Origin of the sequence: Sorangium sp. So ce295 (genome assembly GCF_051527405.1) — a bacterium.
Taxonomy (GTDB): Bacteria; Myxococcota_A; Polyangia; order Polyangiales; family Polyangiaceae; genus Sorangium; species Sorangium cellulosum_B.
In genome coordinates this window covers 576,715-634,385 of sequence record NZ_CP150324.1, presented here as the reverse complement: position 1 = coordinate 634,385, position 57,671 = coordinate 576,715, and the positions used below count along the sequence as shown (strand labels likewise).

The following is a 57,671-nucleotide window of genomic DNA, read 5'->3' as shown; positions in this document are numbered from 1 at the left end:
CCATCGTCGTCGACGACTCGCTCAGCATGCGGGCGCGTCCGGCCGGCGCCGAGGGCGCCGCGCGCGACGGGCGGTCGATCGACGCTTCCTCGCATTCGCCCTCGCGGTTCGAGCGCGCGCTCACGGCCGCGCGCGAGCTCGCCGGCGGCCTCGCTCCCGGCGACGCCGCGGCGCTCGTCCTCGCGGGCGCCCCGGCCCGCGTCGCCCTCGCGTCGACAACCAACCTCGCCGCCGTCGGCGAGGCGCTCGACGCGGTGGCGCCGTCGGACCGCGCCACCGACATCGACGGCGCCCTCGCGCTCGCCCGCGATCTGCTCCGTGGGCTGCCTCAGAGCGACAAGCGCATCGTGCTCCTCAGCGACCTCGCGGACGGCACGCCCGGCGCCCCGCCCATCTCGGGCACCCCCGACATCGCCACGTGGGTGCCGCTCCAGGAGCTCGAGGCGACGGGCGAGGACTGCGGGATCGTCCGCGCCGATCGATCCGGCCAGAAGGCGCGCGTCCGCGTCGTCTGCACCGCCGGGTCGACCGCGGCGCGCGGGCCCGACATCGCCGTCGCGCAGCGAGATGGCGGCGCGGACGCGCCGCCCGCCGCGGGCTCCGCCGCCGCAGGCGCCTCGGCGACGGGCGCCTCCGCCGCGGCGGGGCGATCCCTCGAGGTGCGCGCCGGCGACGCCGTGCTCGGCAAGGTCGCGCTCGATCCGGCCCTGCGCGCCGAGGAGCTCTCGATCGACCTCCCGGCCGGGACGCCCGAGATCCTGATCGCCGCGCTCACCGGCGGCGACGCGATCGTCGAGGACGATCGCGCCCCGATCATCTCCGCCGGCGGCCCGCTCTCGATCGCGGTCGTGGTCGACCCCGCGACCACGCACGTCGAGACGGGCGGCCCGCCGCCGCTCGAGCAGGCCCTCTCGGCGCTCGACCTGGACGCGCAGATCAGGCCGCTGCCCTCGGTCCCGGAGCACGCGGACGAGCTGGCCGCGCACGCGGGGCTCATCGTCGACGACGCGCCCGGCTTCACGCCGGAGGTGCGCCGCTCGCTCGCCGCGTGGGTCGAGCGCGGCGGCGTCGCGCTGCTGACGCTCGGCCAGCGCGCGGCCGCGGCGCCGCTCGGCGCCGGGTTCGAGCCGCTGGTCCCGGGGGTCGTCCGCTGGTCGGCCTCCCCGGTGCCCGGCGTGGATCCGGCGACGGCGGGCTGGCTCGGCCCGTCCGCGCCCGGCCTCGCCGACGTCGCCCCGCGCGGCCGGGCGACGCTGGGCGCGGAGGCCTCGGAGGGCGCCGAGGTGCTCGCCCGGTGGGCGGACGGCGCCCCGTTCCTCGTGCGCCGCCCGCTCGGGCGCGGCGTGGTGCTGTTCATGACGCTGCCGCTCAGCACGGAGGAGAGCGACGTCGCGCTGCGGCCGGCGTTCCTGTCGTTGCTCGACGGCTTCGTCGGCGCCGCGCGCGCCCGCGGCGGCGCGCGGCGCCTCGCCGCGGGCGAGCTGTGGACGTTCGACGGCTACCACGACGTCAAGGTCGAGCGCGTGCGGGTCGACCGCGACGGGGCCTCGCAGGGCTCGCGGTCGCGCGAGGCGCTCCCCGTCGCCGAGGTCGAGCGGCGCCTGCGCGTCTCTCCGCCGCTCGCCGGCCTCTACGAGCTCACCCTGGACGGCGAGCGCTCGACGCGCGTCGTGTCGGTCCCGGAGCGCGAGATCGACCTCCGCCCCAGGCGCGTCGCCGAGAGCGCCCGCGCGGCGGAGCTGGGCGGCATGGCCGCATCCATCGACGGGTCGCCCTACGTCGCGCTCCTGCTGCTCCTGTTGCTCGCGGTCGAGCTCTTGCTGCGCTCCATCGGAGGGCGGCAGGAGCCGGAAGGCCAGGCGAGCTGAGGCTGGTCCCCTCCGGCGCGCTTGCCCGCGCGGGACGCGCGCCTGCCGGCGCGGAGCAGCCGGCGTCGAGTCGAGTCGAGTCGAGTCGAGTCAACCGACCGCACCGCACCGCACCGCGCCGCCGCGCTCAGTGCGTCTGCCAGTGCGGGGGGATCTCGTCCGCCGGCGCGAACTCGGGCTTGGCCGGCGCGGCGGGCACGGTCGCGGCCCGGCGAGGCCCGTTCGGCTTGAAGCTGTGCTCTGCCGCGGGGAACGTGCGCGACTGCACCTCGTCCACGTAGGCGCGCGTCGCCTCCACGATCTGATCGCCGACCTCGGCGAAGCGCTTCGCGAACTTCGGCGTCAGCTCGCGGAACATCCCGAGCAGGTCGTAACAGACGAGCACCTGCCCGTCGCAGCCGGCCCCGGCGCCGATGCCGATCGTCGGGACGGAGACCGCGGCCGTCACCTCCTGCGCGAGGTCCGGCGGGATGGCCTCGAGCACGATCGCGTAGGCGCCCGCCTCGTCGAGGACGCGCGCGTCGGCGATGAGGCGCTCGGCCGCCTCGTCGCCCTTGCCCTGCACCTTGAACCCGCCCATCGCGTGCACCGACTGCGGCGTGAGCCCGAGGTGACCCATCACCGGGATGCCCGCGGCGACGATCCGGCGCACGTGCTCGGCGATCTCCTCGCCCCCCTCGAGCTTGATGCTCTCGAAGCTGCCCTCCTTCATCATGCGCCCGGCGTTCTCGAGCGCGTGCATCGGAGAGAGCTGGAAGCTCATGAACGGCATGTCGCCCACGACGTGGGCGCGCCGCGCGCCGCGCGCCACCGCGCGCCCGTGGTAACAGATCTCCTCGACCGTCACGGGGAGCGTCGTCGTGTGCCCCTGCACGACCATCCCCAGCGAGTCGCCGACGAGCAGCAGATCGGCGCCGCCCTCGTCGAGCAGCCGCGCCATCGTGAAGTCGTAGGCCGTCACCATCGCGATCGGCGAGGCCCCTTTGCGGGAGCGGATCTCGGGGACCGTGACCTTCGTCGAGCGCTGCGCTGGCCTGCGTGCGCTGCCGCCACCGTTGCCTTGCGGACCGTACATGTGCCTCCGGGTCGCGGCCGCACTCGCGGTCCACGCCTCGGGACAAGCTAGGGCGGCGCCCGCTGCGGGGCAAGACGCGGCGCGCGGCGGTCGCGGGGCGGCAAGCCGCAATCTTCAGCGTTCTCGCCAGGTTGCCGGCCGGTCGCCGGCCGGCAGGGGCGTGCGGCCAGGACGCCGCGCGGCGGCGCGATCACAGCAGCGGCCGGATCAACCGTGGCGCGGGCCGGCGCCGCGGGCGGGGTGCGCTGCCCCCGTCGTTCGCGAGCCGCCCGGAGGCGCGGGCCTCGGGTTGGTCAGCGCGGTCAGGACGTGATCGCGCCACGCGCCGTCGATGAACAGGTAATCGCGCGCGTACCCCTCGACGACGAAGCCGAGGCGCCGGAGCAGCCGGCCGCTGCGCTCGTTGTGCGGCAGGTAGTTCGCCATCACCCGGTGGAAGCCGAGCGTGTCGAACATGTACGCGTTCGCCGCCTCGATCGCCTCGAACATCAGGCCCGAGCCCACGGCGCGCTGGTCGAGCGAGTAGCCGAGGGTCGCGGCCTGGAAGGCGCCGCGGACGAACTGCGTGAAGTTGCAGACCCCGATCACCTCGCCGCCGGGGGCGCCGCGCCACTGCAGCGCGAGCCGGAGCGCGCGATCCGCGGCGAAGTCCTCAAGGTCGCGGAGGAGTCGCTCGCGCCAGAACGCCTCGGTGTAGAAGCCCTCGGGGCGCGGCGGATCCCACCGCGCCAGGTGATCGCGGTTGCGCTCGAAATAGGCGAGGTAGCGGCCAGCGAGCTCGACGGGAGGGATGAAGAGGCGCAGCCGCGGGGTCTCGATGCAGACGGGGCTCTTCAAGGGGGCCTCCAGCGCGACGCGCCTAGGCCAAGGTCCCTTCGTCGAGGCGGCGCATCCCTTCGAGGAGCAGCGCCTCGGGTGACGCGGTGATGCTGCGGGTGCTGGGCGAGAAGCTCGGGTCGAGGCGGAAGTCGCCCTCCGTGAGCGAGAGCATCCGGTAGAACGCGTCCTCGCCCTGCGCGCCGGCCCAGAGCGCATGGACGACCTGCCCGTCGGCGAAGTGGATCTCGCCGGCCATGGAGTTCGCCTGGATCTTGAGCGCGCACGTCTTCCGGCCGTGCCAGAGGATCTGGATCATGTCCGGCAGGCCCATCTCGGCGAGCGAGCCGGACACGCCGCGGGGGACGGCGGTCGTGGAGCGCCGCTCGATGAGCTGGCGGAGCTTGGCGGCCATGACGTCGGTCGACGCCGGCTTCGAGACGAAGTCGTCGACGCCGAGATCGAAGGCGCGCTGGGCGGTCTGCCGGTCCGTCTTCGCGGTGAGGATGACCCACGTCTTGTCGCGGCCGAAGCCGAGCTTCAGCGCGTCGGAGCGGAGCGCGAGGCCGGCGTCGGGCTCCTCGAGGTCGATCTCGCTGACGACGACCTCGATGTCCTTCGTCTCGAGCTCGCGGCGCGCCTGCGCCACGTTGCGCGCGATCGAGACCTCGAAGCCCTGCTCGAGCAGGCGCAGCTCGAGCACCGTCGTCTCCTCGGGATCCGGGTCGACGATGAGCGCCTGGTGCCGATCGGAGAGCAGCTTCGCGCGCATGTCGTCGCCCGTCATGACCTGGCGGAAGAGATCGACGATGTTCGGATCGAAGATGGTGGCGCGGTACTGGGCGAGCACGTCGCAGGCCTCCGGCGGGCGGAGCGCCTTGCGGTACGGGTTGCGCGGGTTCTGCGTGAGATCGGCGTAGGTGTCCGCGACCGCGAGGATGCGCGCGCCGAGCGGGATCTCCTTGCCGGACAGGCCATCGGGGAAGCCGCTGCCGTCGTAGCGCTCGTACATCATGCTGATCGCCGAGACGACCTCCTGCGGCAGCCCCACCGACTCCATGAGGTGCGCCGGGAGATCGACGCTCTTCGTCGCGGCGAGCCGGTGCCCCTCGTACTCGGCGACGTTGAGCGCGGTGAGGTGGTACGGGCCGTTCTTGCCGAGGTCGTGCAGGTAGGCCGAGGCCACGTAGCTCGCGACCGTCGTCGGCGGCAGGCCGATGCGCTCGCAGAGCTTGCGCACGATGCGAGCGACCGTGGAGGAGTGGCCTCGGAGGTCCTGCCGCGCGTTCTCGAGCAGGCTCACGAGGACGTTGAGCGTCTCGACGTACGCGTGGGTCGTCGTCGGGTGCGGCGGCGGCGGGGGCGGCGCCGCGGCGACCGGCGCCGAGATCGGCGCGGGAGCGACGTGCTGCTGGGGGGGCGGCGATGGGGGCACCGGCGTGGGCGGCGGCCCCGCCGGGGCCACGCGGGGCGGCGCGGAGGGCGCCCGCATCACCGCGGGCACCTGCGGCGCCGTGACGAGCGCCGCGGGCACCGGCGCCGCCTGCGTGGGCGCCGCGTGCGCCGGCTGCGCGTGCATCGCCTGCGGGTGCATCGGCGCCGCCTGCGTGGGCGCCGCGTGCGCCGGCAGGCCGTGCATCGTCTGCCCGTGCATCGTCTGCGGGACCGCCGCCGGCACGTGCGTCATCGACGCGCGCTCGTGCGTGATCGATGCGCGCTCGTGCGTCATCGACGCGCGCTCGAAGGGGTTATTGCTGTTGGTGTAGAGGATCTCGTCGAACGAGTTGACCGGGCGCAGCAGCGAGTTGAACGCGGTCGTGTCGCCCCGGTAGTGGTACGCGATGGCCGCGCGGACCGCGGCCGGCCTGGCGACGATGGCGCGTACGTCCCGCACGCCCGCGGCGAGCCGGATCTCGTGCAGCGCGACGTCGTTGTCGGGATCCGCCGTCGCGACCGAGAGCGTCGTGTTCCGATCGTCGAGCAGCACCGGGAAGACACCGTGCAACGTCGCGGTGATCGCCGAGACCTTGGCGAGCACGCGGGGCTCGATGATCGCCTTCGAGAGCTTCTCGGTCGAGACGAAGCGGGTGTTGTGGACGGTCGCGATGAACTTCAGGAGCTCGGCCTCGTTGACGATGTCGAGCTCGATGATGGCGTCCTCGATACGGCCGCGCGTACGCATCGCGTACTCCACCGCACGACGGTGATCGTCCGGGGTGATGCGCCCCTCGAGGACGAGGCGATCGGCAATCCGCTGGTTCAATCCTTGAACGGAAGCCATCGAAACCCTGATTCTACCCAGAAATTGGAGGTGGCGCGCCCAAGAACCCTCGCGGAACGGGAGCACGCGGGGAGAGCTGGCCAGCCGCTCGCGGCGTATGCAGCCATGGGGTGCGCTCGAGGAATGAGAGCAGAGCTCGGCGCGGCGCGCGAGCCCCGTGAGCGTTCCAGCCGACGCCGGTTGGCTGGCGAGGCCCGCTCGACCCGATACGCTGCGACGTGGGAGTGAAGACTGGCTCCGGGTAGGCGCGCGCGCCACGTCCGGCGCGACGCGCGAGGCCGATGAGCCTGGAGCGAAGGGCAAAACGCCTCCCGAGCCGCTGCGAGCGCGCTTCGGGAGATGGGCGGCGCGCCCGGGGTCGGGGTTGGATCCCGCCCTGGGCGCGCCGGCAAGGCCGCTACTCCTCGTTCACGGCTGTGAGCGTCTCCTCGGGACGCGGCCGGGGGGCGACGTACGGCGCTTGCGCCACCGGCTCGCCCTCGACCACGACCTGGAGGCGCTTGTAGGCGGGCAGCCCCGTCCCGGCCGGGATCAGGCGGCCCATGATGACGTTCTCCTTGAGACCGCGGAGATCGTCCGTCTTGCCGTTGATCGCGGCCTCGGTGAGCACCTTGGTCGTCTCCTGGAACGACGAGGCGCTGATGAACGACTCGGTCGAGAGGCTGGCCTTGGTGATGCCGAGGAGGAGCGCCTCGGCGATGGCGGGCTTGCCGCCGCGCTCGAGCACGGTCTCGTTCTCCTTCTCGAAGATGTGCTTCTCGACCTGCTCGTCCACCAGGAAGTTCGTGTCGCCGACCTCGCGCACGCGGACACGCCGGAGCATCTGCCGGACGATGACCTCGATGTGCTTGTCGTTGATGCCGACGCCCTGGAGCCGGTAGACCTGCTGGATCTCGTTCACGAGCCAGGCCGACAGCTCCTTCTCGCCCTTCACCCGGAGGATGTCGTGCGGGTTCGGCGGGCCGTCCTGGAGGGGGTCGCCCGCGCGCACCCGGTCACCCGGCTGCACCTGGATGTGCTTGCCCTTCGGGATCAGGTACTCGCGCGCCTGATCGCCGAGCGCGTGCCCGTCCGGCGAGTACGGCGTGATGATGACCTTCCGCTTGCCCTTCGTGTCCTTGCCGAACGTGACCTCGCCGTCGATCTCGCTGATGATCGCGTGATCCTTCGGCTTTCGGGCCTCGAACAGCTCGGCGACGCGGGGCAGACCGCCGGTGATGTCCTGCACCTTCGTCGTGTCGCGCGGGATCTTGGCGATGACCTCGCCGGCCTCGATGAGATCCCCCTCCTGCGCGACGATGTGGGCGCCGACAGGGAGCAGGTAGCGCGCCTCGAGCTCGCTGTTCGGGAGCTTCAGCGTCTTGCCCGACTCCGGGTCCTTCAGCGAGATGCGCGGGCGGACGTCGGCCGCCTTCGACTCGATGACGACCTTTCGCGAGAGGCCCGTCACCTCGTCGAGGCGATCCTGCACGCTGACGCCCTCGATGAGGTCGCCGAACTTCACCACGCCGGAGACCTCGGTGAGGATCGGCGTCGCGAACTGGTCCCACTCGGCGAGCAGCTCGCCGGGCTTGGTGCGCTCGCCGTCGGCCTTCTTGAGGATGGCGCCGTAGACGAGGCGGTTGTGCTCGCGCTCGCGCCCCGTCTCGTCGACGACCACGATCTCGCCGTGGCGGTTCATGACCACCATGGTGCCGTCCTTCTTCTTCTGGACGACCGCGCGGCGGAGGCGAACGGTGCCCTCGGTGCGGGCCTCGAGGTAGCTCGCCTCGATCTTGCCGCGCGCCGCGGTGCCGCCGATGTGGAAGGTGCGCATCGTGAGCTGCGTGCCCGGCTCGCCGATCGACTGGGCGGCGATGATGCCCACCGCCTCGCCGATGTTGACCCGGTAGCCGCGCGCGAGGTCGCGCCCGTAGCACAGCGCGCAGACCCCGCGGCGGAGCTGGCACGTGAGCACCGAGCGGATGACGACCTCCTCGATGCCGGCGTCCTCGATGGACCGCACCGCCTGCTCGTCGAGCTCGGTGTTCGCCGTGATGAGCACCTCGCCGGTGAGCGGGTCGACGACGTCCTCCAGCGCGACGCGGCCGAGGATGCGGTCGCCGAGCGGCTGGATGACCTCGCCGGCCTCCTCGAGCTTCGCCACGCGGATGCCGTCGAGCGTGCCGCAGTCGAACTCGGAGATGACCGCGTCCTGCGCCACGTCGACGAGCCGCCGGGTGAGGTACCCCGAGTTCGCCGTCTTGAGCGCCGTGTCGGCGAGACCCTTCCGGGCGCCGTGCGTCGAGATGAAGTACTGGAGCACGCTGAGACCCTCGCGGAAGTTCGCGGTGATCGGCGTCTCGATGATCTCGCCGGACGGCTTGGCCATCAGGCCGCGCATCGCGGCCAGCTGCCGGATCTGCTGCGTGGAGCCGCGCGCGCCGGAGTCGGCCATGATGTAGATCGGGTTGAAGCTCGGCTCGATCGACTCCTTGCCCGTCTCGTGGTCGACGACCGTCTCCTTGCCGATGCCGGCCATCATCTCGGTCGTGACCTGGTCGGCGATGCTCGCCCAGATATCGACGATCTTGTTGTACCGCTCGCCGTCGGTGATGAGCCCCTCCTGGTACTGCTCGACGACGCGCTCGACCTCCTTCTGCGCCTCGCCGAGGAGGACCTTCTTGGCCGGCGGGATCACCATGTGATCCATGCAGATCGAGATACCCGCCCGCATCGCGTGGTCGAAGCCGAGCGTGCGGAGCCGGTCCGCGAGGAGGACGGTCTCCTTGTTGCGGTGGATGCGGTAGCAGACGTCGATGAGCGCCGAGAGCGCCTTCTTGTCGAGGGTCTTGTTCGCGTACTCGAACGCGACCCCCTTCGGGAGGACCTCGGAGATGATGACGCGGCCCACCGTCGTCTCGACGATGCGGCGCTTCACGTGGCCGAACTCGTCGAGCTGCGGGTTGCCGTCGTCATCGATGATCGGCACGCGGACGCGGACGCCGGCGTGCAGCGCGACCTCGCCGTTGTCGTACGCCATCCGCACCTCCTCGAGGGAGGCGTAGACGCCCCGCAGGTAGCCCTGCGCCACGCCGTCCTCGCCGAAGGCGAGGGTGTCCGCGCGGTACGACCCCTTCTCGAACTTCCGCTCGCGGGTCGCGTAGTAGAGCCCGAGAACGATGTCCTGGGTCGGGTTGATGATCGGCTTGCCGCTCGCGGGCGAGAGGATGTTGTTCGTGCTCATCATGAGCACGCGCGCCTCCATCTGCGCCTCGACCGACAGCGGCACGTGGACCGCCATCTGGTCGCCGTCGAAGTCGGCGTTGAACGCCGCGCAGACCAGCGGGTGCAGCTGGATCGCCTTGCCCTCGATGAGGACGGGCTCGAACGCCTGGATGCCGAGGCGGTGGAGCGTCGGGGCGCGGTTCAGGAGCACCGGGTGCTCGCTGATGACCTCCTCGAGGATGTCCCAGACCTCCGGGCGCTCCTTCTCCACCATCTTCTTGGCGCTCTTGATGGTGTTGACGTAGCCGCGCTCTTCCAGCTTGTTGTAGATGAACGGCTTGAAGAGCTCGAGCGCCATCTTCTTGGGCAGGCCGCACTGGTGCAGGCGCAGCGTCGGGCCCACGACGATGACGGAGCGGCCCGAGTAGTCGACGCGCTTGCCGAGCAGGTTCTGGCGGAACCGGCCCTGCTTGCCCTTCAGCATGTCGGAGAGCGACTTGAGCGGGCGCTTGTTCGGGCCGGTGATCGTCTTGCCGCGACGGCCGTTGTCGAACAGCGCGTCGACCGCCTCCTGCAGCATCCGGCGCTCGTTCCGGATGATGATCTCCGGCGCGTTCAGCTCGAGGAGCCGCTTCAGGCGGTTGTTGCGGTTGATGACGCGGCGGTAGAGGTCGTTGAGATCGCTGGTCGCGAAGCGGCCGCCGTCCAGGGGGACGAGCGGGCGCAGATCCGGCGGGAGCACCGGGATCACGGTCAGCATCATCCACTCGGGCCGGTTGCCGCTCTCGCGGAACGCCTCGACGACCTTGAGCCGCTTCGCGAGCTTCTTCCGCTTGGCCTCGCTGGTCGCCGCGCGCATCTCCGTCCTGAGCAGCTCCGCCAGGCCGTGGACGTCGACCTGCTTGAGCATCTCGAGGATCGCCTCGCCGCCCATCCCGGCGCTGAACTTGTCGTCACCGTACTCGTCGAGGAGCTGCAGATACCGCTCCTCGCTCAGGAGATCGCCCCGCATGAGGCCAGTCTCCTTGGGATCGATGACGATGTACGCCTCGCAATAGAGCACCTTCTCCAGGTCCTTGAGCGTGATGTCGAGCATGTTTCCGATGCGCGACGGCAGGCTCTTCAGGAACCAGATGTGGGCGACCGGCGTGGCCAGCGAGATGTGCCCGAGCCGCTCGCGCCGGACCTTCGACTGGATGACCTCGACGCCGCACTTCTCGCACACGATGCCACGGTGCTTCATGCGCTTGTACTTGCCGCAGTTGCACTCGTAGTCCTTCACGGGCCCGAAGATCTTGGCGCAGAACAGACCATCGCGCTCCGGCTTGAACGTCCGGTAGTTGATGGTCTCCGGCTTCTTCACCTCGCCGTGCGACCACTCGCGGATCTTCTCCGGGCTCGCGAGCGAGATGCGGATGGCGCTGAACGACAGCGGGTCCTTGGGCTTCTCGAAGAAGCTGAAGATGTCACGCATGGAGACCTCCGGAGACAGAAACGAAACCGATGAACCTGTCCGCGCCCACTGCTTGAGCGTTCGGGAGCGCGCCGCCCGCGCGGCGCGCCTCCCCTGCCGTCACCGAGAAGGCGCGCGGCGCTCGTGACGTGACGAACTGCATCACTCCTCTTCCTCCGCGGCCGACGCCTCCACCCCTGCGCTCGTCTCGACCAGCTCGACGTTCAGGCACAGCGACTGGAGCTCCTTGATGAGCACGTTGAAGCTCTCCGGCAGCCCCGCCTCCAGGGTGTAGTCCCCCTTCACGATGGCCTCGTACATCCGGGTGCGGCCCATCACGTCGTCGCTCTTCACGGTGAGGAACTCCTGCAGCGCGTAGGCCGCGCCGTAGGCCTCCATCGCCCAGACCTCCATCTCGCCGAGCCGCTGCCCGCCGAACTGCGCCTTGCCGCCGAGGGGCTGCTGCGTGACGAGCGAGTAGGGCCCGATCGAGCGAGCGTGGATCTTGTCGTCGACCAGGTGGTGGAGCTTCAGCATGTACATGATGCCCACCGTGACGTTCTGATCGAAGGCGTCGCCCGTGCGGCCGTCGAAGAGGATCGCCTGGCCCGAGGTCGGGAGATCCGCGAGGGCGAGAGCGCCCTTGATGTCCGACTCATGAGCGCCGTCGAAGACCGGCGATCCCATGAAGACGCCCTCGTCGACCGTCTTGACGAAGCGCTTGACGTCGCCGTCATCGAGGTTGTCGAAGAAGCCGTTCATCGTCTCGTCGCCCGCGTAGATGGCCTTCAGGTGCTCCTTGATCTCGGCGCTCGCCCGCTGCTGCTCGAGCATCCGCTGCAGCTGGTTGCCGAGCTCGAAGGCGCCCCACCCGAGGTGAATCTCGAGGATCTGACCGACGTTCATGCGGCTCGGCACGCCGAGCGGGTTCAGCACGAGATCGACCGGCCTGCCGTCCTGCAGATACGGCATGTCCTCCTCGGGGAGGATGCGGCTGATGACGCCCTTGTTGCCGTGGCGGCCCGCCATCTTGTCGCCGACCTGGAGCTTGCGCTTGATGGCGATATAGACCTTCACCATCTTGATGACGCCCGGCGGCAGCTCGTCGCCCTTGGAGAGGCGATCGATCTTGTCGCGGAAGTGCTCCTCGCGCGTGCGGACGAGCTCCTCGAGGTCGCGCAGGATCTGCTGGACCCGCTCGGCGTCGTCCACGGGGATCTCCCCCCAGTACTTGCGGGGGATCTCGGCGAGCGAGGGCTCGTCGATGATGGCGCCCTTCTGGAAGAGCACCTTGCCCTTGTCGTCGACGAGCTTGCCCGTCGCCTCCTTGCCGAGGAGGAGCTCGCGGATGCGGCGGAAGAACGAGTCGCGGAGGATCTTGATCTCCTCGTCGCGCGTCCGCTCGATCCTGGCCCGCTCCTGATCCTCGATGTCCCGCGCGCGGTCGTCCTTCTCGGTCCCCTTGCGCGAGAACACGCGGGCGTTGATGACGATCCCGCCGACTCCGGGCGGCACCTTGAGCGAGCTGTCGCGGACGTCGCCGGCCTTCTCGCCGAAGATCGCCCGGAGCAGCTTCTCCTCGGGCGAGAGCTGGGTCTCGCCCTTCGGCGTGATCTTGCCGACCAGGATGTCGCCCGGCCGCACCTCGGCCCCGATGCGCACGATGCCGGAGTCGTCGAGGTCCTTGAGCGCCTCCTCGCCGACGTTCGGGATGTCGCGGGTGATCTCCTCCTTGCCGAGCTTCGTGTCGCGGGCGACGCACTCGAACTCCTCGATGTGGATCGAGGTGAACACGTCGTCCTTGGCGATGCGCTCCGAGACCAGGATCGAGTCCTCGAAGTTGTAGCCCTGCCACGGCATGAACGCGACGAGCACGTTCTGGCCGAGCGCGAGCTCGCCCATGTCCGTCGACGGGCCGTCGGCGAGCACGTCGCCCTTCTTCACCACCTCGCCCGTCCTGACGACCGGCTTCTGCGTGTAGCAGGTCGACTGGTTCGAGCGCTGGAACTTCATGAGGTGGTAGATATCGGGCACCTCGGCGCCCTCGCCCTCGGCGCGGACGACGATGCGCGTCGCGTCGACGCTCTCGACGACCCCGGGGCGCCGCGCGATGACGCAGACGCCGGAGTCGCGGGCGAGCCGCTCCTCCATGCCGGTGCCGACGAGCGGCGCGTGCGACTGCACGAGGGGCACGGCCTGACGCTGCATGTTGGCGCCCATGAGCGCGCGGTTCGCGTCGTCGTGCTCGAGGAAGGGCACGAGCGCGGCGGCGACCGACACCATCTGGTTCGGCGCGACGTCCATCAGCTCGACCATCTCGGGCGTGACGATCTTGAACTCGCCGTTGTAGCGGGCCGAGACCAGCGACTCCTTGAAGCGACCACCCTCGTCGAGGTTCACGGTCGCCTGCGCGATGTACTTGCCCTCCTCTTCGAGCGCGGAGAGCCAGATCACGTCCTCCGTCACCCGGCCGTTCTCGACCTTCCGGTACGGCGTCTCGACGAACCCGAACTCGTTCACGCGGGCGAACGTCGACAGCGAGGCGATGAGGCCGATGTTCGGACCTTCCGGCGTCTCGATGGGGCAGATACGGCCGTAGTGGGTCGCGTGGACGTCGCGCACCTCGAACCCGGCGCGCTCGCGGGTCAGGCCGCCCGGGCCGAGCGCCGAGAGGCGGCGCTTGTGGGTGACCTCCGAGAGCGGGTTGGTCTGGTCCATGAACTGCGAGAGCTGGGAGCTCCCGAAGTACTCCTTCACGACCGCGCTGACCGGCTTCGCGTTGATCAGATCGTGGGGCATGAGCGTGTCGATCTCCTGCGACATGCTCATGCGCTCCTTGATCGCGCGCTCCATGCGGACGAGGCCGATGCGGTACTGATTCTCCATCAGCTCGCCGACCGCGCGCACGCGGCGGTTGCCGAGGTGATCGATGTCGTCGACCGAGCCGCGCCCGTTCTTGAGCTCGATCAGGTGACGCACGGTCTCCAGGATGTCCTGCGGCGTGAGCACCGTGAGGTCGAGCCCCGGCCGCTCGTCCTCGGGGACATCCCGGTAGAACTTGTAGTTCAGCTTCAGCCGGCCGACCTTCGACAGGTCATAACGCTCGGCGTTGAAGAACAGGTTGTGGAACAGGGTCTTGGCGGTCTCGAGCGTCGGCGGATCGCCCGGCCGCAGCCGCCGGTAGATCTCCAGGATCGAGTCCTCCATCGTCTTCACCTTGTCGGTGAGCAGCGTGTCGCGGAGGTACGAGCCGACATTCAGGCCGTCGATGAAGAGGATGCGGAACTGCTCGATGTTCGCGTCGCGCAGCCGCTCGAGCTTCGCCTCGGTGAGCTCCTCGTTCACCTCGACCACGACCTCGCCGGTCTCCGGGTCGACGATGTCGTGCGCCGCGACCTTCCCGACGAGCTCCTCCGGCTCGAGGCTGAGCCGCTCGAGCTTCGCCTCCTTCATCTTCCGGATGGCGGCGCGGGTGAACTTGGTGTTCTTCTTGACGATGACGTCGTTGCCGATCTTGATGTCGCGCGTCGTCCGCTGGCCGGCGAGGAGATCGTACTCGATGCTCTTCGCGTACTTGCCACCCTTCTCGAGGTACACGGTCTCGGTCGAGTAGAAGTAGTTCAGCAGGTCCTGCGTCGAGTACCCGAGCGCGCGCAGAAGCACCGTCGCGTGCATCTTCCGCCGGCGATCGATGCGAACATAGATGATGTCCTTCGGGTCGAACTCGAAGTCGAGCCACGAGCCGCGGTACGGGATCACGCGCGCGGAGTAGAGCAGCTTGCCGCTCGAGTGCGTCTTGCCCTTGTCGTGGTCGAAGAAGACGCCGGGGCTACGGTGCAGCTGGCTGACGACGACGCGCTCGGTGCCGTTGATGATGAACGTGCCCGTCTCGGTCATCAGCGGGAGCTCGCCGAAGTAGACCTCCTGCTCCTTGATGTCGCGCACGATCCGCTCCCCGCCGTCGCGGGTGTCGTAGATCATCAGCTGGTTCGTGACCTTGATCGGCGCCGAGTAGGTCATACCGCGCTGGCGGCACTCATCGACGTCGTACTTCGGCGGCTCGAGGTTGTACGAGACGAAGACGAGCTCGCTCGTGCCGTTGAAGTCTTTGATCGGGAAGACCGAGCGGAACACCGCCTGCAGCCCGACCTCCTCCCGCTCGTTCGGCGGAACGCTCATCTGGAGGAATTTGTCGTAGCTCGACTTCTGGATGTCGATCAGGTTGGGGACGTCGATGATGCGACGAACGCGACCCAGGTTCTTACGGACGCGGAAGTTGGATTGGACGACCGACGGCATCGATTTCCTCCGGCTCACACGAGCAGTGCGGGGCGGGCGCACGGCTCGAACCGAGCAACGAACACGAAGCTACGCACGAATGGCGAGCGAGCGTCCCCAGGGAATGAGGACCCAAAACATCTTGGTTGTGGGGGCAGAGCGGACCGCGTGGCGACCCATTGAGCTCCGACGTTGGCCGAGGACCCGCACCCGCGGTCCTCTTCAGGATTGACCGAGGACCCGTACTCGCGGCCCTCTTCAGCGTTGCGCGAGGGCCCGCAAACGCGGTCCCGTTCATCAGACAAAAGCGGGACGTGCGGCAGGGACGACCGCCCCTGCCGCCGTCCGCCGGCGGATCCCGATTTCCCTTGCAGGGAGCGGTGATCGTTACTTGAGCTCGACGGTAGCACCTGCCTCGACGAGCTTCTTCTTCATCTCCTCCGCGTCCGCCTTGGAAACCTGCTCCTTGACGGTCTTCGGCGCGGCCTCGACCAGGTCCTTCGCCTCCTTCAGGCCCAGACCGGTGATCTCGCGGATCGCCTTGATGACGCCGATCTTGTTGCTGCCCGCGTTCGCGAGGATGACGTCGAACTCGGTCTGCTCCGGGGCCTTCTCGGCCGGAGCGGCGGTCGAGGGACCAGCGGCGACGGCGACGGCCGCGGGGGCAGCCTTGACGCCCCACTTGTTCTCGAGGTCCTTGATGAGCTCGGCGATCTGGATGACAGGGAGGTTGGAGAGGTAATCGACGACCTGCTCGCGCGTGATCTCAGCCATTGCAAGACTCCTTCAAACTCTTCTGCGCGCCCCGGGGAGGGGGCCATGTAAACCAAAACCAGACGGGCGCAAGGCCCAATTGATACGAAAGCACCCTCTCAGGCCTGCTTGCCCGCTTCCTCTTCCTTCGCCTTCAGGAGATAGGCGAAATTCTGGAGAGGCGCGTTGAGCTGCTGCACGAACTGCTGGAGCGGCGCCTGCAGCGTCGCGAGCAGCGTGGCACGAAGCTCATCCTTGCCGGGCATCGTCGCGAGCTGCGTCTCGACGGCATCCCCCGAGAGGATCTGCCCCTCGATGAGCCCCGCCTTGACCTGCAGCTTCTGGTTGTCCTTGCGGAACGCCTTGACGACCTTGGCTGCCGCGCTCGGATCCTCGTAGCTCCAGGCCACGCCGGTCATGCCGGTCAGGCTCTTCGCGAGGGTCTTCGCCCAGGGGTGCTCCTTGATGGCGTGGCGGACGAGCGTGTTCTTCACGACCCGGTACTCCACGCCGGACTTCCGGAACTCATCGCGAAGCTTGGTGACCGCTTCGACGTTCATCCCCTTGAAATCCAGGAAGACCGCGGAAGACATCCGCTCGAACTTCTGCCGGACGGAGCCGATCAGCACTTCCTTCTGGGACCGTTCCATGGGCTACGCCTCCTCCGTCTTGCCGATGAAATGGACCGGGTCGATGCGAACCCCGGGGCCCATCGTCGAAGACAGCGTGATGCTCCGGAGGTAGATGCCCTTGGCCGTTGCCGGCTTGGCCCGGACGAGCGCCTGGATCAGCGCGTCCGCGTTCACATGGAGCGCGTTCTCCGCGAAGGAGACCTTGCCGATCCGCGCGTGCACGATGCCCGCCTTCTCGACACGGTACTCCACCTTGCCGGCCTTCGCCTCCGAGACGGCCGTCTTCACGTCGAACGTCACCGTCCCGACCTTCGGGTTCGGCATCAGGCCGCGCGGACCGAGGATACGGCCGAGCTTGCCCACCAGACCCATCATGTCCGGCGTGGCGATCACGCGATCGAAGTCCATGAAGCCTTCCTGGACCTTGTTCACGAGATCCGCCTCGCCGACGAAGTCGGCGCCGGCCGCCTCGGCCTCCTTGGCCTTCTCGCCCTTGGCGAACACCAGGACCCGAAGCGACTGCCCCGTCCCATGCGGGAGCACGACGGCGCCACGGACCATCTGGTCAGCGTGCCGCGGGTTGACACCCAGCCGGACCGCGAGGTCCACTGTCTCGTCGAACTTGGCGGGCGCCGCTTGTTTCACGAGCGCGCACGCCTCCTGCAATGTGTACTTTCGAGCGCGGTCGACGACTGCCCGCGCTGCGACTTTCTTCTTGGCGACTTTCGGCACATGCCCTCCTTCTTAACGGCTCTCGCCTCCCACGGTGCGCCTTAAACTACCGTGGTAAGTCTTGCTTCTGGCCCGCTGAACGCCCCTCTCGGGCGCCCGGCGCGGCGGGGCGCATCCCCGACGGCGGGGAGCGCCACGACCCCTCAGTCGACGACGTCGATGCCCATCGAGCGCGCCGTGCCCGCCATGCTGCGCATCGCGGACTCGAGGTTCGTCGTGTTCATGTCCTGCATCTTGAGCTGGGCAAGCTCCTGCAGCTGCTTCTGCGTGACCTTGCCCACCTTGACCTTGTTGGGCTCCTTGGAGCCCGCGCCCGGCTTCTTCTTCGTCTCGAGCCCCGCCGCCTTCTTGAGGAGCACGGAGGCCGGCGGCGTCTTCATGATGAACGTGAACGAGCGGTCCGAGTAGACCGTGATCACCACCGGGATGATCATGTCCCCCTGCGCCGCCGTCCGCGAGTTGAAGTCCTTGCAGAACGCCATGATGTTGACGCCGTGCTGGCCGAGCGCCGGACCGACGGGGGGCGACGGGTTGGCCTTGCCCGCCGGAAGCTGCAGCTTCACATACCCTGTGACTTTCTTCGCCATGATGAATCTCGCACCCTATCGAACCGCCGCCCGACGGGCGGTCTACTATTCAGAGAAACAGCGAAGCACCACGGAGGCGCGGTGCTCGCCCGCAGGTTTGCAGCCGACCGTTCCTGGCTAGCGCTTCTCCACGGCTGAGAAGTCGAGCTCAACGCTGGTGGGTCGGCCGAAGATGCTGACCTTCACCTTGAGCTTCTGCTTGTCCATCTTGACGTCATCGACCGTGCCGGTGAAGTTCGCGAAGGCGCCATCGAGGACCCGCACCTCCTCACCCACCTCGAACGTGAGCCGCGGCTTGGGCTTGACCGCCCCTTCGACGATCCCCCGCCGGAGATTGTCGATCTGAACGATCGGGACCTCCTGCGGCGTCTGGTTGCCGATGAAGCCGGTCACCTTGGGCGTGTCCTTGACCAGGTGCCAGACCTGCTCGTTCATCTCCATCTCCACGAAGATGTAGCCGGGCAGACTGAGCTTCTGACGAACGCGGGTCTTACCGCCGGGACGGTTCTCCGTGACGGTCTCGCTCGGGATGAGGATCTCGCCGAACCGATCCTCCAGGCTGTACTGTTTCACGCGCTGCTGGAGCGCGTCGCGCACCTTCGCCTCGTATCCCGAGTAGGTATGGATGACGTACCACTTCTTGGCCATGGCGCTTGATTCCCTCAGGGTCTCCCTGCTTCAGCTTCCATCGCCGTAAACGATGTTGGTCACGAATGCCCAGAAGCGGTCGAGCAGCGCCAGGTAGAGGGTCGCCACGGTGGTCGTCGCGATGACGACGAACGTCGCATTCGTCACCTCTTTCTTGGTCGGCCACTTCACCTTCGCCAGCTCGGCGGCGACCTCGTCGCTCCAGGCGCGAAGCTCGGCGTTGCGGAACGCGCGCAACACGACGACCAGCGCGACGACGCCGCCGACGATCATGCCGTACGTCGTCTTGTCGTCGTCACCCACCGCGGAGAGCGCCGGCAGCGCCCGGCTGAACCAGTCCTTGTTGGCGAGGGTCGCCCAGACGCCATGGACGACCTTGCCGAGCAGGTAGGCGAGCAGCATTCCCGCGGCGAAGAAGCCGGCGAGCACATAGCGCTCCGAGCCGAGCTGAGTGGCCGCGACCTCCTCGTCCTCGGCCTCATCGGCGTCGTTCGATTCATCGGCACGCGGCGCCTCGGCGTCCTTCGCGTCAGCAGCCCCCGTCCCCTCGCTCTGCGCCACGAGGGACGAGTCCTCGGCAGGCGAGCTCGGTCCGGATTCTTCCGGCTCCTCGTCCTCCGCGACCTTCGTCGGCGGCTTGTCTTTTTGACCCTTCGCCATAACAACACCAAACGCGCCGAACCGCGGCAGACAAAGGCCTGCTCGGTGAGGATCCAGGGGCGGCCCTGAGGCGCCCACATCCCCCGGCAGGGGCAGAGAGGCTCGAACTCCCGACCTGCGGATTTGGAATCCGCTGCTCTACCAACTGAGCTATACCCCTAGAATCGCTGCGCCTTCCTGAGCACTCGTTCACTTCGTCTCGTCGTGAACCGTGTGCTTCTTGCACTGCTTGCAGAACTTCTTGAGCGACACCACCTGGTCCGGTGCCTTCGTGGTCTTGTAGTTCCGCGACTTGCACTCGCTGCAGGCCAGTGAGACGGCGATGCGCGCCGCACGCCACCCACCGGCCTGCTCGCCCACGTCGGCCTCCTACGCGAGGATCTTGGTGACGACGCCGGCGCCCACCGTCTTGCCGCCCTCGCGGATGGCGAAGCGCATCTGCTCCTCCAGCGCGACCGGGGCGATGAGCTCGATCGTCATCGTGATGTTGTCGCCCGGCATCACCATCTTCACCCCCTCGGGGAGGTTCACCGTGCCGGTCACGTCCGTCGTCCGGATGTAGAACTGCGGCCGGTAGTTGGTGAAGAACGGCGTGTGGCGCCCGCCCTCTTCCTTCTTGAGGACGTACACCTCACCGGTGAACTTCGTGTGCGGCGTGATCGACCCGGGCTTCGCAAGCACCTGGCCGCGCTCGATCTCTTCCTTCTCCACGCCGCGGAGCAGACACCCGACGTTGTCGCCCGCCTGCCCCTGATCGAGCAGCTTGCGGAACATCTCGACGCCGGTCACGACCGACTTCTTCGTGTCCTTGAAGCCGATGATCTGCACCTCGTCGCCGACCTTGATCACGCCGCGCTCGATGCGGCCCGTGGCCACCGTGCCGCGACCCTTGATCGAGAACACGTCCTCGATCGCCATCAGGAACGGCTTGTCGATGTCGCGCACCGGCTCGGGGATGTAGCTGTCGAGCGCGCTGAGGAGCTGCTGGATCGTCTCCTCCCACTTCGGGTCGCCCTGAAGCGCGGGCAGCGACGCGCCGCGGACCACCGGCGCGTTGTCCCCGTCGAACTTGTACTTCGACAGGAGCTCGCGGACCTCCATCTCGACAAGGTCGAGCATCTCCGGGTCGTCCACCGCGTCGCACTTGTTGAGGAACACGACGATGTGGTTCAGGCCGACCTGCCGGGCGAGCAGCACGTGCTCGCGCGTCTGCGGCATCACGCTGTCGAGCGACGACACGACGAGGATCGCCCCGTCCATCTGCGCCGCGCCGGTGATCATGTTCTTGATGTAGTCGGCGTGCCCGGGGCAGTCGACGTGCGCGTAGTGGCGGTTCGCCGACTCGTACTCGACGTGCGCCGCCGCGATGGTCACCGTCTTGGTCTCGTCACGGACCGTCCCGCCCTTCGCGATGTCGGCGTACGAGATCGCCTTCGCCAGGTTGCGCTTCGACTGCACCTTGACGAGCGCCGCCGTGAGCGTGGTCTTGCCGTGGTCGATGTGGCCGATGGTGCCCACGTTCACGTGCGGCTTCGTACGAGTGAATTTCTCCTTGGCCATCGAGATGTCTCCTGCCGAAATGAAGTTCGCGGCTGCGTTTCGCTGTCCTGGCTGGAGCCCACCATCGGGATTGAACCGACGACCTCGTCCTTACCAAGGACGTGCTCTGCCAACTGAGCTAGGTGGGCAAACGACCGACCACGGAGCGGGCGACCGGGTTCGAACCGGCGACGTTCAGCTTGGAAGGCTGACGCTCTACCAACTGAGCTACGCCCGCGGGCTTCCGTCGAGAGTGATCCCGGCGGATCTATATCCTGGTCGAACCGCTTTCGGAGCGAAAGGACGCTCCGGTGGAGGGTGATGGATTCGAACCATCGTAGGCATTGCCGGCAGATTTACAGTCTGCTCCCTTTGGCCGCTCGGGCAACCCTCCAGATTTTCTCTATTTATCGGATCTTGCCGATTTTGTCTCTGCCCTGACCTCCCGAACCGCCAATCTGTTGCCTTGCATCGGAGCTGACGAGGGGACTTGAACCCCTAACCCCCTGCTTACAAGGCAGGTGCTCTACCGATTGAGCTACGCCAGCGGCATCCACCCGCTGCTCGTCCCCGGGCTCCGGGAAACGTGCGTGCTGACCTAGCGAAATGTCCCAAGACCGATCACTTCTGTGCGAGCAATCAACTCCCGGCCCTGCTGGACCGCCTGCCTGCGCGGTTCGGAGTGTGCCGACCGGGCTGGACCGCAGCGAGGTGAAGCTGTTGGTGCCGCTCACGTCGCTCCGAAGGTAGACGAGTCCCGCGAAGGGAGGAGGCTCTTAGCCCCCTGCAAGAGACGTGTCAAGCGGTGTGCATCGTTTTCGTCCGTTTCGCTGGAATCGGCTGCGAGAGCGCGGTCTGGCCGCGTGGTCGAGCTGGGCGGTCCAGAGCACCGGCGTCCTCCGACGGCGCCGATCTCGCTCGAGCGCTCCCGGTTTTCAAGTGCGGACGTCGGCGGGCGTCGAATAGAACGATCCCGCAGCGCGCGGAGCGCCGCGGCGAGGCGCGCGCGGGGGTCGCCTGGGCCACGTGCCCCGCGCCGAACGCCGCGCGCAGCGACGACGCGGCTCGGGCGAGCAGCTGCGTGAGCGCGAACGCAAGCGAACGTGGAGCGAGAACGAGGGGGCGAAGACGGGGACGACGGGGACGACGAGGGCGACGAGGGCGCGCGTCGGCGGCGCCTCGTGCGAGCGAGAGGTCCCTTGCGCTCCGCTCGCGGCTGCTGCGATCCTGCCCGGCGCACGCTCGCCCGGGCGCGCCGCGGAGCGGCCCGAGGCGACGATCGCGTTCCGTCATGCTTCGGGGGTAGAGGTTCGATCGCATGGAATGTCCCGCTTGCCATCAGCCAAACATCGATGGGGCGCGCTTCTGCGCCACGTGCGGCGCGCTCCTCCCTGTCGCGCCGGTGGAAGCAGACCCGCTCATCGGCGCCATCGTCGGCGGCCGGTTCCGCATCATGGGCGTGCTCGGCGAGGGCGGGATGGGCCGCGTCTACAACGGCGAGCAGCCGATGGGGACGTCGGTGCGGAAGGTCGCCATCAAGACGCTCCTCTCGCAGCACGCGAAGGATCCGCAGGTGGTCGCGCGCTTCATGCGGGAGTGCGGCACGGTCAGCGAGCTCGAGCACCCGAACACCATCAAGGTCTACGACTTCGGGCAGACGAACACCGGGGAGCTCTACATCGCGATGGAGCTCCTCAACGGGCAGTCGCTGGAGACGGCGCTCGAGCGGGGCGGCGCGCTCTCTCCCGAGCGCGTCGATCGCATCATCGCGCAGACGTGCGGGTCGCTCCAGGAGGCCCATGAGAAGGGGATCGTCCATCGCGACCTGAAGCCCGCCAACATCTTCCTGACCAAGCGCGCCGGCGAGGAGGACTACGTCAAGGTCCTCGACTTCGGCATCGCGAAGCGCGACGAGCGCAGCGCCAAGGCCGAGCAGAAGCTGACCCAGCAGGGGACGGTGCTCGGCACCCCGCCGTACATGAGCCCCGAGCAGTTCACGGGGACCGAGCTCGACGCGCGGAGCGACATCTACTCGCTCGGCGTGCTGACCTACGAGATGCTCACCGGGCGCCTGCCGTTCGACGCCGACACGCCGTGGGCATGGGCGACTCAGCACATGACGGCCCAGCCATTCCCGTTCGAGGCGGTGCCGATGGGCGCCGCGGCCCCGCCGAAGATGAAGGCGGCCGTCATGAGGGCCCTCAGCAAGAGGCGCGAGGACCGGCAGCAGTCGGCGCGGGAGTTCTACGAGGATCTCACGATCGGCGCGGGCGCTCGCCTCTCGGTGCTCGCGGCGGCGCCGCGCACCCTCGTCGGGAGCGACGCGCCGACCAGCGGGACGGCGCTGATGCCGTCGCGCTCGGGTCAGACGCAGCTCGGGGAGCCGCTGTTCGTCGCGGGGCCGCCCACGGGATCGGGACCGGTGAGGACCGTCGTCAACCATCAGGCCCATCAGGCCCCGACGGTCATGGATCAGGCTGTCGTTCCGGCGCACCCGGCCGTGCCCACGGGCAGCGGCCAGGTGTTCCCCGCGCCGCCGCCGGCGCCGCAGAAGAGCAAGGCAGCTCCGATCCTCGCCGCGGTCGCGGCCGTCGCGGTGCTCGGCGTCGTGGGCATCGTCATGATGACGAAGGGGAGCGGCGGGAGCACGACGGAGGAGAGCACGTCGACCGCGATCCCGCTGCCCACGGGCGCGCCGTCGGTCACCGTGGCGTCGGATCCCGTGGGCACGCCCACGAGCACGCCCACCGCCACCCCGGAGCCTCCCCCGCCCGAGCCCACCGGCCCGGACAAGACGGCTCCGGACACCCCGAAGAACACGACGACCCCGACGACCCCGACCGCGACCACCGGGCCCAAGGCCCCGCCGCCTGGCAACGAGAAGGCGGAGCAGGAGTGCAGGGCCGCGATCAACCTGGCGAACGGCGGCAACACGGATCTCGCAGTGAAGCGCTTCGCGTCGTGCGATGGCCCCAAGAAGGCCGAGGCGAGGGCGGCCATCAGCGCGAGCGCCAAGCGGGCGGTCGCGTCCAAGGGGTGCGCGGCGAAGTCCCACGCCTTGGCCGCCGCGCGGATCGGGGCGGGCGAGGCGATGTCCCAGCTGCCAGCGCAATGTCGATGAAGGAGGCGGGCCGGATCGGGCACAACACTCAGCGGGTCCGGGCTGTTCCAGGCTTGCCTTGACGCCCGATTTTGACCGGTGCTAGATCCTGCCCCGACAGTTCTGAAAGTTCAGTGCACGCCGCGCCCTGGCTTTGTTTGGTCGGCGCTTGACTTTGGAACACGGGGGAGAAGGTCGCTCACGGGAAATGGGCAGTAAGATTCGTTTGGTCGCGCCTCGAATGAGCTGGCGCGACATATGTCGATCTAAAGAGTTCGCTGGGCGATGGATCGCCCTTGACAATGTCAAATACGTTCAAGGCTGTTCCCAGCCGGCCGAAGCCGACGTTGTGGACGCCGACGATGACCTCGCCGACTTATGCGCGAGGATGCGCGAGGCCGACCGCACGGCGTGTGCGATCCTCTTCGTCGAGGACGACGCCGGAGTACCTCCGCGGGTCCAGCGACTGCCGCAGCTTTGGCGCCGCGTCGCGCACCACTGATCCGCCGGAACATCCTCACCCGCCCAGCCCGACCGTATGACGAGGCGAGCGCCCTCGGGAGCGTCTCGACGAACCGAGCGTAGCTCGGAGCGCTCATGCTCCTCACGTTCGCCGAGCGTCGGTCCCGCGTCGATCCCTGCCTTGGGACGTCCCGTCCGCCCTGCCGCCAGCCGATCTTCGGCTACTTGAGGATCGGCTTCAGCAGGGTCTTGCCGTCCTTGACGACGACATCGTAGTCGACGGACTTGGCCGGGTTCGTCGCACGCAGCTTCGCGGCCTGCGCGCGGAGGCTCTCGGCCAGGCGCTCGTAGGTGACGCCGGCCGTCGACTCACGCGCGGCGCGCTTCGTCTCGACGTACTTCGCGTAGATCTGACGCAGCCGCTGCTCCGGGAGCTCGTCGTCGCGCGCAGCAGATCGCTGCGGGGGCGCGGGTCGCGCGCGCACCGCGGCGTCGACGCCGGCGCGCGCGGCCTCCGGGGGGCGCGACGGCGTCCGCGGCGCCGTATGCCGAGCGCCGCTGGCCGCGCCGGTCTCCGCGGCAGGCGGCGCGGTGGAGCGACGGCGCCGGGCCGACGGCGGGCGCTCCGAGTGGACGCGCTCCTGCCGCCTTGCTCCGGTGCCCTTCGCTTCGCCCGCCGCGGCGGCGGCAGCGACCGCTGGGGCTTCGGCCGGAGCGCCAGGAGAAGGCTTGACGGGGCTCGGTGGCGGCGGTCGCTTCGGAGCAGGCGGAGGCTCGGACGCGACGTCGGTCAACACGTCTGGAGGCCCAGCCGCGGCCTTCGACGCGTCGCCGGTCTTGGTGCGCTGAGCGCGCATCTCCGCCGCGAGCTCGGCGAGCCGCTGACGGCTGTTCGCGCCCGCCGCAGGCTGAGCCTTGTCGACGGCAGGGCGCGCCGGCGACTTCGCGCCCGCTGGGGCGGCCTCGGCCGGCTTCGCCTCTGCCGGCTTGCTCTCCGCCGGCTTCTGCTGGGGCCTGGTCAGGCCGAGCCCCCGGGGCAGCCCTCCGAGCGGCGCGGGCTTCACGACCGCGGCGGCCTGCGGCATGGCAGGCGGCGCGAGCGCGGGGCGCACCGGCGAGATCGCGGGCGCCGCGCTCGACGCCTCCAGTGCGGTCAGCGGCGCGGCCGCGGCGCGAGGCGCGGCCTCCTCGGCGGCCAGCGCGGCCAGCGATCGCTTTCCCAAAAGCGACGCGGCGGGCAGAGGCGGGGGCGCCAGCGTGACCGCCTCGTCGTCGACGTCGATCTCCTCGTGATCGCCGCTGTCATCGGCGCGGTGGACCGGCTCGCGCGCTGCCTCCTGCTGCTCGGCGAGCTCCCCGTAGCGCTCTGCCCGCTTGCGGCCGACGATCGTGAGCGCTTCCTTCGCTCCGACCCGCTTCGCTGCGCGGATGACGTCGCGACGGTACGTGCCGTTCTCGATCTCGCGCGAGATGCGGCCCCAGTACTGCTGGAACGTGTTGTAGCGCTGGATCAGCATCTGGAACTTGAACCGGAGCCCGGTGTTCCTGATCTGCTCCCGCCGCATCACCCAGATGCGACGCTCGACGTCCTTGCGCGGGATGAGCGGCTCCAGCCGTTCGATCCCCATGAAATACTGCTCGTAGAGCGCGCGCAGCCGCTCGATGCGCGTCTCCAGCTCCTCGAGCTCCCGCTCGACCTCACCCGATTCCATCGCGGCTAGAGGGGCGTGATGCGCAGGTTGTCGAAGCAGACCGGCGCATCCCATGCGTTGAAGCCCATGTGCTCGTGCCCTGGACCGGAGAGCGGAGCAGGGTCGCTGAGCTCCAGATACTCGACGTCGTTCACCGACCAGGAGAGGGTCCTGCCGTCACGGCGCTCTATCCGGAAGCGATACGGTTGCCCCGGCGCAACCGGCCGCGCGCGGTCGTCGTCGCTGTCCGGATCCACGTCGATCTCCAGCCGTTCGGCGCTGTGCTCGTCGAGGCGCGCGAGCACGTGCTTCGTGTTCTTCCATCCTCCGAGGATCACGAGGTAGCTCGTCGCGTTCGTGTAGCTCGCCGCCGTCGCCCCGCTCCGGCCGTCACCCCAGAGCTCGGCCTTGATATCGCCGTCTGGGGCCTCGGCGATGGCGTCGAACTCGATCCGGGCGTTCTCCGGCAGCGGCCGCTTCAACCACACGCCGCGGTTCCTCGCGGCGCGCACGCAGAGCTGCCCCTCGTCGATGGCCCACTTGGAGCTCAAGGCGTTCCAGTCGGGGCCGAGCGCCGGCCGGTTGAAGTCGTCCTCGAACACGCCCGTCCCCTGCGCTCCCGGAGCGGCGCCCGCGGTCGGCAAGGAGACCGACGGCGCGACCGTCCCGGCTGGCCGCGCCCTCACATCCCCGGTGGCCGGCCCTTCGGGAACACACGCCGCGCTCACGAGCAGTCCAGGCACTGCGAAGACCCCGACGGTGGCACGGCCAGAGAGCACGGAATCGATGCTAGCAGCGGCGCGCGCGGACTTCGAGAGCCGCTTCGCGGGCGCCGACGACAGGGTGGGGAGAACATCACGCTGCGCTGACGGCCCGGGCACATCGAGATCGCCCGGCGCGGTTGGACCAGCGTCAGCGAACGCTTTGGCTCGCTGCGTCATGCGCGAGAGACGATGCTTGATGGTCCCCAAGCCCAGGCGTAAGGAGAGGCGCCATGCATCCCATCCTGTTCCGCGTCCCGCTGCCCGCCTGGACCGTGCCCCTGCTCTGGGTCTTCCTGATCGCTGCGGGCGTCGCTTTCGCGGGCGCGATCGGGCTGCTCATCGCGAAGAACAAGCCGGGCGCGACGGCCGCGGGCATCGCAGGCGTCGCGCTCGCCGCGATCGCCTCTCAGGTCAAGGAGCAGACCTACACCCTGGGTCCGCTGCCCATCTACAGCTACGGTGTCATGCTCGGGCTCTCGCTCGTCGTCGGCTGGTACCTGACGCTCGGGCTCGCGGAGCGCGACGGCCTGCCGAAGGAGACGATGGCCAACTGCTACGTCGTCACCGCTCTCGCCGCGGTCGTCGGGTCGCGCGTGCTCTACATCCTCACGAACCTCGACGAGTTCGACTCGTTCGGCGCGATGTTCGACATCCGCCGCGGCGGACTGGTGGCGTACGGCGGCTTCCTGGGCGGCTTCCTGGGCTCGTACCTGTTCCTGCGCTCCCATCGCATCCCGCTGCTCCCCTGGGCCGACGTCGCCGTCCCGAGCCTCGCCTCGGGCCTGATGATCACGCGCATCGGGTGTTACCTCTTCGGCTGCGACTTCGGCCGGCCGCTCGGCGAGACGGCGCCCGCCTGGCTGAAGAAGCTCGGCACGTTCCCGCGCTGGGCCGAGGGCACGCTGGACCACGGCAGCGGGTCCCCGGCGTGGGTGCAGCACGTCAAGGAGCGCGGGCTGGATCCGAGCTCCGAGGCGTCGCTCGCCGTGCACCCGACGCAGATCTACGAGGCGCTCGTCGGCGCAGGGCTGCTCACGCTCCTCCTCCTCGCGCGCCGCCGGCAGAAGTTCCGTGGCGAGATCTTCCTCATCTTCACGTTCTCCTACGGCGTCTGCCGCTACCTGCTCGAGCTCCTCCGCGACGACGCCGAGCGGGGCTCGATCCCGCCGTCGCTCCCGGAGCACGTGTTGCTCCCGGCCGGCCTCGTGATCTTCGCCGTGGGGTACACGATCGGGTTCTCCCACCTCCTCCGCGACAACGTGGTGCGCAAGGTGACGCAGGTGCTCTCCTTCGTCCCCGCGGTCGCCCTGTACCTGGCCCTCAGGCCCGAGACGTTCGCCGCCTCCGCGACCCTCCAGTACTCGACCTCCCAGGCCGTCGCGCTGGCGACCGGGCTCGCCGCGTCGATCGCGTTCGCGGTCTATCACAAGGCCGCCCTGGACCACCCGGAGCAGGCGATGGCGCTCAGCCTCCCGGAGAGCCCCGCCGCGGCCGCCGACAAGCAAGCAGATGGCGACGACGACGAGGACCAGGACGACGAGGACGAGGGCGACACGCCGAGAAAGAAGCGGAGCGCGCCGGCGAAGGCCGGCGACGCGCCGTCGCGGGCCAGGCGCGGCAGCGCAAAGGACGAAGGCCGGGCGACGGCCCGCGAAACCGGCGCTGCCGAGGCGCCCGACACCACCGGAGAGGCATAGAACGTGAAGATCGCATTCGGAGAGGGCAAGCTCGTACCGGCCGTCGTGCAGGATCGGCTGACCGGGCAGGTCCGGATGCTCGCGTACATGACGCGGGAGTCGCTCGCCAGGACGCTCGAGACGGGGCGCGCCACCTTCTTCAGCCGCTCGCGCGGCGAGCTCTGGGAAAAGGGGGCGACGAGCGGCAACACGCTGGCGGTGACGAGCATCCACGCCGACTGCGACGGGGACGCGCTCCTGATCCTCGCGGAGCCCCGCGGCCCGACGTGCCACACGGGGAGCGCGAGCTGCTTCTTCCGGCAGGTCGATGCCCGCGGCGACGAGGAGCCCGAGGCCGCCGATGAGGGGCAGGACGCGTCCGCGCTGCTCGAGTCCCTCGAGCGCGAGATCGAGGCGCGCAAGGCGTCGTCGGCGACGAAGAGCTACACCCGGAAGCTGCTCGACGGAGGCGCGCCGCTCATCGGGGCGAAGCTCCGCGAGGAGGCCGGCGAGCTGGCCCAGGCGATCGCCGGGGAGAGCGACGAGCGCGTCGCGTCCGAGGCGGCGGACGTCATCTACCACCTGCTGGTCGGCGTCGCGTCGCGCGGCGTCCCGCTGCGCGCGGTGCTCTCGGCGCTCGCGTCACGCATGGGCACGAGCGGCCTCGTCGAGAAGGCATCGCGGGCACAGAAGGACAGCCCGGGCAAGCCGTGATGCGCCGGGCGCCGCTGCCTCGATGTGGCGGCGGCTCGCTCTTCGTGATCCGCCGCGCGGCGCTGCGCTGTCAGCAACCACAGAGCCCGTTGTAGACGGACGAAGCCCTGTCACCGCGACCGGGGCTGCCGATCGGGATCACCCCGATGGCGGCGGCGCCCGCGAGAGCGAGGCTGCAGACGGCGAGGCTTCGCCGCCGCAGCTGCGCGCCGGCCCCCACCCTCCGTGAGGGCGGCGGATGGGCTATTCTGGATGGGTGAGCCCCTTCCGTGAGCCGCCCGGCATCGAGCTCGGCCCGCTGGAGGTCGGCCTCGGGCGCGCGGCGCGGCGAGCCATGGTGGGCCTCATCCCGAGCGGGGGACGGCTCATCGCGCCGGACGGCTACGCGCGGACCCTCCACGGGGAAGGCGGCTCCTGGCGCGGCCGCTCGCACACCGCAGGCGCGCTGGGCTCCCTGGGGCTCTTGCTCGCGTCGGCCTGCGCCTTCGTCGCGGCGACCGGCGGCTTTCAGCTGCACGGCCTCGAGGCCACGGCGGTGACGGTCGCGCTCGTGATCGCGGGCGGGGTCTCGCTGGCCGCGGTGCTGCGCGCCATCGATGCGCCGCGCGAACGGCTCACCGTGCACGGGGCAGTGGTCGGCAGGGCGGCGAGGCGCGCGCTCCGCAGGGCAGGGCGCCTCGCGCGCCACGCGGAGCGCGCGCCGGATAGGTTCGGCCCTCGCCGCGTCACCGCGCTGCGCAAGACGTTATCCATGCTCGCGGATCCGCTCATCGCGGACTGGATCCCCGCGGACGTGCGCGGCCGCGCGGAGCTCCTCCTCGCCCGCGCCATCGCCGCGAGCGTCGGCGCGCGCTGGGCGCGCGAGGCCAGCGTCCGGACCGAGGTCCGGGCGCTGCTGCTCGCCGCGGCCGATCACCTGATCGAGCCGACGCCGGCCCGGCTGGACCTTCTCGTGCTGGCAGAGCACACCGAGCCCGCCCCGACGCCGCGGGATGCACGCTGGCCACAGCGCGTGACCGCTGCGGCGCAGATCCGCTGCAGGGCGCCGTCGCCCCCTGTCCCCTCCGACGCCGTCGCCGAGGACACCGCGGCGGGGGTCGATCTCGACGCGACCGATTCCTCCGGCGAGGCGATCGATCGTGCTAGGGTGCGCTGCTGAAGGGCGCGCCGCCGACGCCTCGGGAGGCCTCGGCGGCGTTGCAGGAATCCCGTGAATCCACCTCGATTCCGGAGCTCTTCACGCTCCCGGGCCATCCCCCTGCCCCCTGCGCTCGGCCGCGCCCACCTCGCGATCGGATGCGCGTTGCTCCTGGGGACGTGCCCGAGGCGTGCGCTCGGACAAAGCGCGGTGGCCGCCGGCGCAGAGGCCACGGCGCAGGAGCGAGCGCCGCACGCTTCCGCGCCCCCCCACGCGGCGGCGCTGTCGCCCGGCGCGGCGCAGGAGAGGCATCGCGTCCGGTACACCCTCGACGGCATCGAGATCCGCGGCAACGTGCGGACCGCCGCGCGCGTGATCCTCCGCTACGTCAGGTTCCGCGCGGGGGACCTGCTCGACGTCGAGGATCCGGAGATCGAGCTCACGCGCTACCGCCTCCTCGGGACCGGGTTCTTCGCCTCGGTCGGGTTCTCTCTCCGCAAGGGGGTCGAGCGCGGGAGCGCGACGCTCGTGATCGACGTCGTCGAGCGCAACACGTTCGTCGTGCAGGACCTCTGGCTCGGCATCGCGGCCGACGAGGACACCGCGGGCAACGCGAAGCCGCTCTCCGCGTTCACCGGCGTGCAGGTCGCCGAGACCAACCTCGCCGGGACAGGGATCACGCTCGGCGCCGGCGTCGGGCTCGCGGCCGACCAGCTCGCGCTGAGGACCCGCTTCGTCGACCCCGCGTTCGTGGGGACCCGCTGGTCGGCCACGGTGACGGTGCTCTACAACGACGCCCGTGACTTCTTCGGCAACCGGGACGTCGTCTTCGAGTCCCCGTTGCTCGAGCAGCGCGAGGTCACGGGCTACGCCGTCGTCGCCTACAAGCGGTTCGGCGCGACGCTCGGCACAGGTCACGACGTCTCCTCCTCCTCGCGGCTGTCGCTCGACTACCACCTGGAGCAGATCGACGCGACCGTGCCCACGGTCGCCTCGCACATGCGCGGCAACAGCCGCGAGCCCATCGAATTCGACATCCTGGGCGGCAAGACGGTGCTCTCGTCGCTGCACGCCGCGATCGATCACGACACGCGCGACGCGCCCTTCCTTGCGACGCAGGGCACGCTCGCGTCGGTCTCGGTCACGGTGGGCGTACCGCCGTTCGGCAGCGACTACGGCTACCAGAAGTTCGAGTTCGGCGCGCAGCGCTGGTTCCGCCTGCCGCTGCGGCACGTGCTCCGCGTCGAGGCGTTCGCCGGCGCGATAGCCGGGGACGCGCCTTTCTTCGAGAAATTCTACGTCGGCGATCTCACCGACCTCCTGCCGGATCGGCTGCTCGATCTCGCGCCCGATCGGAGGCAACCGCCGAACTTCCTCAGCACGGACATCATCGAGGTCCGGTACGGGGACTTCGCCGCGAAGCTGGAGGCGGAGTACCGGATCCCGGTCTACGCCGGCCGCGGATCCATCTACGGCGTCGATCTCTTCGGCGCCGCGGGCCTGTACGGCCTCGCGACGCGCCGCGAGTTCACCGATGCGCCGACCGGATACGAGGGCTTCGCCCGCGTGCCCGTGGACCTCACCTACAACCTCGGTCTGCGGGTCGACACCGCGGTCGGCGGGGTGACGCTCGCGTTCTCGAACCTCCTGGGGCTGATCCCGGCGCGACGCGGTGAGCGGAAATGAGCTGCTCGATCTGCTCGCTCTGCTCATTCTGCTCCAATGCACATCGCGGACCGAAGCGCGCGGTGCGCGGTGCGCGGCGCGCGGGCGGTGGCCGCCGCGCCTGGCACCTCCGAGAGGCGCGGCGAGCGCTCGTGGCGCTCGGCCGCGGAGCGGCGCGCTGGCTCGGGATCGCGCTGCTCGCGACGCTCGCCCTCCGAGCGAGCTGGTCGATGGCCCAGGAGGGGCCGGGGCCTAAGGAGATCGCTGACGCGGACGCGCAACAGGCGCTCGGCGCGCCTGCCGCGCTGCCCACCCGGGTGGCGAGCTTGACGCTCGACAAGACGATCGTGCAGCTGACCGTGGGCTTCCGCGACGTCGTCGACGGCGAGATCTCGAAGAAGCTGCTCAGCGGGCTCCCCACCGTCATCACGATGCGCGGCTACCTCTTCCACGAGAGCGGAGGCAACCCTGTCGCGCTCGCCGCGAAGAGCTGCCGGATCGTCTACGACCTCTGGGATGAGGTGTTCCGGATCCAGCTGATCCAGGCCGGAGGTCAGTCGAGCACGGTCGCGATCAACGTCGAGGGCGTGCTCCGCAACTGCGCCGAGGCCCGGCGGCTGCCGCTCGTGGAGCGATCGCTCGTCCGCGACGGCAGCCGCTATTTCGTCGCCGTGCTGGTCGAGGTGAACCCCATGAGCGCCGAGATGCTCGATCGCATCAAGCGGTGGGTGACCCGACCGCCCGGCTCGACGGCGATCGGGCCGGGCGACTCGCTGTTCGGCTCCTTCGTCGGCCTGTTCGTGACGCGCATCGGCAACGCCGACCGGATGCTCGCCTTCCGCACGCAGTCCTTTTTACCGCCGGTGCCACCGCCCAGCCCGCCTCCTCCTCCCCAGAGGTCTCCCGGCCGCTGAGCGGCGGCCTCGCTCGACGTCACGCCCCTCGCCCGCCGGGCGACGCGTCGGTCTACACTCGTCGCGCGGACGCTCTGTTGTCGGATCCACCCCCATGCGCCTCTTTCCCATCGCGCTCGATCTCAACGGCCAGCGGGCGCTCGTCATCGGCGCGGATGGCGACGCCCCGTACACCGTGGAGCGCCTCCTCTCGGCGGGCGCTCGCGTCTCCGTCGTCGCTCCAGGGCAGGTCGACGGGGCCATCGAGCAAGCCAGCCGGGAGGGGCGGCTCGATCTGCACCGGCGAGCATTCGTGGAGGGCGACCTCGCCGGGGCGGCGATCGTGTTCCTCGTGCCGGGCGACGAGGCGCTCTCGCGGCGCCTCCACCGAGAGCTCGCGGGCGCCGGGCGCCTCGTCTGCACGCTGGATCGCCCGGAGGTGTCGAACTTCGTCAATCCTTCGGTGGTCTCTGCCTCCGGACTGACGATGAGCTTCAGCAGCCATGGCGTCAGCCCTGGAACCATACGGCGCATCCGGGAGGACCTCGGCGCCCTCTTCTCGGATCCTCGGTTCGCCCGCTACATCGACGCGCTGCGCAGGCTCCGCGAGAGCCTCCCTCGGGGCCCCGAGCGGGCCGCGCGCATGCGCCGGGCGACCCTGGGCTTCGGGCTGGAGGCGAGGCTTCGGTTCCCTGCATGGCTGGAGCGAGGCGACGAGCCTTGATGTCCGAAGAGGCCGCGCCGGAGCGGCGGGGGCGCCGCGGGGGCGCGGGCCTCGGCGCGGATCTCGGCCAAGGCGCGCGCGCCCCCGGATGAACGCGAAACCCCTTGTGTAGAGCGGCCTTCAAGGCTTAAGTGGGCGCCCACGCGACACTATCCGCGGAGGAGGGCTTACGGTATGCGTTCACGATCGGGCCGGCTGACGATGTTGACCTCGGCGGCGATGGTCTCTGGGCTCCTGACGCTGACGAACGTCAGTCCGGCATCCGCGCAGACGGATGCCAAGCCGGCAGCGCCCCCGGCAGCTAAGCCGGCCGCCCCGGCCGCCCCCGCGGCGGCTCCTGCGAAGCCAGCCACATCCGCGGCGCAGGCGCCCACCCCCGCTGCGACGCCGCCCGCGGCCGGCGCGACACCGCCCGCGGCCGGGACGCCCGCCGCGGCTCCCGCGAAGGCGGGTACGCCCGCGACGGCGGCTCCCGCGAAGGCCGGTGAGCCCGCGACGAAGGTCACCACCACCAAGCCAAAGAAGGCGCTGACCGAGAAGCAGAAGAAGGACGAGGCGAAGAAGCTCTACAAGGAGGCCGAGGCCAGGTTCGACAAGGGCGAGTACACCGTCGCGGCCGACCTGTACCGCCAGGCGGACGAGTACGTGCCCGGCGCCGCGCCGAAGTACAAGCTCGCCCTCTCGCTCGACAAGCAGGGCCTCGTCACCGAGGCCGTCGCGGCCTGGCAGGCGTTCCTCGATTCGAAGCCGGACGCCGAGAAGTTCAAGGAGAAGATCGCCGAGGGGCAGACGCGCGTCGAGGCCCTGAAGAAGACGCCGGCGAAGGTGAAGGTCGCGACCGTCCCGGAGGCGCCGCCTGGCCTCAAGGTCGCGGTCGACGGCGTGGCCCAGACCGGCAAGGAGCTCTCGGTCCCCCCCGGCAAGCACACCCTCACCGTCTCCGCCGAGGGGTTCGCCGACGCGAGCCAGGAGCTCGAGGTCACCTTCGCCGAGGCGCGCGAGGTCAACGTCACGCTGACGCCGCAGGCGCCGGCGCCTGTCGCTGCGACGCCGGCCCAGCCCCCCACCCCGCCGCCGCCCGCCGACGTGCCGCCCGCGCAGCCGCCGCCGCCGGCAGCGCCGATCGAGCCGCGCTCTCCGGTGCCGGCCTACGTCACCCTCGGGCTCGCCGGCGCCGGTGTGGTGGTCGGGACGATCTTCGGCATCCAGGCGCTCGGCGCGAAGAGCGACTTCGATGACGCCCCGACGACCAAGACCGCGGACAAGGTCGATCGCTTCGCGCTCATCGCGGACATGTCCTTCGCGGTGGCGCTCACGTTCGGCGTCACCGGCGCGGTCCTGCTCCTCAGCGACGACCCGGCCCAGGCGAAGGCCGCAGCGTCGAGCGCGACGAAGAAGGCGTTCGTCACTCCGTTCGTCAGCCCGACAGGCGGCGGCGCCGCCGCGCGGTTTACCTTCTAAGGGGACTACTATGTGGAAGAAACAGCATCTTCTCGCGATGGCGCTCTGCGCTGGCGCGCTCTCGACTCTCGGGATGGGCTGCGAGCTCATCGCCTCGGTCGATCGCTCGCGCATCCCGGGGGACGAGGACGTCCTCGACGACGGATGTTCTGACGGCACGAAGAACAACGAAGAGACCGACGTCGACTGCGGCGGTTCCATCTGTCCGAAGTGCGACGCCGCCAAGGCGTGCACCGCAGCCACCGACTGCACGAGCGGCTTCTGCGCCGACGACGTCTGCTGCGACAAGGCCTGCGACGCGGAGTGCGACTCCTGCACGGCCGCGCTCAAGGCGTCGGGCGACGACGGCGAGTGCGGCCCCTCGAAGGCCGAGACCGAGTGCGGCGAGGCGACGTGCTCCGAGGGCGTCGAGACGAGCCGCGGCACCTGCGACGGGGAGAACGAGGAGTGCGGGCCCGGCGAGGAGAAAGAGTGCGAGGAGTTCGCCTGCAATGAGGCGGCCAACGCCTGCTTCACCGAGTGCATGGAGGACGCGCATTGCGCGAAGTGCCACGAGTGCGCGGACGGCGCCTGCGTGCTGGCCGCGGCCGGCGCGGAGGGCCTGGGCTGCGACGAGGGCCAGGCGTGCGACGCCGCCGGCGAGTGCAAGCCCGCGAACGGCGTGGAGTGCACGGAAGCGAGCGCGTGCGCCACTGGGCTCTGCGTCGACGGCGTCTGCTGCGACACCGCCTGCGACACGGCGTGCATGGCCTGCAATGTGAAGGATCTGGAAGGCACGTGCTCGAACATCCCGCTCGGCACCGAGGACGAGGCGGACTGCAGCGGCATCAACACCTGCGATGGCAAGGGCGCTTGCAAGCTGGTGGGTGGCGAGGAGTGCACCACCAACGAGCAGTGCGCGAGCGGCAAGTGCCTCCCCAGCCCCCTCTTCAGGTGTGACGAGATCCCGGAGACGCCCTGAGCTCTCTCCGGCTCCCGCCGGGCTCCCCAGGGAGCCCGGCGGAGCTCACGCCTCGAACGTCCCTCTCACACGCGAGCTGAGCTCTCCCGCCCCGGAGCTCGAAGGCGGGCCCAGCACCGTCATCGACTCGGCTTCTCCCTCGAACAGCCCGCCGTCCCCGAGCTCGTCCTCCGCGGCTTCCGCCTCGTAGGCAGGCACCATCGCGGCCTCCTCCCAGCGGCTCTTGAGCCGCTCCGCGAGCTTCGCGAGCAGCTCCCGCGTCGTCTCCCGGTCCGTGGCGGACAGGACCACCGCATCCGGGTGCCCGAGGAGCAGCCGCCGCCCCTCCGCCGGGGCGATCAGGTCCGCCTTGTTGAACACCACGATGCGGGGGATGCCGATGAGATCGAGCTCGGTCAGCAGCGCCTCGGTCGTCTCGATGTGCTGGTCGCGCGCGGGATCGCTCGCGTCCACGACGTGGAGCAGGAGGTCGGCGTCGGCGGCCTCCTCGAACGTCGCCCGGAAGGCGGCGAACAGGTCCTTCGGCAGCTCCCGGATGAAGCCGACGGTGTCGGTGATCACCACCTCGCGCTCCTCGGGGAAGCGCAGCCGCCTCGAGCGGGTGTCGAGGGTCGCGAACAGCTTGTTCTCGGCGAGCACGTCGGCGCCGGTCAGCGTGTTCAGCAGCGTGCTCTTGCCGGCGTTCGTGTAGCCGACGATTGAGACCACCGGCACGCCGAGCCGGGCGCGGCGGCGGCGGCGCTGCTCGCGCTGGCGGGAGAGCCGCTTCAGCTGCGCCTCCAGGAAGCTGACGCGCTCCTTCGCGCGGCGGCGCCCGATCTCGAGCTTCGTCTCGCCCGGACCGCGCCCGCCGATGCCGCCCGTCAGGCGAGACAGGGAGTCGTCCTTCTGCCCGAGGCGAGGGAGCGTGTACTTCAGCTGGGCCAGCTCGACCTGGAGCTTGCCGTCCGACGACTCGGCCCGCTGGGCGAAGATGTCGAGGATGAGCTGCGTCCGGTCGAGCACCTTGAGATCCGTGTGCTTCGCGATCGCCGAGGCCTGGGAGGGGGTCAGATCCCGGTCGAAGACCAGCGTCTCCGCGTCGAGCTCCGAGGCGCGCAGCACGACCTCGTCCAGCTTGCCCTTGCCGAGCACGAGCCGCGGGTCGAGCCGATCGCGCAGCTGGAGGACCGTGTCCGCGACGTCGACGCCCGCGGTGCCGGCGAGCTCGGTCAGCTCGCGCAGGCTCTCCTCGGCCCGGGCGAGCGCGCCCACCTTGGATTTCTCGGCGACGTGGACGAGGATCGCGCGGCCGTCCTTCGCCGCGACCGACCGCGTGCGCGACCGCTTCGTGAACTCGTCCTCGAGCGCCTGGATGAGCGCGCCGAAATCGACGTCGGCGCGGCCGATCGCGACGGGGCCCACGGTTCGATACGGCAGCGCCGCCGCCCCGCGGCCGTCGCCGCGCCCCTCGGCCTCGTCCACGGTCACCGTGACCGCTTCCTTCCCGTGGACCGGGACGTTGTACGCGTACTGGAGGGTCCGCGGCTCGCCCTGCGGGGTGAGCTGCACGGCCGCGACAAGGTCGAGCCGGAGACGGACGAGATCCACGAGATCGTCCCGGGTGAGCGGCTCGTTGAAGAGGTGCGTGTGGACGAGCCGGAGCGCCCTGAAGCGGCCCTGCGCGGCGCGGAGGCGCCCGATGTCCGGCAGCATCAGCCGGGTCGCGTCGCCGACGATGACGTAGTCGATCTCGCCCGAGCGGTGGACCAGCGCGCCGACCTGGCGCCCGGTCTCATGCGACGCCTCGGCGAGCGCCTTGATGAGCTCGGGCGTGGCGATGCTGGCGAGCGGGACCTTGCGGCGGTAGATGCGCTCGAGGGTCTTGGTGGCCTGGGGGCTGAGTCCGGTGGTGTTTCCGTAGAGGGTGGGCATTCGATAATCGAAGGGGGATGTCGATCCCGCTCACTCGATTTCATAACGCACGCGGGGCCGGTCCGCGACCGGGGGCACCGCGGATCTTCGGGCGGAGCGCGCATTTTCTCGTCGCTCGTCCCCCTTCCGTTGCTCCCCGTCCCATCTCGCCTCCCGCTCGACGCGCTCCTCCAGGTTCCTGTGGAGACCGCGCGCGAGACGAGGCTACCCTGCGCCGCGATGGCCATCCTGACCCCCCTCTCGCTCGCGGATGCCCGCCGCATCGGCGCGCTCTACGGCCTGGAGATCGCCGACGTGCGCGGCCTCCTCGCCGGGAGCGTCAACTCCAACTTCGCGTTGACGCTCGCCGACGGCCGCGGACAGGTGTTCCTGCGGGTCTACGAGGAGCAGCAGCTCGGCGCGGCGTCACGCGAAGCGCGCATGCTCGAGCACCTCGCGGCCGGAGGCGTCGCCACCCCGCAGCCGCTCCGGCGCCGCGACGCGGCGCCCTCCGACAAGGACGCCGCGTCGGCGGGCGCGGCGTTCGTCGCGGAGCACGCTGGAAAGCCGGTCGCGCTGTTCCCGTGGGTCGGGGGAGCGTCGCTCTGCCAGGCGCGCGTCACGCCGGACGCGACCCGCCGCGTCGGCGCGGCCCTGGCGCGGGTGCACCTCGTCGGCGCCTCGTTCGAGGGGGCGAACGCCAGCCGGTTCGACCTCGACGGCCTCGACCAGCGGCTCCGGGGGCTCCGTTCCCCTGCGCCCGCCGCCGGCGCGACGTCGACGGCCCCCGCTCCCGCCCCGGCCCTCCCGCCCGACGTGGCCGCCGCCGTCGACGAGCTCACCGGCCGGCTCGAACGGATCCGCGCCGCGGCGCCGCGGACACCCGGCCCCCAGACGCTGATCCATGGCGACCTCTTCCGCGACAACGTGCTCTGGGAGGCCGGCGAGATCTCGGCGCTGCTCGATTTCGAGAGCGCCTCGCGCGGGAGCGCCGCGTTCGACCTCGCCGTCACGATGCTCGCGTGGTGCTTCGGCGACGATCTCGACCCGGATCTCGTGTCCGCGCTCGCCGCCGGCTACACGGCGGTGCGGCCGCTCTCAACCGAGGAGCGCGACCGTTTGTTCCACGAGAGCGTGATCGCGGCGCTGAGGTTCTCCATCACGCGCATCACCGATTTCGAGCTCCGCCCGAAGGGCAGCGGTGTCTACAAGGACTTCCGGCGCTTCCTTGCGCGGCAGCGGACGCTCGAGCGCCTCGGCCCGGAGGGGCTCCTCGCGCTGCTCGGCGTCTGATCCGCGTCGACTCGCGCCGACGTCTTCCGCTGTCCGATCACCGTCTGCTTACCGTCTGCTTGGCGCCTTCGCCGTCTTCACCGTCTGATTCAGGTCCGATTCAGATGTGAGCGGAGGTCGTCTGTGATTTTGCGTTAACTTCGCTGCGCCTGGCGATGGCGGCGTTGCGCGGTCCCGGCTAGGCCGTTACCTTCGCCGAATGGCACAGGTCGGAACCCTCGATTTCAAGGGCTTCATCGAGAGACGGAAGGGCCAGCGCGCGGGCGGCGGGGACGGCGCGGGCAACGCGTATGCCTACGTGTCCGACAAGAACACGCGGCTCGCCTTCGAGAAGATGCGTCCGGTCGAGCTCGCCGTGACCGCCGCGGTCAGGCTGTTCAAGACGGTCGGCAAGAACGAGCTGCTCGGCCACGCCGTCAAGGTCGGCCCCGCGCAGTTCCCGCGTGTCCACAACCTCGCGGTCCACTGCGCCGAGACGCTCGGGATCGCGACCCCGACGATCTACATCGTCAACAGCCCCACCCTCAACGCGGCCACCTACGGGACGAACGACGACTCGTTCATCATGGTGCACTCGGCGCTGGTCGATCATTTCACCGACGACGAGCTGCTCAGCGTCATCGGCCATGAGTGCGGCCACATCCACAACAGCCACGTGGTCTACCTGACCGCCATGCACTACCTGACGCGGATGGCGTCGGTCTTCGTGAAGTGGATCGTCGGCCCGGCGATGCTCGCGCTCTCCGGCTGGTCGCGCCGGGCCGAGGTCACCTGCGACCGCGCCGGCCTGCTCTGCGCGAAGAGCCTCGACGTCTCGACGCGCGCGCTCACCAAGCTCGCGCTCGGCTCGACCAAGCTGTACGAGGAGCTCAACCTCGAGGCGTTCATCGCCCAGCACGAGGAGGGCAAGGGCGGCGTCGGCAGGTTCGCCGAGTTCACGGCCAGCCACCCGTGGCTGCCGAAGCGCGTCCTCGCGCTCCGGGCCTTCGCCGAGAGCGAGCTCTACAAGCGCCACGCCGGGCTCGGCGCCGGCGGCCTCTCGATGGAGGAGGTCGACGAGAAGGTGCACGAAGTCATCAAGATCTGGGGCTGAGGGGCTCCCGCTCCTGGAAAGGCGCAAGGCCGAGGTAGACGCACATGCTCGAATCCTTCCACAGCCGCAAAGACGACGTGACCGGGGCGCTCAGGGATCTCGTGACGTTCGCCGAGGCCCTCGGCGCCAAGAGCGTCGCGACGCGCATCACGAACGATCTCGTGAAGAAGCTCGACGCCGATCGCTTCCACCTCGTCGTGGTCGGCGAGTTCAACCACGGCAAGACGACGTTCGTGAACGCGCTGCTCGGCGCCTCGATCCTCCCCGTCGGCGTGACGCCCACGACGGCGGTGATCCACCACCTCGAGTACGCGGCCGATCCGCGCGCCGAGGTGGTCTACGCGTCGGGCGAGCGCACCGGCCTGCCGTTCGAGGACGTGCGGGCCTTCACCGTCGGCGGAGAGCGCTCGTCGAGCGCCGGCGAGGTGAAGTTCCTCGAGGTGGGGTACCCGGCCGAGCTCCTGCGCGAGCGCGTGGTCCTCGTCGACACCCCCGGGGTGAACGACCTCTCGCTCCAGCGGGCGGACATCACCTACAGCTACATCCCGCGGTCGGACGCCGTGCTGTTCCTCATCGACGCAGGCCAGCCGCTCAAGGAGAGCGAGCGGGTCTTCCTCCAGGAGAAGCTGCTCGGGCAGTCGCGCGACAAGATCCTGTTCGTCGTGACGAAGCGCGACATCTGGAGCCAGGACGAGGAGGTCGAGGCGCTCGCCTACATCCGGAGCGAGCTCGGGAGGCTCGTGAAATCGCCCGTGGTCTTCCCGATCTCGAGCGAGCGGGCGCTGGAGGGTGATCGGCCCGGCAGCGGGATGCCGGAGCTGCTCGATCACCTGACCCGGTTCCTCGCCGAGGAGCGCGGGCGCATCCTGCTCGACAACGCCCTCGGCGAGGGCCTCGAGTCCGCGCGCCTGCTCGGCAAGGGCGTGGACGCGCGACGGCGGGCGACCGCGATGTCGCGCGAGGAGCTCAGCCGCCGCATCGAGATGATCGAGAAGGATCTGGCCGGCCAGTCGCGCACCATCGAGGAGCGGCGCGCCGGCATCCGCGAGGAGGTGAGCGCCATCCGGGCGTGGGTGCACCGCGACCTCGATCGCTTCGTCGACGATGTGCTCCGGCAGCTCCCGGCGATCATCGACGAGGCCCACACCGACGAGATCAAGGTCTACCTCGGGGCGTTCCTGGAGCGCACGTTCGCCGAGTGGGCGCAGGCCGAGACGAAGGAGATCGCCACGGCGCTCGAGGCGCTCGCCGAGAAGACGATCGCGCTCGTGCGCGAGGACGCGCACGACGTGGCGAAGCGGGTCAGCGAGGCGCTCGGCGGCGACGTGAAGCCGCCGAACGTCGAGGTCGACACGTTCGGCTACGATGTCGGCGTCTTCGCGCTCTTCACCATCGGCCTCGGCGTGATGTTCACGAACGCCCTGCTCGGCGGGATCCTGGCGCTCGCGGCGCCTGTCCTGGCCGTGTACGTGAAGGACAAGGTCGAGGCCGAGACCCGCAAGAAGGCGAAGGAGATGGCGCCGATCGCGCTGCGCGAGGCCGCCACCCGGATCGGGCCGAAGCTCGACGAGATGATCCAGGAGTTCGCGAGCCGGCTCGACGCGTGGGTGGTCACGGCCGGCCAGGAGCTGCACCGGGAGGTCATCGAGGTCCTCAAGGCGGCGCGCGAGGAGCGGGTCCAGGCCGAGCCGAGCAGCGAGAGCCAGCTCAAGGCGTGCGACGCCCAGGCCGAGGCGCTCCAGGCGCTGACGTCGCGCCTGGAGGGGCTGCGGAGCGCGCTCTGGACCGTCGAAAACGGCGAGAGCAGGCCGATCCCTCCGCCCGTGTCCAGCGTGCCCAACGCGCCGGGCGGCTCGGCCTGAGCGGGGCGCACGCCTCCTGACAAGGGAGGAGGCCCGGCTCAGCCCGGCCTCCTCCGCCCTGCGCCGTGGCCATATCCAATCGTCGGGCGCTCATGCGAGAATGCGGCCGTGCAGCTCGACTTCGCAGCCCGTGAAGTGACGATCAAGCTCGTCTATTACGGCCCGGCGCTCAGCGGCAAGACGACGAACCTCGTCTCGCTGCACGGCCTCGCCGGGTCAGACGCTCGCGGACGGCTGATGACGCTCGAGACGCAGGACGATCGCACGCTGTTCTTCGATCTCCTGCCGCTCACCTTCCGCGCGAAGGACGGCGACGTCTCGCTCCGCATCAAGCTGTTCACCGTGCCCGGCCAGCCGATGCACGCCGCCACGCGGAGGCTCGTGCTCCAGGGCGCGGACGGGGTCGCGCTGATCGCCGACTCGCAGATCTCCGAGACGCAGCGCAACGCCGAGGCGTTCTTCGACCTCCGCCAGAACCTGCGGGAGAACGGCCTCGATCTCGCGAGGATGCCGCTCGTCATCCAGTTCAACAAGCGCGACCTGCCCGACATCCGGAGCGACGAGGAGCTGGCGCGGCTCGCCGCGCGGGGCAAGGAGCCGGTGTACAAGGCCGTCGCGACCCGCGGCGTGGGCACGGTGGAGACGCTCATGGGCCTGCTCCACCTCACGTGGGAGACGCTCGATCAGACGCATCAGCTCTCGAAGCGGCTGTCGATCAGCGGCGAGGAGCTCCTGAACAGCGCGGCGCGCCAGCTCGGGGTGACGAGCTCGGTGAACGACCTCCTGGCGAGACGAATGGGCGGCAGCCTCGAGAAGAGCTCCCGGATCGTTCCATGAGGCCCGACGCCCACAAGGGGACGCCGGCGGACTTCGGCCTCGACGACGAGGATCTCCTCAGCATGCCGGGCTCCGCGCCGATACCGTCGGCGCGCGTCGCGGACGGGCCCAGCTCCTCGAAGCGCGACGGCGCGTCCAGCGCGCCTGAGCCCTCGACGCTGCCTCCCCCCGCGGCGGCGCCGGTGGTCGACCTGGTCGGCATCGGCCCCCTCTCGCTCGAGGATCTCGTGGATCGCCAGGCCCTCGGGGAGATGGCGGCGTCCTTTCACAAGCTGTTCGGCCTGCCGATCCGGATCCAATCGATCAACGGCGCGACGCTCGCGGAGTCGGGCGCGCTCGCGCCGCTCCCGCCGCTCGGCGGCTTGACCGGCGAGCAGGAAGGCCGGCGGGCGAGCGTGGCGCCGGCGGATTGGACGGCAAGGCAAGGCGCGTCGGCCGGCAGCGAGGTCGCGGATCCCTGCTTCGAGGGCGCGCTCTACCAGGTGTTCCCGATCGAGTACGACGGGCGTGCGATCGGCCGGTCGATCCTGGGCCCCTACCTCCCCGACGGCCTCGACCAGCCCTCTGCCGCGCAGATCGAGGCGGCGTCCCAGGTCGATCTCGCGCCTGCGGCCGAGGGGCGGCTGCGGATGCCGCGGCTCCGGCCGGAGCGGCTCGGCGCGATCGCGGATCACCTCCGCTCGGTCCTCGATCTGATCCTGTTCAGCGGGCACAAATCGCTCCTCACCTCGACGATGCACGTCGCGTCGATCCGCGAGAGCTTCCGTGAGCTGTCGCAGAAGAACGCCGAGCTGGAGCAGGCGTACGAGCGGCTGAAGGAGCTCGACCGGCTCAAGTCGAACTTCCTGGCCACGGTGTCGCACGAGCTCCGGACCCCGCTCACGTCGATCATGGGGTACAGCGAGATGCTCGCCGAGGGCATCGGCGGGCCTCTGACCGATGAGCAGCGCGAGTTCATCGATACGATCCGGTCGAAGAGCGAGCAGCTGCTCGGGCTCATCATGAGCCTCCTGGATCTCTCGAAGCTGGAGAGCGGCACGTTGATCGTGCATCGCACCGAGGTGGCCGTCGGCCCGGTGCTCGTCGAGGCGGCGTCGACCATCGCGCCGGCTGCCTCGAAGAAGGGCGTCGAGCTCCGGATCCATGCCGAGGACGATCTCCCGCCGGTGCTGGGGGACGGCGACCGGCTGCGCCAGGTGTTCATCAACCTCGTCGAGAACGCGGTGAAGTTCACCGAGGCGGGGGGCGAGGTGCAGCTCGTCGCGCGCGCCGTGAGCGAGGACATGGACGACCTCCCCGGGCTGGTGCTCGTCGCGCCTCTCCAGCAGGCGGTCGAGATCCGCGTCGTGGACACGGGCATCGGCATCCCTGCGGCCGAGCGGCTGAAGGTATTCGACCCGTTCTACCAGATCGATCAGAGCTCGACGCGGGAGCACGGCGGCACGGGGCTTGGTCTCTCGATCGTCAAGCGCCTGGTCGAGGCGCACAGCGGCACGGTGCGCATCGAGCCGAACGAGCCGCGCGGCACCGTGTTCGTGGTCAAGCTGCCCACGGTCGCCGGCTCGCCGGCGAACAGCGTCCTGCCGCCCATCTTCCAATGAGCGGGCGCTCCGAGTGGAAGCGCATCGACATGCTGCGCGCCGTGCTCGGGGCCGCGGCGGGCGATCACGTTCTGTGCGGCATCGGCGACGACGCCGCCATCCTCGCGCCCGTGGCCTCGCGGGGCGGCGTCCTCCCGGGCGCCCCGGAGCCGCTCGTCTGGACGGTCGACAGCGCCGTCGAGGGCGTCCATTTCCGGCGCGATCTCCTGGGCTTCGAGGATCTCGGCTACCGCGCGACGATGGCCGCGGCGAGCGATCTCGCGGCGATGGGGGCGCGCCCTGTCGGCTTGCTGGCCGCGCTGGTGCTTCCTCCGAGCGTGAGCGACGACGAGCTCGGCGCGCTGGCGAGGGGTCAGCGCGCCGCGTGCGACGAGATCGGCACGGCCGTCATCGGCGGGAATCTCTCGCGGGGCGGCGAGATCTCGATCACCACGACGGCGCTCGGCGTCGCGGCTCTGCCGCTCAGGCGCGACGGCGCGCGGCCCGGCGACGCGCTCGCGCTGGCCGGTCCGGTCGGCCTCGCCGCGGCCGGTTTTGCGCTGCTCGATCGCTGCATCGCGCCGGCCAGCGCCGCGGCCGAGCAGGCGATCCACGCGTTCCGCCGCCCGGTAGCGCGCATCGACGCGGGCCTCCGCGCGGCGGCGCGCGCCCGCGCGGCGATCGACGTCTCCGACGGCCTCGTCGCGGACGTGGCGCACCTCGCGCGCGCGAGCGGCGTGCGCGCGCTGCTCGATCCCGCGGCGCTCGTGAGCGCCGACCTCCGCGACGCCGCCGCGCAGCTCGGCCTGGACGCGCTGGATCTGGCGCTCTACGGCGGCGAGGACTACGCCGTCGTGGTCGCGGGCCCCGACGTCGGGGAGCTCGCCGGTTTCGTGGTGATCGGCCGTTGCGTGCCGCGCGAGGAGGGCGCGAGCGACGTGGCGTTGCTCGGCCCGGGCGGGCAGCTCACGAGCCTCGTGGCGCGGGGGTACGACCACTTCGCCTGAGCGGCCAGCGCGGCGACCTCGCTCAGTTGCACTCGGCGGGCGGTGTGGTCCCGGCGAGGCTCGCTCGGATCTGGGTCAGCGCCTTGGCGCGCGGGGTTTTCCCGCTCTTCACGAGCTTCTCGATCCCGGCGCAGAGGTGCGATGCCGTCGCCGCCTTCGACTTGGCTTCCGGCGACTTGCCCGACTTGGTGGCGACCGCGTGGAGCGCTGTGCAACACGCCTGGATGGAGGCACCTCCCCCCCGTGACGTCGTCGCCCCTGTCGCCCCCTCGGCCGTCGCCGCCCCTGCATCGGCTGTCGCCGCAGGCTCGGCGGAAGCCGCCGCCGCGGGCTCCTGCCCCGCTGCGGGCTCCTGCGTCGCCGCCGCCGTCGGTGTCGCAGCGGGCGTCGGTGTCGCCGTCGGCACCGGATCGGCCGCCACGGGCGCGACCGTCGGCGTGGGCGCGGGGATCGTCTCCGGCTCTGCTTCTTCTTTCCGGCAGGAGCTCGACAGGATGCTGCAGGCAAGAACGGCGAAGGCGATGGACGAACGCGACCGGATCATGCCCGTCTTCTACAGAGCTTCTCCGAGCGCATCCATACGGCTGCCCGAGTACAAGCCTGTACGGCCCCACCCGCAGCGCTCCCGCGCCCGCCTCCCCCCAACCGCTCCGCGATCGCCCCCCCCTTCCCCCCCAAGTCGGCGGGGGTGGGGGTGACGAGGGAGGGGCCGGCGGGGGAGGGCCCCACGAATCCGAGCGCCGGCCCGCATCGCAGCGAACCCTCTCAGACCCGTCTCCCCCGTTCACGAGGCAACAGCCACGAAAAGGCGCGAGTTCGTGGGAGGGCCCCCCGCCGGCCCCTCCCTCGTCACCCCCACCCCCGCCCGTCGCAGCTCAGCTGCATCCCATGCTGTTGCCGCAGTTGAGGCACTTGTAGCAGGCCCCGTTCCTCACCGTGATGTGCCCGCAGCCGTCGCAGACCGGCGCGTCGCCCATCATGTCCTCGAGCTGCGCGTCGAGCGCGCTCGCCGCCCGTCCCCCGCCCTCGACCAGCGCCGCCGCGGCCGACGCCGTTTGCGAGAACGACGCCGCGCCGCTCTCCTGCGCCCGCGACTCGACCGGGTCCTCCATGGCCGAGCTGACCGGCTGGACGTGGGCGAGATCGTAGCGGTTCAGGTACTCGACCCCGAGCACGCGGAAGAGGTAGTCCACGATCGACGTCGACATCTTCACGTAGTCGTGCCCCTCGACGATGCCCTGCGGCTCGAAGCGGGTGAAGGTGTACTGCTCGACGAAGGTCTCGAGCGGCACGCCGTACTGGAGCCCGATCGACACCGCCATCGCGAAGCAGTTCATGATCGAGCGGAACGCGGCGCCCTCCTTGTGGAGGTCGATGAAGATCTCGCCCAGCGTCCCGTCGTCGTACTCGCCGGTTCGGACGTAGATCTTGTGCCCGCCGACGCGCGCCTCCTGCGTGAAGCCCTTGCGCTTCCTGGGCAGGCGGAACCGCTCGGGCGCCGCCGCCGAGGGCGAGCGCGGGCGCGCCAGCGCGGTCGCTGCCTGGACGATGGGCGCGGGGACCTCGGCCTTGTCGGCCTTGCCCTTGCTCTCCTTGCTGTCGCTCGAGCTCGAGGTCGACGAGAGCGGCTGCGACGCCTTGCAGCCGTCGCGGTAGAGCGCGACCGCCTTGAGCCCGAGGCGCCACCCCTCCTCGTAGATCCGCTGCACCTCCTCGACCGTCGCGTCGTTCGGCAGGTTCACGGTCTTCGAGATGGCGCCGGACAGGAACGGCTGCGCCGCCGCCATCATGCGGACGTGCGCCATCGGCGCGAGGTACCGCCGGCCCTTCTTGCCGCAGCGGTTGGCGCAGTCGAACACCGCGTAGTGCTCCTCGCGCAGGTGCGGCGCCCCCTCCACCGTCATGCGGCCGATGATCGTCTCGTTCGCCTCCTCGATCTCCGCGGCCGAGAAGCCGAGGTGCTGGAGCAGCGAGAAGCCGAAGCGCGCCCGCGACTCCTTGGAGACGCCGAGCCTGTCATAGGCCTCCTCGCCGAGGATCCAGGGGCCGAAGGCGAGATCCAGATCGAAGACGCCGGGGATCGCGGCCTCGACCTTCGCGAGGTCGTCGCTCGTGAGCCCCCGCGCCTTGAGCGACGCCCGGTTCACGTGCGGCGCCGCCAGGAGCGTGTTCGTGCCGGAGACGTAGGCGACGATCTCCTGCACCTCGGCCTCGGGGTAGCCGAGCCGCCGGAGCGCCTCGGGCACGGACTGGTTCACGATCTTGAAGTAGCCGCCGCCGGCGAGCTTCTTGAACTTCACGAGCGAGAAGTCGGGCTCGATGCCCGTCGTGTCGCAGTCCATCAGGAGGCCGATGGTGCCGGTCGGGGCGAGCACCGTCGCCTGGGCGTTGCGGTAGCCGTGCTCCTGCCCGATCCGGACCGCCTCGTCCCAGTCGGCGCACGCGGCCCGCCAGAGCGACTCCGGGCAGCGGTCGCGGTCGATCGCGTAGGCGGCGTCCCGGTGCATGCCCATCACCCGGAGCATCGGCTCGCGGTTCCTGGCGAAGCCGGCGAACGGCCCCTTCGCGGCGGCCATCTCCGCCGAGACCCGGTAGGCGTGGCCGCAGAGGATCGCGGTGAGCGCGCCCGCGACCGACCGCCCCTGATCGGAGTCGTACGGGATGCCCTGCAGCATGAGCAGGGTGCCGAGGTTGGCGTAACCGAGCCCGAGCGGGCGGTAGTCGTGCGAGTTCTTCGCGATGCCGCGGGTCGGGTACGCCGAGAAGTCGACGAGGATCTCCTGCGCGACGAAGAACACCCGGACCGCGTGGCGGTAGCCCTCGATGTCGAACGAGCCGTCCTGGCGGAGGAACTTGGTGAGGTTCAGGCTCGCCAGGTTGCAGGCCGAGTCGTCGAGGAACATGTACTCCGAGCACGGGTTCGAGGCGTTGATGCGCGCCGTGTTCGGGCAGGTGTGCCAGCGGTTGATGGTCGTGTCGTACTGCACGCCCGGATCGGCGCAGCCCCACGCCGCCTCGGCGATCTGGCGCCAGAGATCCTTGGCGCTCAGCGTGTCGACGACCTCGCCGGTCGTCCGGGAGCGCGTCTCCCACGCCGCGCCCGTCGCCGCCGCGCGCATGAACTCGTCGCTCACGCGCACGGAGTTGTTCGAGTTCTGCCCGCTCACCGTGTGGTACGCCTCGCCGTTGAAGTCGGAGGGGTACCCCGCGCCGATGAGCGCCATCGCCTTCTTCTCCTCGCGGACCTTCCACTGGATGAAGTCGACGATCTCCGGGTGGTCCATGTCGAGGCAGACCATCTTCGCGGCGCGCCGCGTCGTGCCGCCGCTCTTGGTCGCGCCGGCGGCGCGGTCGAACACCTCGAGGAAGCTCATGAGCCCCGAGCTCGTCCCGCCGCCCGAGAGCTTCTCCTGCTTCCCGCGGATCGCGCTGAAGTTCGTCCCCGTCCCGGACCCGTACTTGAACAGCCGGGCCTCGCTCTTCACGAGGTCGTAGATGCTCATCAGGTCGTCCTGGACCGCCTGGATGAAGCACGCGGAGCACTGCGGCCGCTCGTAGGCGTTCCGGGTCTCGACGATGTCGTCGACCGCGCCCGCCCCGTTCGTTCGGGGCGCCGACGCCTTCCCGTTGGCGCTCCCGTTCCCCGCGTCGGCCGAGGCCTCGTTCCAGGCGTAGTTGCCGCCCGACCCCTCGATACCGTACCGGTGATAGAGCCCGCAGTTGAACCAGACGGGCGAGTTGAACGCGCCGTACTGGTGGACGAGCAGGTAGGCGAGCTCCGCCTCGAAGGTGTCCGCGTCCTTCGCCGAGGCGAAGTAGCCACCGAAGTGCTCACCCGCCTCGCGGATGGTGCGCGCCAGCCGGTGGACGACCTGGCGGACGCTGGTCTCGCCTAGCTCCTTCTTGCCGTGGATCCCCGCCTTGCGGAAGTACTTGGAGACGACGATGTCGGTCGCTAGTTGCGACCAGCCGGCGGGGATCTCGGCCCCTTCCATCTTGAAGACGACCGAGCCGTCGGGGTTGGTGATGACGCTGGATCGGCGCTCCCAGGTGACCTCATCGAGCGGATCCGCGGCCCGGTGCGTGAACCGCCGGTCGAACCCGAGCCCGCGGGCGCGCGAGGCCCCTTTCTTGGCGCCCTTCTTCGAGGCTGCGCCGTCGACCTGCGCCTTGGCGGCCCCCCCGGTCACCGGACGAGCCCCCCCCTCTTCCTTCGTCCGTGCCGTCATCTTGCCGTTCCCGGCGGGGAGCTTACCGCCGTCACCCACAACTGCCGACTGGGCCATTTCCAAGTCCTCCTGTGAACCACCGCACCTGGCGGTGACCCGGGTCCTACCGAAAGCACAAAGAGTTCCCTGGAGAACGACGAGGCCTCATCGCCTCGATCTCCACAGGTCTCGTCGCTTCTCCCCTACTACCTGCTCAAACGTTCCGTCTTCAGACCAGTGAGCATAGTTTCAGGTGCCATGCCTGAAAGGCGTGCGCCGACATGCGGGAGCGCCTGACCGCTTGCTATCCAAACTCGCGAACGGTCCGTGCGTCAAGGAGAACCGCTACATGTTGGGATCTCCCTCCGAACAGGGCCCACATATAGGGCCTCTCTGTCCGGTACGGGATTCCTAGCGATCCGTGATCAGTTCTGAACAGGTGCTACCCACCGCGCGCACAGATTACGCACAGCTTCTCCCGCGAGAAAATCCGTCTCTTCCCTGGAATGCGCCTAACCAACCACCGGCTCCTCCATCGAGCCAGGCGTGGCATGGGCGCGCGCCGGGCGCGCTGGGGCCCCGCCGGCCGTCGCCGTCTAGTCGAGATCGTCGGCCTCAGCGCAGTACGCGAGCACCCGCTCCCCCTCGCAGTGGATGGCGAGCGCCACCTCCTGGGCGATCCCGCGGAGCCCGACGAGCTCGAGCAGCGTGGGCACCGGCGCCGGCAGCAGCGGTGGAGGTGGGATGTACCGCGACGCGCGCACGATGGCCGGCTCGATGGCGGCCGCCTTGGGCCCGATCATCTGGCGCAGCTCGTGGAGCGCCCGCTCGAACCCGCCGAGCATGTCGACGAGGCCGCGCGCCTGCGCGTCGGCGCCGCTGTAGACGCGCCCCTGCGCGAGCGGCTCGATCTCCTCGACCGGGCGGCGGCGGCCGCGGGCGACGACGCGGAGGAACGCCGCGTAGATCGCGTCGAGCTCGCGCTCCACCACCGCCCGCTCCCCCGCGTCGAGCTTGCGCGACGGCGAGAACAGATCGGCCCGCGCGCCGCGCTTCACGACGTCGGTCGAGATGCCGAGGCGCTCGAGCAGCGGACCGAGCGCGAAGCGCGCCGAGACCACGCCGATGCTCCCCGTGATCGTCTGCGGCTGCGCGACGATCGCGTGCGCGGCCGCCGCCACGTAGTAGCCGCCGCTCGCCGCCACGTTCGATAGGCACGCGACGACGGGCTTCACCTCGGCGAGGCGGGTGACCTCGTGGTGGATCCTGTCGGACGCGAGCGCGGAGCCGCCCGGCGAGTCGACGTGGAGGATGACCCCCTGGACGCGCGGGTTCTGCCGCGCCGCGCGCAGGCTCGCGACGAGCCGCTCCTCGCTGGCCAGGGAGGCGCCCCGGAAGCGGGCGCGGCTGACGATCGCGCCGTGCACCTCGATGACGCCGAGGACGGGCCGAGGCCACACCGGCGTCATCGAGAGGGCGCGCCGCGCGCCCAGGTAGCGGCCCGCCGACACGAGGCGCTTCTTCGAATGCCGCGCGGCATCAAGAGCTCCTGCGCCTCCGCCGCCCGATGCGCGGTCCGCGTTCTCCGCGCCGATCTCGGCGCGGCGCGGCGCCGCTGTCGCGCAGGGGAGCGACCCCGCCGCGAGCATGTGCTCGAGCTCGTCCTCGTACGCGACCGCGTCGACGATGCCTCGCGCGACGGCCTGCACCGCGCCGAAGGGCGCCTCGTCGATCCACAGCGCGGCCGTCTCGCGATCGACGCGGCGCCCCTGGGCGAGCGCCGCGGTCAGGTCCCCGAGGCGCCCGTCGAGCAGGGCGCCCACCTGCTCGCGCTGCGCGGCGCTCATCGTGTCCCGCACGAGCACCTCGCCGGCGTTCTTGTACATCCCCTTCGCGAACACCTCGGGCTCGACGCCGACCTGCTCCAGCGCGCGGCGCACGTAGCGGCCCTCCACCGCGAACCCGAGCGGCGACACCATCGTCTCGGGCCCGACGACGATGGCCCGCGCGGCCGAGGCGAGCAGGAGCATCGTGGTGTCGGCGCCCATCGGCAGGTAGGCGACGATGTCCTTGCCCCCGGCTCGGATCTCGAGGAGCGCGTCCCGCAGCGAGGCCGCCACCGCCGGCCCCGCGTGCACCGACCGCATCCGGAGGAGCAGCCCCGCCGGGCGCGGATCCTTCATCAGGTGCTTGCCGAGCTCGCGGACGCGCTCCACCGAGAGCGGAGCCCTCTTCCTCCGACGCCACGGGAGCGCGAGGCGGACCCGGGGGGGCTGCAGGTCGACCACGCGGCCATCGATTTCGAGGACGACGTACCCGCCCCGGGGTGCAGCAAACGCCCAGCGGAGCGCGCTGACGGGGAGCAGCAGCAGGCGGAGGAGATTGACGAGCAGGGCAGCGATCACCGGAGGCTCCTCGGAATCAGGGGATGGGCGACGGAAAGGCGGCTCGGCGTCCGCCGGCGGTCACGATGGGGTGGGGGGAGACGGGGGTGGGGGGAAACAGGGTGTGCAGGAACCGGTCCGCGCGGCACGAGATCCGGTGGTGAGGTCGGCGCCGCCTGGCCCCGGCGCTGGAACTGGAAAGAGAGAGCGTGACGCAAGGGGCCACCCTGTGGCTACACTGTCGCTCCAAGTTTCGAAGGGGACGGCGAGCCGATGTGGGTTACGTCTTGAAGCAGTCGTCCTCTCTCTTTCAGACCAGCTCAGCAAGCCGCGGGCCGTAGGCCCCCCGGCGCCCTGGGTGGCAGACCCCCTCCATCGAACGTGCATCCCGAGCAGAGCGCCCCCGCCCCGAGCCAGCTCCCCCCGCCAGCGCCGTCCACCCTGCGGCTCGTGCCCCTCGGAGGGCTCGGCGAGGTGGGGATGAACTGCCTCGCGCTCCAGCAGGCCGATGGGCTGCTGCTCATCGACTGCGGGGTGACGTTCCCGAGCACGGACCTCGGCGTCGACGTGTATCACCCGCGCTTCGATCACGTGCTCGCGCTCCGTGATCAGGTGCGCGGCATCGTGCTGACGCACGGCCACGAGGATCACATCGGCGGGCTGCCGTTCCTCCTGCGTCACCTCGACGTCCCGGTCTGGGGCCCGCCGCACGCGCTGGAGCTCGTGCGCTACCGGCTCGCGGAGCACGCGCTCGAGGACAAGGTGCGCCTGCTGCCCACGCAGGTCGGGCGCGAGGTCGCGATCGGCGGCTTCGTCGTGGAGCCGCTCCGGGTGACGCACTCGATCGTCGACGCGACGGCGCTCGCGATCCACACGGCCGCGGGGCTCGTCGTCCATACCGGGGACTTCAAGCTGGACCCGACGCCGCTCGACGGCGAGCCGACCGACGAGGCCCGCTTCCGCGCGCTCGGCGACGCCGGCGTCCGGCTGCTCCTGTCCGACAGCACCAACGTGGACTCGCCCGGCGAGGCGGGGAGCGAGCGCGCCGTCGCCCACGCGCTGGCGGAGCTCGTCGAGACCGCGCCGGCGCGCGTCGTTGTCGGCGTCTTCGCCTCGAACGTCCAGCGCCTCCTCGCCCTCGGTCAGGCCGCGGTCCGCGCGCGCCGCAAGATCTGCCTGCTCGGCCGCAGCGTGCAGACGCACGTGCGGGCCGCGCAGACCGTGGGGAGGCTACCGTGGCCGAGCGACCTGCTCGTCCCGCCCGAGGTCGCCTCCTCGATGCCGCGCGAGCGGCTCCTCGTCATCGCGAGCGGCACGCAGGCCGAGCGGGCCTCCACGCTGACGCGGTTCGCCTCGGGGACGCACCCGCTCCTGCGCCTCGAAGAGGGGGATCGGGTCGTGCTCTCGAGCCGCGTCATCCCGGGCAACGACCGCCCGGTCGTCGACATGATGGCCGGGCTGCTCCGCCTCGGCGTCGAGCTCGTGACGTGGTCGACGGATCGGCGCGTCCACGCGAGCGGGCACGCGCACCGGACGGAGCAGGCGCGCATGATCGACCTCACCCAGCCGCGCAGCTTCCTCCCCGTGCACGGCGCGCTGCACCACCTGACGCGGCACGCTGAGCTCGCGCGGGAGCGCGGCGTGTCCGAGGTGCTCGTCGCCGAGAACGGCCACGTCGTCGAGATCGGCAAGACGCAGCCGCTCGGCCGGAGCGGCCGGGCCGTCACCGGCCGGGTGGCGACGGCGGGCGGCGAGGAGCTCGGGGAGGAGGTCCTCCGGGAGCGAGCGAACCTCGGTCGCTCCGGGGTGGCCTTCGTGTCGCTGGTCGTCGATGTGCACGGCGCCCTCGCGGCGCCGCCGCAGGTCCTCGCCCGCGGGGTCACCGGGGAGCTCGAGGGCGGCGCGCTGAGGGCCGCGGCGCGCGCGGTCGCGCAGGCGGTGAACGACTGCGAGCCGCGCGCGCGGCGCCGCGACAACGACATCATCGAGATCGCCCGGCTCGCGGCGCGCCGGACGCTCGAGGCGAAGCTCGGGAGGCGCCCGCTGGTGACGGTGGCGCTCACGCGCCTGTGACGGCGCTCGAGGGGAGCCCCCCGCCCTCGGGCGGCGATGGCGCCGGAGCCAGCGACGGCGGCGGCGCGAGGCTCTCCGCGCGAGATTTCCTGGGTCCGGTGCTGCTCTCCCACATCGAGCGCGTCCGCGCCGATGCGCGGCGCGTCGTCGCCGCGAGCGAGCAGGGCGAGAGCACGGAGCCGGACGCGGAGGCTGTGCACGACTTCCGGGTCTCGCTTCGCCGGCTCCGGACGCTGCTCAAGCCGGCGCGACGCATCTACGGCAGGAGGCGGCTCCGCCCCGTGGCCGAAGGGCTCCGCGAGTTCGCCCGGGCGACCGGCGCGCTGCGCGACGAGGAGGTGCTGCGCGAGACGCTCACCGCGCTCGATCTGGACGAGGCGGCCCGGGCAGCGGTCGCAGGATGGGTCGCGCAGCGCGCGCGCCGCGAGCGCGAGGCGAGGGCCCACATCGTCGAGCTGCTCCGGCAGGATCGCCCGGACGACGCGGGCGCGACGCGGGCCGACGCGCCGGCCGCGGGCGACGCGGGCGCGACGCAGGTCGAGGCGCCGGCCGCGGGCGAAACGGGCGCGACGCAGGTCGACGCGCCGGCCGCGGGCGAGCGGCTCCGGCTGGAGCCTCACCTCGCGCGCCTCGAGCGGCGCATCTCGCGCCGGAAAGCGAGGAAGCGCGGCGCCGAGGCGCTCGCGAGGCGAGCGATCGGTGATGCCCTGGACGACGTGAGCGCGCTCGCCGCGAGCGACCCGGGCGACGGCGCGGCCATGCACGCGCTCCGGATCCGCTTCAAACGGCTGCGCTACTCCGCGGAGACGTTCTCGCCGCTCTTCGGAGAGCGCGCCGAGCGCACCGCGAAATCCGCGTCACGGATGCAGCGCCGCCTCGGCCAGCTGCACGACGCCGACGAGGCGCTCGCGCAGATAAGGAGCGCTGAGGAGCTGCCGCCCGGCGCGCTCGCTGCCGTCATCGAGGCGCTCGCCGCAGAGCGGGCGCGGCTCGCTCACAAGGCGACGGAGGAGCTCGCGCGGGAGCTCGAGACGCTCACATCGCTCTGGTCGGGCGATCCCCGCGCGCTCCCGAGCGGATGACGCAGCGCACGGGGCGCGGTGCAGCAAGGAGCGCCGCAGCAGGCGCGCTTCTCACGGGGCGAATGGTCACCGGGATAGCCGGCTGCGGAGCTCGCCGTGCGGGCAGGCGCTTCGTGATACCGTCGGTCGGGCTCCTTCGAACCGAGGCGAAGCCCGCCGATCCCGGAGGTCGTGTTGCGCCGCTCTGCGTTCCAAAGCGTCACCGCGCTCGTCGCTCTCCTCGCGGCGAGCGCCTGCACCCAGGACTTCGACCAGTTCGAGCCCGAGCTCTTCCCGGGACCGTCCGGGAGCGGCTCCGGCGGGGCCAGCAGCTCCGGCGGAGCTGGAGGAGGCCAGACGTCGGCTGGGAGCACCACGAGCAGCGGCGGCGCCGACGGCGGCGAGCAGTGCACCAACGGCGATGATGACGACGGCGATGGCGCCGTCGACTGCGCCGACGACGACTGCGGAGGGTTCGCCTGCGTCGCCGTGCCCGAGGACTGGCAAGGGCCCGGCCTCCTGTACCAGGGCCCCGAGGCCGCGGACGTCGCCTGCCCCGAGGGCTTCTCCGAGCGGGTGGACGTGGGCGGCCGCGATCCCCTCGACACGCCCGCGACCTGCAGCCCGTGCGCGTGCGGCGCGCCGACCGTGGAGTGCGAGACGCCCGCGGTCACGGTGTACACGCGTGGCGCGTGTGGCGGGGGAGGCGCGACGCTGCCGGTGCAGACGACGGAGGACTGCATCAACATCGGCGGCATCGAGGCCGGCAGCTACAGCGGCGAAGCGCCCGGCGTGGATTCGGCGGCGTGCGCCGCGTCGGGTGGCGACGCGATGTTGCCGCCGCCGCGCTTCGGTATCGAGGGGCTCGTGTGCGCCCCTGGGTCGGACGCCGGCGGATGTGAGGCCGGCGAGGCCTGCGCCCCGCGAGAGATCGATGCGCCGTTCGAGCAGGGCGCCTGCGTCTGGCGCGACGGCGAGCGGAGCTGCCCCGAGGGGTTCGGCGAACGACACGTGTTCGCGAGCTCGATGGTCGACAACCGCGGCTGCACGCGGTGCACGTGCGACACGGACGGCGTGCGCTGCGGGGCGACGCTGACGCTCTTCGAGCAGAGCCGCTGCCGGGGGCCCGGTGAGACCGTGCCGTTCAACGGGGCCTGCGTCGACGATCCGCCCCCCGCCGCCTCGGTGACGATCGAGGTGACCGTAAGCGGCAGCTGCCAGCCGCGCGGCGGCGACCCCACAGGCGAGGTCGAGGAGGGCGACGACAGGATCACCGTCTGCTGCGCCCGCTGAACGAGCGAGGCATCGCGCTGGCCGCGCGGCGCTGAACGGCGCCGCGCGGCGCGCAGCGCGCCTACTGCCGGAAGATCTCGACGCGCTCGAGGACGACGTCCTGGTTGGGCCGATCGCGCGTGGTCGCCACGTTGGCGATGCGGTTCACGATGTCCTGCCCGCTCACGACCTTGCCGAACACCGTGTGGCGGTTGTCGAGGTGCGGCGTCGGCCCGTCGGTGATGAACCACTGCGCGCCGTTCGTGTTCTTGCCGGCGTTGGCCATGGAGAGCACGCCGGCGCCCTCGTGCCTCAGCGAGGGGTTGAACTCGTCGGCGAACTTGTACCCGGGGCCGCCCGTGCCCCAGAGCTGCGCCTTGTCCGGGTAGCGCGAGAGCGGGTCACCGCACTGGATCATGAACCCCGAGATCACGCGGTGAAAGCGGACGCCGTCGTAACAGGGAGTCCCCTGCATCCCCTGGCCGGTCTTCGGATCGGTCCAGTTGATGGCGCCCGTGGCGAGGCCGACGAAGTTCTTGACCGTGTTGGGGGCGCCCTCCTCCTCGAGCCGGACCGTGATGTCACCGAGCGAGGTCTTGAGCCGAGCGTGAAGCTTGCCGGTGCCGGGCACGTTGATCGGGGGGAATTCCATCAGGCCTTCTCCTTTTCTTGGCCGCCGAGGCGGCGCCGTCAGTTCTTGGCCGCCGAGGCGGCGGCGTCAGCCGAGGGAGGTGAGCCGCGGGCCCCCCTTCCTGCGTCCTGCTGCGGCGGTCTTATCTCATCTGGCGCCGCGAACGAGCGGTGAAATGACCTCACGCACGCTCGAAGAGCGTCGCGATGCCCTGGCCGACGCCGATGCACAGCGAGGCGACCCCGACCTTGGCGCCGCGCGCGCGCATCGCATGCACGAGGGTGCACGCGATGCGCGCGCCCGAGCAGCCGATCGGGTGCCCGAGCGCGATCGCTCCGCCGCGGACGTTGACGCGCGTCGGGTCGAGCTCGAGCGCGCGCGAGCACGCGAGCGCCTGCGCCGCGAACGCCTCGTTGAGCTCGAAGAGGTCCACGTTGGGGACGCGCAGCCCGGTCCGCTGGAGGAGCTTCTTCACGGCCGGGATCGGCCCCTCCCCCATGAGGTTGGGATCGACCCCGGCGGTCGCCGTCGCGATCACCCGCGCGCGCGGCGTCGCGCCGGCGGCCTGCACGGCGTCGCCGGAGGCGAGCAGGAGGGCCGCGGCGCCGTCGTTGAGGGGCGACGAGTTGCCCGCCGTGACGGTCCCGCCCTCGCGGAAGGCGGGCTTGAGCTTCGACAGCGCCTCGAGCGAGGCGTCGG

40 protein-coding genes and 5 tRNA genes (2 of these 45 only partly in view) are annotated in these 57,671 nt (G+C 70.6%); 19 read left to right on the top strand and 26 right to left on the bottom strand.

The window, feature by feature from the left end; translation table 11 throughout:
- Nucleotides 1-1,868, top strand: partial view of a VWA domain-containing protein gene (locus WMF11_RS02375; RefSeq protein ID WP_437976276.1) — the 3' portion only. It extends 286 nt beyond the left edge of the window; the window shows 1,868 of its 2,154 coding nt (coding positions 287-2,154); its start codon lies off the left edge, out of view; the stop codon is at nt 1,866-1,868.
- 127 nt (nt 1,869-1,995) lie between these two features.
- Here the strand turns inward: WMF11_RS02375 and panB are convergent, their stop codons facing one another.
- The 18 genes from panB to WMF11_RS02285 form a co-directional block, all read right to left on the bottom strand.
- Nucleotides 1,996-2,943 carry a 3-methyl-2-oxobutanoate hydroxymethyltransferase gene (gene panB / locus WMF11_RS02370; protein ID WP_437549113.1) on the bottom strand — a complete coding sequence of 316 codons (948 nt, stop codon included), beginning with the start codon at nt 2,941-2,943 and terminating at the stop codon, nt 1,996-1,998.
- 207 nt (nt 2,944-3,150) lie between these two features.
- The gene (locus WMF11_RS02365; protein ID WP_437906801.1) at nt 3,151-3,780 is read right to left on the bottom strand and encodes a GNAT family N-acetyltransferase; all 630 of its coding nucleotides are present in this window, start codon (nt 3,778-3,780) and stop codon (nt 3,151-3,153) included.
- Between the two features lie 22 nt (nt 3,781-3,802).
- Complete coding sequence (locus WMF11_RS02360) at nt 3,803-6,040, bottom strand: HD domain-containing phosphohydrolase (protein WP_437976275.1); 2,238 nt, start codon at nt 6,038-6,040, stop codon at nt 3,803-3,805.
- A gap of 397 nt (nt 6,041-6,437) precedes the next feature.
- Nucleotides 6,438-10,721, bottom strand: a complete 4,284-nt coding sequence (gene rpoC / locus WMF11_RS02355) for a DNA-directed RNA polymerase subunit beta' (RefSeq protein ID WP_437906799.1) — start codon at nt 10,719-10,721, stop codon at nt 6,438-6,440.
- A gap of 141 nt (nt 10,722-10,862) precedes the next feature.
- Nucleotides 10,863-14,999, bottom strand: coding sequence for a DNA-directed RNA polymerase subunit beta (rpoB, locus tag WMF11_RS02350; RefSeq protein WP_437976274.1), 4,137 nt, complete (start codon nt 14,997-14,999; stop codon nt 10,863-10,865).
- Between the two features lie 366 nt (nt 15,000-15,365).
- Nucleotides 15,366-15,752, bottom strand: a complete 387-nt coding sequence (rplL, locus tag WMF11_RS02345; protein WP_437531319.1) for a 50S ribosomal protein L7/L12 — start codon at nt 15,750-15,752, stop codon at nt 15,366-15,368.
- Nucleotides 15,753-15,850: 98 nt separating this feature from the next.
- Nucleotides 15,851-16,381, bottom strand: coding sequence for a 50S ribosomal protein L10 (rplJ, locus tag WMF11_RS02340; protein ID WP_437549104.1), 531 nt, complete (start codon nt 16,379-16,381; stop codon nt 15,851-15,853).
- 3 nt (nt 16,382-16,384) lie between these two features.
- Nucleotides 16,385-17,095, bottom strand: a complete 711-nt coding sequence (rplA, locus tag WMF11_RS02335; protein ID WP_272097521.1) for a 50S ribosomal protein L1 — start codon at nt 17,093-17,095, stop codon at nt 16,385-16,387.
- Between the two features lie 143 nt (nt 17,096-17,238).
- Nucleotides 17,239-17,682, bottom strand: a complete 444-nt coding sequence (rplK, locus tag WMF11_RS02330) for a 50S ribosomal protein L11 (RefSeq protein ID WP_272097520.1) — start codon at nt 17,680-17,682, stop codon at nt 17,239-17,241.
- 117 nt (nt 17,683-17,799) lie between these two features.
- Nucleotides 17,800-18,330 (bottom strand): transcription termination/antitermination protein NusG, encoded by a 531-nt coding sequence (nusG, locus tag WMF11_RS02325; RefSeq protein ID WP_012233040.1) that lies wholly within the window; start codon nt 18,328-18,330, stop codon nt 17,800-17,802.
- Nucleotides 18,331-18,360: 30 nt separating this feature from the next.
- A complete protein-coding gene (secE, locus tag WMF11_RS02320; RefSeq protein ID WP_437549101.1) occupies nt 18,361-18,990 on the bottom strand; it encodes a preprotein translocase subunit SecE in 630 nt (209 codons plus the stop codon).
- An 87-nt stretch (nt 18,991-19,077) separates the two neighbouring features.
- Nucleotides 19,078-19,150 (bottom strand) — tRNA-Trp (locus WMF11_RS02315).
- Between the two features lie 29 nt (nt 19,151-19,179).
- Complete coding sequence (gene rpmG / locus WMF11_RS02310; RefSeq protein WP_437531315.1) at nt 19,180-19,350, bottom strand: 50S ribosomal protein L33; 171 nt, start codon at nt 19,348-19,350, stop codon at nt 19,180-19,182.
- Between the two features lie 9 nt (nt 19,351-19,359).
- A complete protein-coding gene (gene tuf, locus WMF11_RS02305; protein WP_012233037.1) occupies nt 19,360-20,550 on the bottom strand; it encodes an elongation factor Tu in 1,191 nt (396 codons plus the stop codon).
- Between the two features lie 52 nt (nt 20,551-20,602).
- A tRNA-Thr gene (locus WMF11_RS02300) sits at nt 20,603-20,678 on the bottom strand.
- 16 nt (nt 20,679-20,694) lie between these two features.
- Nucleotides 20,695-20,767, bottom strand: a tRNA-Gly gene (locus tag WMF11_RS02295).
- Between the two features lie 74 nt (nt 20,768-20,841).
- A tRNA-Tyr gene (locus WMF11_RS02290) sits at nt 20,842-20,923 on the bottom strand.
- Between the two features lie 81 nt (nt 20,924-21,004).
- Nucleotides 21,005-21,077 (bottom strand) — tRNA-Thr (locus WMF11_RS02285).
- Nucleotides 21,078-21,847: 770 nt separating this feature from the next.
- Between WMF11_RS02285 and WMF11_RS02280 the strand changes: the two genes are divergently transcribed.
- Entirely contained in the window at nt 21,848-23,650 is a 1,803-nt protein-coding gene (locus WMF11_RS02280) for a serine/threonine-protein kinase (RefSeq protein ID WP_437549099.1), read from the top strand.
- 662 nt (nt 23,651-24,312) lie between these two features.
- Here WMF11_RS02280 and WMF11_RS02275 read toward each other — a convergent pair.
- Together WMF11_RS02275 and WMF11_RS02270 are read right to left on the bottom strand one after the other, a co-directional pair.
- Nucleotides 24,313-25,803 carry an MXAN_5187 C-terminal domain-containing protein gene (locus WMF11_RS02275; protein WP_437976273.1) on the bottom strand — a complete coding sequence of 497 codons (1,491 nt, stop codon included), beginning with the start codon at nt 25,801-25,803 and terminating at the stop codon, nt 24,313-24,315.
- Nucleotides 25,804-25,808: 5 nt separating this feature from the next.
- On the bottom strand, nt 25,809-26,561 hold the full coding sequence (locus WMF11_RS02270) for a hypothetical protein (RefSeq protein WP_437976272.1): 753 nt from the start codon (nt 26,559-26,561) through the stop codon (nt 25,809-25,811).
- A 215-nt stretch (nt 26,562-26,776) separates the two neighbouring features.
- Between WMF11_RS02270 and WMF11_RS02265 the strand changes: the two genes are divergently transcribed.
- From WMF11_RS02265 to WMF11_RS02230, 8 genes are all read left to right on the top strand, one after another.
- Nucleotides 26,777-28,243, top strand: coding sequence for a prolipoprotein diacylglyceryl transferase (locus WMF11_RS02265; protein WP_437976271.1), 1,467 nt, complete (start codon nt 26,777-26,779; stop codon nt 28,241-28,243).
- Nucleotides 28,244-28,246: 3 nt separating this feature from the next.
- Nucleotides 28,247-28,936: a bifunctional phosphoribosyl-AMP cyclohydrolase/phosphoribosyl-ATP diphosphatase HisIE gene (gene hisIE, locus WMF11_RS02260; protein WP_437976270.1), complete on the top strand. Its 690-nt coding sequence runs from the start codon at nt 28,247-28,249 to the stop codon at nt 28,934-28,936.
- A gap of 256 nt (nt 28,937-29,192) precedes the next feature.
- Nucleotides 29,193-30,095 (top strand): hypothetical protein, encoded by a 903-nt coding sequence (locus WMF11_RS02255; RefSeq protein WP_437976269.1) that lies wholly within the window; start codon nt 29,193-29,195, stop codon nt 30,093-30,095.
- A gap of 189 nt (nt 30,096-30,284) precedes the next feature.
- Entirely contained in the window at nt 30,285-31,760 is a 1,476-nt protein-coding gene (locus WMF11_RS02250) for a BamA/TamA family outer membrane protein (protein WP_437976268.1), read from the top strand.
- Nucleotides 31,761-31,891: 131 nt separating this feature from the next.
- A complete protein-coding gene (locus tag WMF11_RS02245; RefSeq protein ID WP_437976267.1) occupies nt 31,892-32,653 on the top strand; it encodes a hypothetical protein in 762 nt (253 codons plus the stop codon).
- 94 nt (nt 32,654-32,747) lie between these two features.
- Nucleotides 32,748-33,356 (top strand): precorrin-2 dehydrogenase/sirohydrochlorin ferrochelatase family protein, encoded by a 609-nt coding sequence (locus WMF11_RS02240; RefSeq protein ID WP_437976266.1) that lies wholly within the window; start codon nt 32,748-32,750, stop codon nt 33,354-33,356.
- Between the two features lie 174 nt (nt 33,357-33,530).
- Nucleotides 33,531-34,817: a PEGA domain-containing protein gene (locus tag WMF11_RS02235; RefSeq protein WP_437906789.1), complete on the top strand. Its 1,287-nt coding sequence runs from the start codon at nt 33,531-33,533 to the stop codon at nt 34,815-34,817.
- A 10-nt stretch (nt 34,818-34,827) separates the two neighbouring features.
- Entirely contained in the window at nt 34,828-35,778 is a 951-nt protein-coding gene (locus WMF11_RS02230; RefSeq protein ID WP_437976265.1) for a hypothetical protein, read from the top strand.
- Between the two features lie 45 nt (nt 35,779-35,823).
- Here the strand turns inward: WMF11_RS02230 and hflX are convergent, their stop codons facing one another.
- Nucleotides 35,824-37,692 (bottom strand): GTPase HflX, encoded by a 1,869-nt coding sequence (gene hflX / locus WMF11_RS02225; RefSeq protein WP_437976264.1) that lies wholly within the window; start codon nt 37,690-37,692, stop codon nt 35,824-35,826.
- Nucleotides 37,693-37,911: 219 nt separating this feature from the next.
- Between hflX and WMF11_RS02220 the strand changes: the two genes are divergently transcribed.
- From WMF11_RS02220 to thiL, 6 genes are all read left to right on the top strand, one after another.
- Nucleotides 37,912-38,964, top strand: a complete 1,053-nt coding sequence (locus WMF11_RS02220) for a homoserine kinase (protein WP_437976263.1) — start codon at nt 37,912-37,914, stop codon at nt 38,962-38,964.
- A gap of 199 nt (nt 38,965-39,163) precedes the next feature.
- A complete protein-coding gene (locus tag WMF11_RS02215; RefSeq protein ID WP_012233023.1) occupies nt 39,164-40,057 on the top strand; it encodes a M48 family metallopeptidase in 894 nt (297 codons plus the stop codon).
- Nucleotides 40,058-40,101: 44 nt separating this feature from the next.
- Entirely contained in the window at nt 40,102-41,919 is a 1,818-nt protein-coding gene (locus tag WMF11_RS02210; RefSeq protein WP_437976262.1) for a dynamin family protein, read from the top strand.
- Nucleotides 41,920-42,027: 108 nt separating this feature from the next.
- Complete coding sequence (locus WMF11_RS02205) at nt 42,028-42,756, top strand: GTP-binding protein (protein ID WP_012233021.1); 729 nt, start codon at nt 42,028-42,030, stop codon at nt 42,754-42,756.
- On the top strand, nt 42,753-44,357 hold the full coding sequence (locus tag WMF11_RS02200) for a sensor histidine kinase (protein ID WP_437976261.1): 1,605 nt from the start codon (nt 42,753-42,755) through the stop codon (nt 44,355-44,357). Before WMF11_RS02205 ends, WMF11_RS02200 begins: the two co-directional genes overlap by 4 nt.
- Nucleotides 44,354-45,343: a thiamine-phosphate kinase gene (gene thiL, locus WMF11_RS02195; RefSeq protein ID WP_437906784.1), complete on the top strand. Its 990-nt coding sequence runs from the start codon at nt 44,354-44,356 to the stop codon at nt 45,341-45,343. Before WMF11_RS02200 ends, thiL begins: the two co-directional genes overlap by 4 nt.
- A 22-nt stretch (nt 45,344-45,365) precedes the next feature.
- Here the strand turns inward: thiL and WMF11_RS02190 are convergent, their stop codons facing one another.
- The 3 genes from WMF11_RS02190 to sppA all read right to left on the bottom strand — a co-directional run bounded on the left by WMF11_RS02190 (nt 45,366) and on the right by sppA (nt 51,956).
- Nucleotides 45,366-45,887: a hypothetical protein gene (locus WMF11_RS02190; protein ID WP_437976260.1), complete on the bottom strand. Its 522-nt coding sequence runs from the start codon at nt 45,885-45,887 to the stop codon at nt 45,366-45,368.
- Nucleotides 45,888-46,218: 331 nt separating this feature from the next.
- The gene (locus tag WMF11_RS02185) at nt 46,219-49,629 is read right to left on the bottom strand and encodes a vitamin B12-dependent ribonucleotide reductase (protein WP_437906782.1); all 3,411 of its coding nucleotides are present in this window, start codon (nt 49,627-49,629) and stop codon (nt 46,219-46,221) included.
- A 518-nt stretch (nt 49,630-50,147) separates the two neighbouring features.
- Nucleotides 50,148-51,956, bottom strand: a complete 1,809-nt coding sequence (gene sppA / locus WMF11_RS02180; RefSeq protein WP_437549066.1) for a signal peptide peptidase SppA — start codon at nt 51,954-51,956, stop codon at nt 50,148-50,150.
- Nucleotides 51,957-52,316: 360 nt separating this feature from the next.
- On the opposite strand from sppA, the gene WMF11_RS02175 reads away from it, so the two are divergent.
- From WMF11_RS02175 to WMF11_RS02165, 3 genes are all read left to right on the top strand, one after another.
- The gene (locus WMF11_RS02175) at nt 52,317-54,008 is read left to right on the top strand and encodes a ribonuclease J (protein ID WP_437549065.1); all 1,692 of its coding nucleotides are present in this window, start codon (nt 52,317-52,319) and stop codon (nt 54,006-54,008) included.
- Nucleotides 54,005-55,090: a CHAD domain-containing protein gene (locus WMF11_RS02170; RefSeq protein WP_437976259.1), complete on the top strand. Its 1,086-nt coding sequence runs from the start codon at nt 54,005-54,007 to the stop codon at nt 55,088-55,090. Before WMF11_RS02175 ends, WMF11_RS02170 begins: the two co-directional genes overlap by 4 nt.
- Nucleotides 55,091-55,264: 174 nt before the next feature.
- Nucleotides 55,265-56,362 (top strand): hypothetical protein, encoded by a 1,098-nt coding sequence (locus WMF11_RS02165; RefSeq protein WP_437976258.1) that lies wholly within the window; start codon nt 55,265-55,267, stop codon nt 56,360-56,362.
- Between the two features lie 61 nt (nt 56,363-56,423).
- Here the strand turns inward: WMF11_RS02165 and WMF11_RS02160 are convergent, their stop codons facing one another.
- A complete protein-coding gene (locus WMF11_RS02160) occupies nt 56,424-56,993 on the bottom strand; it encodes a peptidylprolyl isomerase (protein ID WP_437549059.1) in 570 nt (189 codons plus the stop codon).
- Between the two features lie 160 nt (nt 56,994-57,153).
- Nucleotides 57,154-57,671 carry the final stretch of a thiolase family protein gene (locus WMF11_RS02155; RefSeq protein WP_437976257.1) on the bottom strand. Its footprint extends 694 nt past the window's final position, so only the last 518 of its 1,212 coding nucleotides appear in the window; its start codon lies off the right edge, out of view; it ends in the stop codon at nt 57,154-57,156.

Excerpts from the sequence above, each read along its gene's own strand:
- panB (WP_437549113.1), bottom strand. The coding sequence starts at position 2,943 with ATGTACGGTCCGCAAGGCAACGGTGGCGGCAGCGCACGCAGGCCAGCG.
- WMF11_RS02360 (WP_437976275.1), bottom strand. The coding sequence starts at position 6,040 with ATGGCTTCCGTTCAAGGATTGAACCAGCGGATTGCCGATCGCCTCGTC.
- rpoC (WP_437906799.1), bottom strand. The coding sequence starts at position 10,721 with ATGCGTGACATCTTCAGCTTCTTCGAGAAGCCCAAGGACCCGCTGTCG.
- rpoB (WP_437976274.1), bottom strand. The coding sequence starts at position 14,999 with ATGCCGTCGGTCGTCCAATCCAACTTCCGCGTCCGTAAGAACCTGGGT.
- rplL (WP_437531319.1), bottom strand. The coding sequence starts at position 15,752 with ATGGCTGAGATCACGCGCGAGCAGGTCGTCGATTACCTCTCCAACCTC.
- rplJ (WP_437549104.1), bottom strand. The coding sequence starts at position 16,381 with ATGGAACGGTCCCAGAAGGAAGTGCTGATCGGCTCCGTCCGGCAGAAG.
- rplK (WP_272097520.1), bottom strand. The coding sequence starts at position 17,682 with ATGGCGAAGAAAGTCACAGGGTATGTGAAGCTGCAGCTTCCGGCGGGC.
- nusG (WP_012233040.1), bottom strand. The coding sequence starts at position 18,330 with ATGGCCAAGAAGTGGTACGTCATCCATACCTACTCGGGATACGAGGCG.
- secE (WP_437549101.1), bottom strand. The coding sequence starts at position 18,990 with ATGGCGAAGGGTCAAAAAGACAAGCCGCCGACGAAGGTCGCGGAGGAC.
- tuf (WP_012233037.1), bottom strand. The coding sequence starts at position 20,550 with ATGGCCAAGGAGAAATTCACTCGTACGAAGCCGCACGTGAACGTGGGC.
- WMF11_RS02280 (WP_437549099.1), top strand. The coding sequence starts at position 21,848 with ATGGAATGTCCCGCTTGCCATCAGCCAAACATCGATGGGGCGCGCTTC.
- WMF11_RS02275 (WP_437976273.1), bottom strand. The coding sequence starts at position 25,803 with ATGGAATCGGGTGAGGTCGAGCGGGAGCTCGAGGAGCTGGAGACGCGC.
- WMF11_RS02265 (WP_437976271.1), top strand. The coding sequence starts at position 26,777 with ATGCATCCCATCCTGTTCCGCGTCCCGCTGCCCGCCTGGACCGTGCCC.
- WMF11_RS02240 (WP_437976266.1), top strand. The coding sequence starts at position 32,748 with ATGCGCCTCTTTCCCATCGCGCTCGATCTCAACGGCCAGCGGGCGCTC.
- WMF11_RS02235 (WP_437906789.1), top strand. The coding sequence starts at position 33,531 with ATGCGTTCACGATCGGGCCGGCTGACGATGTTGACCTCGGCGGCGATG.
- WMF11_RS02230 (WP_437976265.1), top strand. The coding sequence starts at position 34,828 with ATGTGGAAGAAACAGCATCTTCTCGCGATGGCGCTCTGCGCTGGCGCG.
- hflX (WP_437976264.1), bottom strand. The coding sequence starts at position 37,692 with ATGCCCACCCTCTACGGAAACACCACCGGACTCAGCCCCCAGGCCACC.
- WMF11_RS02220 (WP_437976263.1), top strand. The coding sequence starts at position 37,912 with ATGGCCATCCTGACCCCCCTCTCGCTCGCGGATGCCCGCCGCATCGGC.
- WMF11_RS02215 (WP_012233023.1), top strand. The coding sequence starts at position 39,164 with ATGGCACAGGTCGGAACCCTCGATTTCAAGGGCTTCATCGAGAGACGG.
- WMF11_RS02210 (WP_437976262.1), top strand. The coding sequence starts at position 40,102 with ATGCTCGAATCCTTCCACAGCCGCAAAGACGACGTGACCGGGGCGCTC.
- WMF11_RS02200 (WP_437976261.1), top strand. The coding sequence starts at position 42,753 with ATGAGGCCCGACGCCCACAAGGGGACGCCGGCGGACTTCGGCCTCGAC.
- thiL (WP_437906784.1), top strand. The coding sequence starts at position 44,354 with ATGAGCGGGCGCTCCGAGTGGAAGCGCATCGACATGCTGCGCGCCGTG.
- WMF11_RS02190 (WP_437976260.1), bottom strand. The coding sequence starts at position 45,887 with ATGATCCGGTCGCGTTCGTCCATCGCCTTCGCCGTTCTTGCCTGCAGC.
- WMF11_RS02185 (WP_437906782.1), bottom strand. The coding sequence starts at position 49,629 with ATGGCCCAGTCGGCAGTTGTGGGTGACGGCGGTAAGCTCCCCGCCGGG.
- WMF11_RS02160 (WP_437549059.1), bottom strand. The coding sequence starts at position 56,993 with ATGGAATTCCCCCCGATCAACGTGCCCGGCACCGGCAAGCTTCACGCT.